This window comes from Agromyces protaetiae, assembly GCF_030866785.1.
In the GTDB taxonomy this organism is placed as follows: Bacteria; Actinomycetota; Actinomycetes; order Actinomycetales; family Microbacteriaceae; genus Agromyces; species Agromyces silvae.
Window position 1 is genome coordinate 4,119,092 of sequence record NZ_CP133018.1, and the last position, 57,171, is coordinate 4,176,262.

The window sequence follows — 57,171 nt, forward strand, 5'->3', positions numbered from 1 at the left end:
CGAGCGGGTCGGCGCGTTCCGATTCGTCGTGCCGATTGCCGGGCTGCAGCTCGGCTGGGACTCGCGCGCCGCCGGCGAGGACCGCCACCGGCTCGGGGCGGGCTGGAGCTGGGGGCTCGACCGCATCCAGACCGGCGGCGGGGTCCAGGTTCACCTCGCGTCGGGCGGTGTGTTCGCCGCGGACGACACCCACCCCTCGGGCCTCGCCGGCTACGGCGCCGAAGACGTGGTCTTCGAACAGACGGCCGGCACGCTCCCGGGCCGCGGGGGCGACCTGCCGGACCTGCCGCAGCTCTCGGCGGTCGTGGAGTACGCATTCGTGCTGCGCGAGCTCGGCGGCGTCGCGACCTACTTCAGCGCTGCCGGCGATCCGGTCGCGCAGCTCGACCGGTTCGGCGCGCGCACCGATTGGGCGTGGGTCGACGCGACGACGCATCGGCTCGCCGCGGTCGTCGACCCCCACGGCATGGTGACGGCCCTCGACTGGGCGGACCCGGCCTCGGTCGTCGTGCGGCCTGGCGCGAACCTCGAGGCCGGCGCCGAGGGGGCCGGCGCGGTCTGGCGGCTCGCGACCGACGGCGGCCGGGTCGTCGCGTCGACGGATGCCTCGGGCCGCCGTGTCTCGTTCGGCTATGCGCGGACCGGGTCGGGCCTCGTCTCCTCGATCTCGGGCGTCTCGGGTGGCCTCACGCGGGTGGAGTGGCGCGCATACCCCGACGCCGTGCCCCGCGTGGCGAGCGTGACGACGACCGACGCGGCCGGTGCCGAGCTCTCGCGCCGGACCTGGGCGCCGGGCGCCGACGGCGCGCTGTCGTCCGGCTGGCCGCGCGACGCGGGCGAACGGGCGGCGTTCGGGTCCCCCGATCCGGGGTTCGGCTATCGGTCGTCGCTCGGCGACGGATCGACCTGGGTCGTCTCGGAGTACTCGGGCCGGCATCTCCTCACGCACCGTTCGACCGTCGCGAGCTCGCCGTCTGGTGAGCACACGGTGCACGAGCAGGCGCTGTCCTATCCGGGTGACGGGGTGCTCGACCCGGCGGCGCTGCCAGGCGACTGGTCGCGACCGAGCGAGGTCACGGCCACGCTCCGCGACGCCGCGGGCCACGAGCGCACCGACACGGAGACGTTCCGGTTCGATGCGCGCGGGCGCGCGATCGGGTCGGCCGAACGCGTGGCGGGCGCCGATCCCGGCGCGATCGAACGCGAGACGACCTACCGACTCTCGGCCGCGGGCGATGTGCTCGACGAGACCACCACGACCGCGCCGGGATCCGCGGCCGAGGTGACCGTGACGCACTCGTTCGAGTACGGGCCGCGCGGTGAGCTCTCGGCGCGCACGCGCACCGAGCCGACGGCGCCCGGCGAGCCCGTGCTCCGCCAGGACCAGGCGTGGGATGCGGCGGGCAATCTGCTCCGCGGCCTCGACGGGACCGGATTCGAGTACGATGCCGCGAACCGGGCCGTCGCCGAGCGGGCCGCGGACGGGACGGCGACCGAGCTGCGCTACTGGGCGGACGGCACACGTCGCGACCGCACGACGCGGCACCCCGACGGCACCCTCGAGACGACCGGCTTCTACTGGGACGGCGCGGATCTGCTGAACGACACGCACGATGCGAGCGGCACCGCCGCGTACCTGCTCGGGGCCAGCCGGCACACCCGCACGATCCTGGAGGCCGGCGACGCGGTGACGACCTACTACGGTACCGATCGGCACGGCAATGTCACGGACACGACCGACGAGACCGGTCGCACGACACGACAGACCGCGTACACGGACTACGGCGTCGCGACCGACCCGGGCGCAGCGCGCGGCCTGCAGCGCGACCCGTTCGGATACTCCGGCGAGTACACCGATCCCACCGGCCGGCAGCACCTGCGGGCCCGCACCTATGACCCCGTCTCGCTGCAGTTCACGACCCGTGACGAGGCCGACCGGCACAACCGCTACGCGTACGCCGACCTCAACCCGATCATGAACGTCGACCCCACCGGCCGCGCGTCGTCGCCCGACGCGTGGCATCCTGTCGTGCTCGGCCTCAGCATCCTGTGCACCGCCGTGATCGGCGTCGCCGCACTCGCGGGAGTGCCCGCCGCATTCACGTGGGGCACGGGGCTCGCCGCGGCGGGCGTGCTGACCGATGCGTGGGCCTTCGTCGTCAGCGTGGGTGCGCTCAGCGTGCAGGAGGCCGACCGCGCCGGGACGCCCGTCAACGACGGCGCTCGGGCGTTCTTCGAATCCCCCATCACGCATCTCTCCGACTTCGTCGCCGGCGCCGGACTCGTTGCCGCCGCGACCTTCTCCATCAATGGCCTCCCACGGCTCGCCAGATGGCTCCGAGCGAGGCTGCCCACTCAGTACGAGGCCGAGCTGACGACGTTTCCCGTCGAAGACATGCGCGCACTCATCGCCGACTGGGAAGAGATGGTGGGCGTCATGCGCACCGACCCCTTGAGCACGTTGACTCCGGAGTACGACCGCCTACTGGGGCGGACTGTCTCCAGCCTCCGGCATGATGTCCTGGCGCTGGTGGCCAATCGCCCCGTGATGGTGCAGACCAGCCTCACGGCCCCACCCCAGCCACTGCTGGTCGAGGGCCGCATGGTCCGAGGCTTCCGCGGCTGGCTCAACAACGAGCAGCGGATCCCGCTCGAGGTCAGCGCGCAGATCTACGGGCACGCAGGTCTCGCGGTCGGACTGCATGACCGCCAGGCGCTCGCATCGGTGCTGCTGATGAGCGTGCGCCCGGTCCTCAACCTGCACCGCGCGATGAAGGATGTCCCCGTGGAATTGGAAGTGGCGGTGGCCATGCGGGATTGGCGGTTGACGAACCTGAGATCGCATCTCGAGGTCTTGGTCGGCGCCCCGCGATCGAACTTCCTCGACGCGTTCTAAGTGAACGCCCGATGACGCCGCATTGCGCCGAATGTCCCCGGTGGCGGAACATCCGGTGCCGATCGTGTCCAGGGACTTGATTTCGGTGGCACCAGCGCCGACGCTTGACGCTGGAAACATTGGCAACCGGTTCAAAGGGGAACTCGATGTCGCACCTCGCCGTTCAGGCACCGCGCACCACCGGGCGGGAAGCCGTGCTGGCCTTCCTCGAGATCGACCGGCAGCTCCGCGCCCTCGAGCGCATCGACGCCGCCGCGTCCGGCCGTCTCCGGTTGGCGCTCGTCAGCCTGCGGCAGCGCTTCGAGCGCGGCCTGATCGACCCGATCGCGGCGAAGCGCGAGGCCGACCTCCTGCTGCACCGCGCGGATGCCACGGGGGCCCGCCGCCGCTGACCCCGCGGCCGACCAGAGCCCGTATCGCCGTCGACACATCCGCGTAACACCCGATCCGTAGCGTCGACCGAGCCGCGCGGAACCGAGTTGCGGGTCGGCGCTCATGCGGCGCGCCCGCAGATCGAGACGCTTCGCGATTTGCGCGTGTGCTGCGTGAAAACGCACAAATCTTGCGCACTACGCGTCCATCTGCACAGGAGCTGCGTGAAAGACTCGATTCACGCAAATCCTCACCACAAGTGACACCTTCCCTGCCAGGTGCCTGCAATCCAGCTCCGGCGTGCTCTCGCTCGTACTCCCCCACTCGCATTCGCCAACCGCAACGGAGAACCATGACGTTCAGACACGTCCTCTCCGGGGCCGGGGCGGCCGCCATCGTCGCTGCCACCCTCGTCGCCGGAACCATCCCCGCACACGCCGCCGAGCCGACGCCCGACGCGCTCCCGATCACCTATCCCATCTCGGACCTCGTCGCGCCCCCGACGTCCTACCCGACCCAGCCCACGCTGCCGGTCGTCGCGGACGACCCGACGGACGCGTCGATCAACCGCGGCGCCGTGCCGTACGACGAGATCGCCCCGAAGCTGAACGCGCTCATGTCCCAGAGCGATCGCATCTCGGCGCAGATCGTCGGCGAGTCGGTGCAGGGACGGGACATCCATCTCGTGACCATCACCGCACCCGAGTCGCCCGAACAGACCGCCCAGCAGGCCGCGTGGCGCGCGAAGGTCAAGCACGACCCGGCCGCCGCTGCCGCCGATGCCGAGCTCATGGCCGGCTACAAGGTGCCGATCTGGTTCAACGGCAACATCCACGGCAACGAGTGGGAGGGCACCGACGGCATCCTGAACTACATCGAGGAGCTCGTCACCGCCCCCGACGAGGAGGTCGCCGAACTGCTCGACGGGTACCGGATGTACTTCACCATCACGAACAACCCCGACGGCCGGGCCCTCGGCCAGCGGGCGAACGCCGACGGGTTCGATGCGAACCGCGACATGATCACGGGCGTGACGCCCGAGGCGCGCATCATCCGCGACCTGTCGGGCATCATCCAGCCCACGTTCTACGTCGACATCCACGGGTACACGAGCGTGTTGCAGATCGAGCCGTGCGGCCCGCCGCACGGTGAGAACTACGAGTACGACCTGTTCCTGCCGCACGCCTACGAGGCCGCGCTCGAGATCGAGCAGGCCGTCGTCGCGGCGAACATCCCGGGCAACACCTACCTGGGCGCCGATGGCCGGCCGACCACGGAGAACACCGGCAAGATCAAGATCCCGTTCCGCGACATCCGCTCGGGCTGGGACGACTGGCCGCCGATCTTCACGCCGCAGTTCGTCGCGTACCAGGGTGCGATCACGAACACCGTCGAGCTGCCGCTCGGCCGCGTGAACCCCGCGACGAACCCGCAGAACCAGGCGAACACCGCGGTCAACATCGAGGTCGCCGACGTCGTGATCAAGTCGTCGGTCGACTACGTCGTCGGCAACGCCGACGCGCTGCTCGAGAACCAGATCGAGATCTTCCGCCGCGGTGTCGCGGGCGAAGAGCTGCGCACGATCCCGGCCGACGCCGACCCGACCACGATCCCCGGTCCCGACCAGTGGGCCGAGATCTGGGACGAGACCGACGTCTACCGCGCCGAATTCCCGCGCGGCTACGTCATCCCGATGGGCGACGCGCAGCGCTCGGAGACCGACGCGGCCCGCCTCGTCGACCAGCTGATCGCGAACGGCGTCGAGGTCGACCGGGCCACCGCGGCCTTCGCGGTCGACGGGGTCGAGTACCCGGCCGGCAGCTATGTCGTCGACATGCACCAGCCGCTCCGCGGCATGGCGAACGTGCTCCTCGCCGACGGCTCGGACATCTCCGAGCGGGTCCCCGACATGTACGACATCTCCGCGTGGAGCCTCGCGCTGCTGTGGGGCGCCGACGTCGTCGGGTTCGGGTCGACGACGGATGCCTCGCTGCCGGTGCCGGTCGAGGCGATCGAGTCGGCCGGGATCGTCGGTCAGGTGCCGGAGGGCGCGAAGTACCTCGAGCTCGCGACCGCGGGCGCGGCGGAGTACCAGGCGGTCAACGCCCTGCTGAAGGCCGGCGTCCCGGTGTCGGCCTTCGAAGACGGCAGCGTGATCGTCCGTGGCGACCAGCGCGCCGCGGCCGTCACGGTCGCCGACGCGTATGACGTGACGTTCACCGCGTCGGACGGCATGCGCCTGCGCACCGAGCCGAGCCGAGGCCTCGACCACCTGACGGTCGCCTACTCGGGCAACCAGGACGACCGCGTGACGCTGCAGCGTCTCGGGTTCACCGACCTGCGGCACGTGACCGCCGCCACGATCGCCTCGGGCGCCGCGGACCTCGCCACCGCCGACGTGCTCTGGGTCGGTGCCAACCTCGCATTCACCGGCGGCAACGCCGGCGGTGCGGCGGTGATGCAGTCGTACCTCGACGCCGGCAAGGGCGTCGCGGGCAAGGGCACGGCGATCGCGTCCTTCGCGAACACGTTCGGCCTGACCACGGTCACCGCGACGACCGGCACCAGCGGCTCGAACGGCATCGTCCGTGTGGGGAACGCCGAGGGCGGTCTGCTCTCGACCTACCCGCAGGACATGGCGTTCGTGTACCCCGCGGTCTGGTACACCGGGCTCGGTGAGAACGCGCAGGTCGAGCAGAGCTACGCGGGCGAAGACACGTTCGTCGCCGGCCACTGGGCCGCGGCCGCAGGTCAGTCGACGGCGGATGCCGCGGGGCAGGCGTCGGTCGTCACCGCCACCGGAGCCACCGGGTCGCGTCTCGCGATGCTCGGCACCTCGGTGAACTTCCGCACCCACCCGGTCGGCTCCTACCCCGACATCGCCCGCTCGCTGTTCTGGGCGTCGGGCGACGGCACGGCGGTCGTGCCGCCGGTGGTGGCCGAGGACCTCATCGACGAGACGCGCGGCTCGGTGACGGTGCCCGACACGGCCGAGGCGGGCGAGACCATCCCGGTCGGGGTCGGCGAGGGGCTCGACGGCGCGGTGTTCGAGACCGTGCTGTTCTCGGCGCCGGTGTCGCTCGGCACCGCGACCGTCGTCGACGGCGGGTACGAGGTCACCATCCCGGCCGACACGGCCGCGGGCGTGCACCGCGTCGCGGTGATCGGGCTCGACGGCGTGCTGCTCGGCTGGGATGACCTGACCGTGACGGTCACCGTCCCGGTCGACCCGGGGCCCGGCGAACAGCCCGGCGGCTCAGGCTCGACCCCGGCCGGCAGCTCGAGCGACCTGGCGAACACCGGCTTCGACCCGGTGCTTCCGCTCGGCATCGCCGCCGCCGCGCTGCTGCTCGGAGCATCCGTGTTCCTGATCGCCCGGCGCCGCCGCCGCGTCACGCGCGACGCCGACTGAACACCTGATCGACGGGGCCGTCGCCGCCCGGTGCACGCACCGGGGCGGCGGCCCCGTCGCAGTGCGGCGGGGGTCAGCCGATCACGAGGCCGCGGTCGCGTACGCGCTGTGCGCGACCGAACCGTAGTACGGCCCGAACATCACACCGGGCACGCCGTTGTAGCCGAAGCTGTTCACGGAGTTCTGCGCGCCCGAGGCGAGCAGCCAGGGGCCACCCGAAGAGCCGCCGGTCATGTCGCACGGGATGCCCTGCGACTGCGTCTGCCAGAAGGGGTCTGGGGTCGCGGTGCCGACGCACGACTTCACCGTCTCACCATCGAACGGCGACGCAGCCGGGTAGCCGTACGACGTGTAGTCCAGACCCCTCGACTGATTGAACGCGATCGGGGATGCGCCGGCGGCCTGGGCGAGGGTCCTGCCGTCGACCTTGGCGACCTTCACGAACCCGGCGTCATAGGAGTAGTCGCGGTTCATCGACCACGGCTCGGTCACGGAGAGCGCGGTCGCGGTCCAGATTCCATACGGTGCCGCACCCTCGTGGTAGCCGGGAACGAAGACCCACCGGCTCGCGAACGACTCGCTCTCGCCACCGCCATGCACGCAGTGCCCCGCGGTGGCGACCACGCTGCCGTTCCCGGCGTCCACCGAGTTGCCGGAACAGACGTAGTTCCAGCCGTCGAGCTGGAAGAAGACCTTGCCGACACCCGATGATGCGACCGTGGATGCCTGCGATCGCACGCTCCCCTGCGGCTGGCGCTCGCCGCCCGTTTCGGCCCCGCCGTAGGTCACGGGCGCGCCCGCCTCGACCTCGGTGACGTGAGCAGACGCCTCGGCATCGCTGACGAGCACGTCGGCCGGGATCGCGGAGCGCATGCGCTCTGGCGTCCAGTAGGCGGCTGCCGCGGTCGCGTCGGCCGACGACACGGTGGCGGTGTCGACCTCTGAGTCCGGCGTCGAGGCGCCCGCGGCGGCCGGCGCCACGACCAGCCCGCAGGCGATGAGTGCAGCGCCGACGAGTCCGGCGCGGAGTGGCGTGAATTTCATTGAGGCATCCCTTCGATACAGTCAGTATTGTAGAATACATGAATGCCACCGAGGCGTGGCGCGCACACCGGCGACTTCCCGTCGACATTCCGATGTATTAGGTTGACTGGATCCCTCTCCGCGGCGCAGGCTCGTCAGCACGGGATGCTCCGAATGGGGGAGGGCGGGCACGTGATCAGGCAGGCGGCGCCGGGGGCCGCTCCAGTTGACGACGCGGCCCATGTGTGTTCCGAGGACTGTGGACCAGGACCTCGGCGCCCTCACACGCGCGCGGCGAGGAAGTCCTCGTGGTGCGAGCCGTCGTGGTCGAGCACGAGCACCGTCGACTCGGGGACCTCGATGAACGCGCCCGGCAGGTCGGTCAGCGGCTCGGACACGATCACGCGCGCGGTCGCATCGAATGCGCGGAGCTGCGGCACCTCCGGGTACATCTCTTGCAGCGCCCGCATGTCGGCGGAATGGAACAGTGTGCGCGAGCGGTGCGCGGTCGAGTACCGGAACGCCCAGATGGACTCTCCGTCGGAGACCGCGAACGAGCCCTGCACCGCGTTCTCGATGCCGTAGGTCGCGGCGACCCGCTCGATCTCGCGCAGGGCCCGGCCCATCGCGCCGATCGGATCCTGCTCGAGCCCGAACGTGATCGCGAGGTGGAACACGACCTCGGAATCGGTCGTGCCCTTCACGTGCGGGAACAGCTTGGGCTCGAGCTGGATCATGAGATCGCGGCGCATCTGCGAGAACCCGGCGATGGCGCCGTTGTGCATGAACAGCCAGTTGCCGTAACGGAAGGGGTGGCAGTTCGTCTGCTGGATCGGCGGCCCGGCCGCCGCCCGCACATGCGAGAAGAACAACGGCGACTCGATGGCCCACGTCAGCTCACGCAGGTTCTCGTCGTGCCACGCGGGCTCGATGCTGTGGAACAGCGCGGGCATGACGCCCGCGGCCGTGTCGTCGGGATACCACCCGACGCCGAAGCCGTCGCCGTTGACGGTCTCGGCGCCGAGCGGAGAGTTCAGGGACTGAGCCACGAGCGAATGCCGTGGTTCGAGGATCAGCAGGGCGGGCCGGATCGGCTCCCCCCAATATGCAAGCCACCGGCACATGTCATCGCCTTCCGTCAGCCTTCCGAGGGTGGGAGTGCACAGCGGGACAGCTCCTGCATCCGCTGCTTCGCCTGATCGAGCGACCAGGGCAGTTCCACCAGCGGCTGGGACTCCCCCGACGCCGCCGGCGTCTTCGACGCGATCGAGGCGATCGCGAACGCCGTCTCGCGCACGAAGTCGTGACCCGAGCTGGAGTTGTTGAGCGAGACGACCACCGTCAGCCCGGTACCCGGGTCGGTGAACGCCGCGGTCAGCGCACCCGTCGCCTCGGACGCCGTGCCGCGCAGCGGCCCGTACGCCATGCCGCCGAGACCCTGTGTGACCCACGGATCCGCCCCGGGCACCGCCGCCGTCGTCCACTGCTCGCGAGCGGTGCGCTCACTGAGCAGCGCCCCCGATGCGAACGCCTGGCTGAGCCGGACGGTGTCTTCGAGCTGGGACCGCGCGCCACTCGCCGCGCCGCCCATCGAGCTCGACTGCAGTGAGTCGTCGAGGCGCGCCGCGCAGTCGGGCGCTCCGTCGGGGCCGGGTCGCGCCGCATAAGCGCCCATGAGCCCGGGCTGCTCGAGGGCCGAGGGCGCGGGTAGCGTCGTGCCGGTGAGCCCGAGCGGGCCGATGACGTACTCGCGCGCCAATTCGGACCAGCTGCGATGCGTCCCGCGCTCGAGCGCCATGCCGAGGAGGATGAGGTTCGTGCGTGAGTACGAGACCGTCTGCCCGGGCGCCCCGGTGCGCGGCAGCGCGAGCGCGCTCGAGACGAGCTCGACCGGCGACCAGATGCGACCCGGGTTCTGCATGAAGTGCACCCGCAACGGCGGATGGTAGTCGGCGAGGCCCGAGGTGTGCCGGCACAGCTGCTCGAGCGTGATGCCCTCGAGGCCCGGGATGTCGGTCACGTAGTCGCTGACCGGGTCGTCGAGGGCGACCGCTCCGGTGTCGGCGAGCTTGAGCAGGAGCAGGCACGTGATCTCGGAGGTCACGCCCGCGAGGTGGAACGTCTGCGCGGGCTCGACCGCGGGCGCGCCCTCGTCGAAGGCCACCGTGCCCGCGACGCCACGCCATTCGCCGGCCCAGGGGGCGGACACCGCGGCGAGACCACCGCTCGATCCGCTGAGGGTGACGGCGTCCGCGAGCACCTGCTGCAGCGCGGTCGCCGTGTCGCCCGCGATCGTCTCGTCGACCGCGCCGAAGCGCTCACCCGGATCGATCGTGCCCCCGGTGCATCCGCTCAGCGCGACCGCGACGACGAGGACGCCTGCGGCTCCCGCGACGCGCCCTCTGCGGCGACCCATTGATCGGCCCACTCAGCCCCCTAGCCGTGCACCTGCTGCGATTGTAACCCGCGGCATCGCGGTGACCTGAGCCCGGCTCACGCCTGCGTGCCCGCGGGCGCACCCAGCTCGCGCACCGCACCCGCCATGAACCGTTCGACGTTCGCGTCGACGATGATGTCGTTCGGCCGCAGCGGTCGTGCGAGGTACAGCCCTTCGAGGCTGGTGAGCCGGCTCAGCGCGACGTAGGTCTGTCCGGGGCTGAACACCCGCGAGCCGAGATCGACGATCGCCGAGTCGTAGCTCGCACCTTGCGACTTATGTATCGTGACCGCCCACGCGAGCCGGAGCGGGAACTGCGAGAACTCGGCGACGACCTCGCGCTCGAGCTTCTTCGACACCGGGTCCCACGAGTACTTGTACTTCTCCCACGTCGCCGGCTCGACCTCGTGCTGCACGCCGTCGACCTCGACGCGCACGACCTTGTCGAGCGAGGTCACTGTGCCGATGGTGCCGTTCACCCAACGCGGACCCTCACCGCGCACCATGGTGTCGTTGCGGAGGAACATGACCTGCGCGCCGACCTTCAGCTCGAGCCGTTCGTCGGCCGGGTAGGCGCGCCCGCCGAAGTCCCCCGCGACATCCGCGGCGTTCGTGAGCGACCGGCCCGGCAGGCGCTGCAGTTGCGCCCGGTTGATGCGGTTCACGGCATCGTTTCGCGTGGCGAGGGTGATCGCTCCCTGCTCGGGCAGCGGGCGTCTCGCGCCGGTCGAGTTCAGCACGCCGGCGATCTCGGCGGTCACCTGGCCGAACCGGACGGCGTTCAGCATGTGCTTGAACGTGTCGTCGTGCTGCCGGTGCACCTCGCCGAGCTCGAAGATGCGCAGGGATGCCTCGCGCCACACGTTCGCGTCGAAGAACCACATCGACGGGTACGTGTCCGCGAAGTAGCGGCGCTCGTCACCGTCGCCCGGCACGGGCGCGAGCTGGTACGGATCGCCGAACAAGACCACCTGGACGCCGCCGAACGGCTCGGCGGCGCGCTGGCGCGCCTGGCGGAGCGAGCGGTCCATGGCGTCCATGAGATCGGCGTTCACCATGGACACCTCGTCGATGACGAGGGTGTCGGTCGCGTTCAGGATCTTCCGCACCGCGTCGTTCTGTTCGATGCGGTGGTCGGCGATCAGCCCGATGGGCAGCCGGAAGAGCGAGTGGATCGTCTGGCCGCCCACGTTCAGCGCCGCGACACCGGTCGGCGCGCAGATGACGATCTGCTTCTGCGTGTTCCAGTTGAGGTGGTTCAGGAGCGTCGACTTGCCCGTGCCGGCCCGGCCGGTGACGAAGACGTGGTCGCGCGTGTGCTCGATCGCGTGGAACACCGCCGCTTGCTCAGGGGTGAGGGTGACATCGGGCACGATCCACTGTAACGCTGCGCGCGGCCACCAACCCGAGCCGTGGATCGCGTGCGAGGACACCCTCCGGTTCGGCCGATGCTCCCCGCATAGACTGGCCGAATGGGGAGACGGAGGGCGCGCACGCGGCGGGTGTCGTGGCTCGCCGTGCTGGGCTGGGGCGGCGTCGGCATGCTGCTCGCCGGGGCGTTCTTCGCCGCACTCGGCGCCCTGAACCAGAACCTGTACGGCGCGTCGAGCTTCGTCGACCGCTACCTGCACGCGATCGCGGAAGACGAGATCCTGACCGCCGCCACGACGCCGGGCGTCGCGCTCGACGAGTCGGAGCTCGAGGCGATGGGCCTGCCGGCGGACGTCTCCACCGCGATGCTCCGCTCGAACGTCGTCGGTTCGGGCCCGCAGGACATCCGGATCATCGACGACGAGAGCCGCGACGACGGCAGCCACCTCGTGACCGCGAGCTACCGCCTGGAGTCCCGCATCGTCGAGACGACCTTCGAGGTGCGACCCATCGCGCCGCTCTACGGCGTGCTGAACCGTTGGGAGTTCGCTCGCAGCCCGCTGGCGGTCATCGACGTCACGGCGGCGCACAACCCGTTCTTCACGGTGGGCTCGCTCACCCTCGACACCCGGGCGCGGAAGAGCGGCGAGGAGCTCGCGGCCTTCACCCAGACCGCCCCGTACCTCGCGATCGCGCCCGCCGTGTACGAGTTCGACTACGACTCGACCCTGCTCACCGCGCAGCCCGAAGAGATCACGATGGAGCCGTCCCTGCGCGCGTCGGTCACGGTCTCATCGCAGGCGACGCCGGCGTTCACCGAGCGGGTGCAGACACAGGTCGACCAGTTCCTCGACGCCTGCGCGACGCAGCCCGTGCTGCAACCGACGGACTGCCCGTTCGGCATGGTCATCGACGACCGGGTCGTCGGCGAACCGACATGGAGTATCTCCGCCTACCCGATCGTGACCCTCACGCCCGGCGAGGACGCCTTCGTGATGGCGCCGACCGCGGGCGTCGCGCACCTCTCGGTGGACCTGCAGTCACTCTTCGACGGCGACTTCTACACGCTCGAAGAGGACGAGACGTTCACCCTCGCCCTCGATGCGCGGATCAGGGCCGACGGCTCCATCTCGGTGCAGCTGAAATAGCGCCACCGGTCAACGCCGCTCGTGGTCTCGTTCGGCGATCGCCTGCAGCCTCGCGTTGTACTCCTCGAGCTCGGCGTCGCCCGTTCGATCCGCGTGCCGATCGAGCCGCTTCGACTCCTTCTCGTCGCTCCGCGACCACTGGATCGCGACCGTGATCGCGAGCGCGACCGTGGGGATCTCGCCGATGGACCACGCGATACCGCCACCGACCTGCTGGTCGGCGAGCGCGTCGGTGCCCCAGCCCATCGCGCCGTACCAGTCGGCGAGCAGCAGCCCGCTGCTCATCATGATGGAGAGTCCGAAGAACGCGTGGAAGGCCATGGTGCCGAGCAGCAGCACGAGCCGGAACGGGTACGGCAGGCGGTACGGCACCGGGTCGATGCCGATGAGCGACTGCACGAACAGGTACCCGGTGATGAGGAAGTGCGCGACCATCCACTCGTGCCCGATGTGGTCGTCCATCGTCCAGCGGAACAGCGGCGAGTAGTAGAAGACCCAGAGTGACCCGGCGAACAGCACGGCGGCGACGATCGGATTCGCGATGATCTGCGCGAACCTCGAGTGCACCGCGAGCATGATCCACTCGCGGCCGCCTCGGCTGCCGTCTTTGCGGGCGTCGATCGCGCGGGCCGCGAGCGTGACGGGGGCACCGGGGACCAGGAGCACCGGAATGCCCATGGTGAGGACCATGTGGGCGAGCATGTGCGCCGAGAACAGGTACTGCTCGTACACGTTCACGCCGCCGCTGGTCACGTACGCGAGCACGAGCATGCCCAGGATCCAGAGCACGGTGCGGTAGACCGGCCACGTGTCGCCGCGGCGGCGGAGCCGCCGGACGCCCGCCACGTAGAAGAAGATGCCGAACCCGGCGAAGAACAGCCAGATGAGGTCGGGGCTCCACTCGGTGAAGTACCGCCACCACTCAGGGACGGGTGGCAGCGGCTCGCCCGTCAGGATCTCGGCCGGCGTGCGCGCGAGCGAACCGAGATCCGCTTCCTCGTCGACCGGGGTCGCCGTGCGCGCGAGCGCCGCCGCCACTCCCGAGGCGATGCCCATGAACGCGAGCTCGATCACGACGAGCAGCCAGAACGGGCCGCGCGCGTTGCCGGGGCGGCCGGCCGGCAGGCCGGTGACGGATGCTCCGCCGGCGGGCGTTCCGGCGGGAGCCGCCGCACGGCTGATCCGCTCGATCAGGAGCCGGCGCTGGACCGCGCCGAACACGCCCAGGGCGACGAGTGCGCCGACCTTCGCGATGACGAGCACGCCGTATGGCGACGTGAGCGCCGGCCAGTCGCCGATGCGGAGCGCGGCGCTCGCGTAGCCGGAGACCGCGACCACGATGAAGGACACGAGGGCGACGGTCGAGTAGCGGGCGAGCACGATGGGCAGGCGTTCGGCGTCGAGCCTCGGCTTGAGCAGCACGAGGGTGAGCAGCCCGCCGAGCCACGCGGCCGCGAACACGAGGTGCAGGCCGAGCGCGGTCACCGCCTCGCCGTGGCCGGCCGCGCCGGCGGCGTGCCCCTGCTGGGCCAGCGGCACGAGGCTCACGACCGAGAGCACGGCCACGAACACGAGCGCGGTCTGGTTGCGCACCGCGAAGCACAGCACGGTGACGGCCGCCGCGACGAGCGTGGTCGTCAGCCACGCCTGCCCCAGCTCGATCGTGGTGAGGAACTGGCCGAGCTTCTGCCCGAACGCGTCGCTCAGGTCCACCTGCTCCCCGGTGACCACGAGGAAGGTGAACAGGCCCGTCGCGGCGCTCGCGACGGTCATCACCGCGGCGGACGCCGCCGCGACGTCGAGCGCGGCGTCGAACTCGGGCTTCTTCGGGCTGAGCGCCCAGACGGCGAGCACCAGCGAGCCGATCATGCCGGCCGCGCCGAGGTTCACGACGAGCTTCGCGATGGGCAGCCCCCACCGTGCCACCGGGCCCGGGTCCTGCAGCTGGTAGGGCGCCGCTCCCCCGCCGACGGCGAGGCCGATCACCGTCGCGATGACGGCGACGGCGAGCAGCACGGCTGGGCCGAGCACACGGACGGAACGCACCGGACCAGCCTAGGTGAGCGCGCTGGGAGCAGCGTGCGGCCGGGCACGACGAAGGGCGGGCGGCTTCCGCCGCCCGCCCCTCAGGAGTCGCGAGACTACTTGGCGGCAGCCTTGAGCTTGGAGCCGGCCGAGACCTTGACCGAGAAGCCGGCCGGGATCTCGATCGTGGCACCGGTCTGCGGGTTGCGGCCGGTACGCGCGGCGCGCGAGGTGCGCTCGACGGCGAGCCAACCCGGGATCGAGACCTTCGTGCCCGAGCTCACGGCCTCGGAGAGCGCCTCGAACAGACCGCCGAGCACGGCGTCGACGGCGGCCTGGCTCTGGCCGGTGGACGCGGCGATCTTCGCGACGAGCTCGGTCTTGTTCAGCGACTTGTCAGCCATTGAGTGTCCTCCTCGGACGTCTACTGCCGAACGGCAGCTGTTCTGGTGGTTCCACAGGCGGCTTGCGTCGCCTCGGGGCCGATCAGGCCGCTCCGAATGTAACAGAGTTCCGCGGAATTCCGCGGATTTCCCAGGCGTTCGGCCGATCGTGACCCGGCGTGTCGCCGCTGCGCCAGGCGTGACGGAGCTCGGAACGTGGGTGGGAGGACGATCCTGCACGCCGCCAACCCACTTTTGGCCTTCCAACGCGACGGCGCGGCAACGCGACGGCGCGGCAACGCGAAAGGGCGCCCCCTCACGGGGACGCCCTTGCTGCGAGGTCGGTGCTTACCAGCTCGACTTGGTGATGCCGGGCAGCTCGCCGCGGTGCGCCATGTCGCGGAAGCGCACACGCGAGATGCCGAACTTGCTGAGGTTGCCGCGGGGGCGGCCGTCGATCGCGTCGCGGCTGCGCAGACGCACCGGCGACGCGTTGCGGGGCAGCTTCTGCAGGCCGACGCGGGCGGCCTCGCGGGTCTCGTCGGTGCCGTTCGGGTCGACGAGCGCCTTCTTCAGCTCGAGGCGCTTCGCGGCGTAGCGTTCCACGATCACCTTGCGCTGATCGTTGCGTGCGATCTTGCTCTTCTTGGCCATGGATTAACGCTCCTCTCGGAAGTCGACGTGCTTGCGGATCACCGGGTCGTACTTCTTGAGCACGAGACGGTCGGGGTTGTTGCGACGGTTCTTGCGGGTCACGTACGTGAACCCGGTGCCGGCCGTCGAACGGAGCTTGATGATCGGACGGATGTCCTGCTGCTTCGCCATTAGAGCTTCACCCCACGAGCCTGCATGTCCTTGACGACGGCCTCGATGCCACGGGCGTCGATGACCTTGATGCCCTTAGCGGACACGTTGATCGTGATGTTCCGGCGAAGCGACGGCACGAAGTACGTCTTCTTCTGCACGTTCGGGTCGAAGCGGCGCTTCGTCCGGCGGTGCGAGTGCGAGATGTTGTGACCGAAGCCGGGAACGGCGCCGGTCACCTGGCACACTGCTGCCATTGGTTTCCTCCAATACCGAGGGGCGGATGCCCCTCCCAAGGTCTCTTGTCTGCAGACGTCTCCCACCGGTCGCCCGGTCAGATACGAGGGGTTCGTCCACGGTCTGGGCAGTGGAAGTGCCCAGCCAAACGTCGAGTCTAACAGACCCGCAGGTCAGCCCCGACATGACGAGAGCGGATGCCTCGCGCGAGGCATCCGCTCTGGTCACGCGACCGCGCTCACGAGGTGAGCGAGTCGACCCACTCCTGGTTCTCGGAGATCCACTGCGCCACGACGGGGCCGTAGTCGTCCGAGTCGTTCTCGTTGAACATGGCGTTCTCGAGCGAGTACAGGGTGTCGGAGTCCATCTTGAAGTTCTTCAGCCAGCCGCTGAGCGTCGGGAAGTTCTCCTCGAAGCTCTTGCCGCCGAACGAGTGGATGCCCTCGGCGTCACCCATCACGCCCTCGGGGTCCTCGAGGTCCTTGATCGGGAACGCGTCGTAGGCCCAGTGCGGGCGCCACAGCGTGACGGCGATGGGCTCGCCCGCGTCGGTCGCGGCCTTGAGCTCGGACAGCATGGCCGGCGTCGACGAGGTCAGGTAGTCGAGCCCCTCGAGGCCGTAGGTCGGGATGGCCTCCTCGCTCGTGACCCGGTTCAGGCCCGAGCCCGGCTCGATGCCCACGAGGCGGTTGTCGAAGTAGTCGGCGTTGTCCGCGAGCTCGGCGAGCGAGTCGATCGGCGCGTCCTCGTTCACCGCGATGGTGAGCTTGGCGTCCTCGTTCCAGGCGCCGAGGTCGACCATGTCGTCGCCGTACTGCTCGATGTAGTCGGAGTGCGTGATCGGCAGCCAGGTGTCCAGCACGACGTCGTAGTCGTCGTCGGTGAGGCCCTGGTAGACCGGCGCGACGTCGGCGTACTCGAGCTCGACGTTGTAGCCCTGCTCCTCGAGGATCGCCTTCCAGAGCTCGCTCGCGGCGATGCCCTCGTCCCAGCCGTTGAACACGGCGATCGTGAGGTCCTGCCGGTCCCCGTTCTCGAGGGTCTCGGCCTCCGCGCCGGTGCAGCCGGCGAGTGCGAGCGTCGCCGCGGCCCCGAGGGCCAGGGCTCCGGTGAGGTGCGTCTTCTTCATGGTGCTTCCTTTCCTCCCGCGTGCTGTGTCGCGGGCGTTGGGGATGGTTCCGCGCGCGGGGCGCGGACGTGCGGGGCGACGGATGCTCCGTGCCCACGTGATGGGCGCGCCGGCCGTGGGCGGCCGACGCTCGGTCATTGGCTGATCGGCGACTTGAGCGTGGAGTGCTTGACGGCCAGGCCCGAGCCGTCGGTCTCGGCGAGATCGGTCGCCTTCGAGGCATCCGTACCCGCACCCTTGGCCGTGCGCTTGGGCCTGCGCATGCCGCGCAGCCCGCCGCCGAACGCGCCGGTGACACGGTCGAGGATGACCGCCAGGATCACGACCGAGAGGCCCGCCTCGAAGCCGAGTGCGACATCGATGCGCGTGAGGCTCTGCACCACCTGCCCGCCCAGGCCGCCGGCGCCGACCATGCCGGCGATGACGACCATCGAGAGCGACAGCATGATGACCTGGTTGACGCCGGCCATGATCGACGGCATCGCGAGCGGCAGCTGGATCTGGCGCAGGATGCGGCCCGGCGAGGAGCCGAACGCCTGACCGGCCTCGACCACCTCCTTGTCCACTCCGCGGATGCCGAGCTCGGTGAGCCGCACGCCCGGGGCCATGGCAAACACGATCGTGGCCACGATGCCGGGCACGACGCCCACGCGGAACAGGATCAGTGCCGGGATCAGGTACACGAATGCCGGCATCGTCTGCATGAAGTCGAGGATGGGCCGGATGATGTTCGACGCGACCGTGTTGCGGGCCGCGAGGATGCCGACCGGGATCGCGATGAGGACCGCGATCGTGCTCGCCACGAGGACGAGCGCGAGCGTGTCCATCGCGTTCTCCCACTGGTTCACGCCGAGCACCACCGTCAGGCCCACGAGCGAGCCGAGCGCGAGCTTCCAGCCCTTCGCCCACCAGGCGATCGCGGCGATCACGATGATCACCGCCCAGAACGGCGGCGTGGAGAGCACCCAGTCGACGGCGTCGTAGAAGCCGAGGAAGATCGTGCGGAGCACCGCGAAGAACCCCGCGAGCGCGTCGGTGAGCACGTCGATGAACGCGTCGGCCCATTCGCCGAGCGGAAGGCGGAAGTCGTTCACCGGGCACCTCCCTCGTTCGCCGCCGAGCCGGGCACGGCGGTGCCCGCCGCCGCTTCCGGATCGGAGGTCGCGCGCAGCGTCTCGGTGATCACGTCGACCGGGACGGTCGCCGGCGGCTCGACGACCTGGATCTCGGCCGTGTCGGTCGAGAGGTTGCCGAGCGCCGCGAGCAGTGTCACGCGGGGCACCGCGCCGAGGAGCCGGCCCTGCTCGTCGACCACCGCGAGCGACATCGGGCTGAGCGCCGCGCTCTCGAGGAGATCGGAGAGGTACTGGTCGGGCGCGACGGTCGCGTGGTCGGTGCGGATGACGGACTCGAGCGAGCGCTCACCGCGCTGCACCAGCCGCAGCACGTCCCGGTCGTGCACCACGCCGAGGAGCTTGCGGCCCGAGCGCACGACGAACACGGTCGAGGTCTGCAGGTCGCGCATGGTGCGGAGCGCTGCGCGCGGTCCGGCCGACGCGGCGATGACCGCGCGCGGCGGCTCCATGACATTGGCCGCGGTGAGGACGCGGGCGCGGTCGACGTCGGCGACGAACGAGGCGACGTAGTCGTCGGCGGGATCCGTGAGGATCTCCTCGGCGGTGCCGACCTGCACGATGCGGCCGTCGCGCATGACCGCGATGCGGTCGCCGAGGAACATGGCCTCGTTGAGGTCGTGCGTGATGAAGACGATCGTCTTGCCGAGCTCCTGCTGCAGTTCGACGAGCTGCTCCTGCATCTCGCGCCGGATGAGCGGGTCGAGGGCCGAGAAGGCCTCGTCCATGAGCAGGATGTCGGTGTCGGCGGCGAGGGCGCGGGCGAGGCCGACGCGCTGCTGCATGCCGCCCGACAGCTCGGAGGGCAGCTTCTCCTCCCAGCCGGCGAGGCCGACGCGCTCGATGACGCGCATCGCGCGTTCGCGCCGCTCGGCCGCGGGCACGCCCTGGATCTCGAGGCCGTACGCGGCATTGTCGAGCACCGTGCGGTGCGGGAACAGCGCGAAGTGCTGGAAGACCATCGAGATGTGGTCGCGACGCACGGCACGCAGCTGCTTGGCGGGGACGTCGGTGATGGGCTTGCCCATCACCGAGACCGTGCCGGCAGTCGGCTCGAGCAGGCCGTTCAGGGTGCGGATGAGCGTCGACTTGCCGGAGCCGGAGAGGCCCATGACGACGAAGATCTCGCCGGGGGCGACGCTGAAGTCGGCATCGATGACGGCCGCGGTACCGAGTGCGGCGATCTCGTCCCGGCTGGCCCCGCGCCGGAGCCGGGCGAGGGCCTCGGCCGGGCGGCGGCCGAAGAACTTGGTCAGGCCGCGCACCTCGAGTGCGGGCTGCGCCGGAGCGGTGTGCTGGTCCTCGACGATCGGCGGTCGTTCGAGCGGGGCTGCGGTCGTGGAATCGGGCATGCGGGCAGGCATCTCCACGGAGAGCGCGGGTACGCGAGCACCGATTCCGGCGTCGCGGAACTCTCCTGGTTCAGGCCGGGTTCAGGCGATCCGGGACGCGGGGCTCAAGCCGGCGAATCATGCATGCCAGGCGAACTCCACGTCCAGCGCACACCGCCATCGGAGCGGTGTACCACGCGCGGAACCATACGTTCCCGCGAGGCCGGTAGGGACCGTCTCAGCGGAAGCGCGGACAGGGGCAAACGACCCGTGAGGGCCGACGTCAACGGTAGCCATGTTCATGACGCAACCTCAACCCGAGCCGGTATACCGCTGGCCCGACCAGGGATTTCAATTCATTTCGATGAATCGTCCACGGCGCGGCGGGAGAGGACGGCGGCGGTGAAGAAGCAGACGGCGCCGAGGAGGGTGCCGAGGTTCGCCCAGTATTCACTCAGCAGATCGCCGGTCTCCGGCACGACATAGGCGCCGATCGCGGAGGCGCCGAACGCGACCGAGCCCGCCAGGTTCAGCCAGGTGCCGTGCCAGGTGCGCGCATCGGGATCCCAGAGCCGGCCCCGGTCCTTCGTCGCGACGACCGCGAGCGTGCTCGAGACGAGGAACGCGATCGAACCCCACGCGTCGGGGCGCCAGCCCGCCCCGACCGCCTCGGGCCGAGCAATCGCCGCGGCGAGCGCGGCGGCCGTCGACAGGTTGAACAGCAGGGTGCCGGCGAACTGGATCGCCGCGGCCCACCAGTCGGCTCGGTCCGCGCGATGCATCTGCCGCCGAGGCATCCGTCGCCCGCTCAGACTGAGCTGGATGAACGCGGCCAGCGTGAAGAAGACCGAGCCGATGACGAACGTGACGTTCGCGCCGACGTCGCCGAGCCACGCCGCGTACGGCGGAAGCGCACCCGCGAAGAAGCACAGCGAACCGACCGCGAAGCCCCAGGCTTCGCGGCGCAGCCGTCTCGTGGTGGTGGCGACCGGGCGCGTCATCGCCCGGTGTCAGTGGTGGAACGTCGGGCCGAGTCCCGGATGCGGCATCGGCGAATCGAGCGCATCGAGGTAGGCCGTCTCGGTGCGGATGTCGCGCATCAGGTCCTCAGCGAGGTCGCGGCTGAGCCCGTTGCGGCAGACGATGCGCATGACGGTCTGGCCGGCGAGGTCGCCCGAGAGCGGGTACGCCGGGACGAGCCAGCCTCGGATGCGGAGCCGCTCCGACAGGTGGTAGAGCGTCCAGTTGTCGGTATGGCCGGCCTTCAGGCGCCACGCGAAGACGGGGATGTCGCTGCCGTCGGTGAGCAGCTCGAAGGCGTCCAGCTGGCTCACGCCGTGCGAGAGGTAGCGCGCGACATCCTGCGAGGCCTGCTGGATCTCCCGGTAGCCGGTCCGCCCGAGCCGCAGGAACCGGTAGTACTGCAGCAGCACCTGGGCGCCGGGCCGCGAGAAGTTCAGCGCGAACGTCGGCATCTCCCCGCCGAGATAGCTGACCTTGAAGACGAGGTCCTCGGGCAGTGCCGCCGTATTGCGCCACACGACCCAGCCGACGCCGGGGTAGACGAGTCCGTACTTGTGACCCGACGTGTTGATGGACTGCACGCGCTCCACGCGGAAGTCCCACTCGAGGTCGGGCTGCAGGAACGGCGCGACCATCGCACCGGATGCCCCGTCGACGTGCATCGGGATGTCGAGCCCCGTCTTCGCCTGGATCTCGTCGAGCTTCGCGGCGATCTGCGCGACCGGCTCGTACGCCCCGGTATAGGTCACGCCCATGAGCGCGACGACGCCGATGGTGTGCTCGTCGACCACGTCCTCGAGCCCCGTGCCATCCATCAGCGGATGCTCCTCGGTCGTGGGGATGAACCGCATCTCGACGTCGAAGTAGTTGCAGAACTTCTCCCAGCACACCTGGACCGCCGAGCTCATGATGAGGTTCGGCTTCTCGGTCGACTTCCCCGCCGCACGACGCGCGTGCTGCCAGCGGCGCTTCAGCGCGAGCCCGCCGAGCATGCAGGCCTCGGAGGAGCCGATCGTCGACGTGCCGATCACGTCATTGCGGTTCGGTGCGTTCCAGAGGTCGGCGAGGATGCGCCAGCAGTACTCCTCGATCGAGGCCGTCGCCGGGTACTCGTCCTTGTCGATCATGTTCTTGTCGAACGAGTCCTTGTAGAGCCGGTCGGCGTGCTCATCCATCCAGGTGCCGACGAACGTCGCGAGATTCAACCGCGCATTGCCGTCGAGCATGGTCTCGTCGCGGACGATTCGGTAGGCCGTGTCGGGCAGCATCGAGCCCTCGGGAATCTGCGTGTAGCGCGCGGTCGTCGCCTCGCCGGCGCGACTGAACGTCGGAATGAGCTCGTCGTCTTTGAGCATGGCCCCTCCCCAGGTCCGGTTCAGGGCAGACGATACGCCCGTCTGCCGCCCGACGGCTATCCCGCAGGTCGAGGAGGGCGTCGGCGGGGCTCGGGACGCGTCGCTATTCGACCGGCGAAGCCGGGGCAGCGCCGAGCTTCTCGGTACAGGTCGCGCACAGCCCGAACACGTCGACGACGTGGGCCGCGCCCGTGAAGCCGTGCTCGCCCGCGACACGCTTGGCCCAGTCCTCGACCTCGTCGGCGGCGATCTCGACCGTGAGCCCGCAGTTCCGGCAGATCAGGTGATGGTGGTGACCGGTGCTGCACGCCCGGTAGAGCGCTTCGCCCTCGGGCGACTGCAGCGAGTCGGCGTCACCGCTGGACGCGAGGTCGCCGAGTGCCCGGTAGACGGTCGCGAGGCCGATCGGCGAGCCGCTGGCGTGCAGCGCCGAGTGCAGCGCCTGCGCGCTGATGAAGCCCTCGGTGTCGTCGAGGGCCTCGCGAACGGCCTCGCGCTGCCAAGTGTTGCGTTTCATGCGATCCGTGCCTCTTCCGCGGTCTCGACGGGGATCGAGCGTGCCCTCCACGGTAGTCGCCGAACCCTGGAAACCCCCAGGGCGATCACGAAGCACGCGGTCGCGGCCAGCGCGATCGACGGGCCCGCCGCGATCGCGAAGGCGCGCGACGCCAGCACCCCGGCGATGCCCGAGGCGGCCCCGATGACCGGAGCGGCGAACAACACCCCCCGATAGCTCGTCACCACGAGCCGCGCGGCGGCCGCAGGCGCCGCGATGAGCGCGATGGCGAGGATCGCGCCGACCGCGGGCAGCGAGCTGACCACCGACGCCGCGATGAGGCCGAGCACGAGCAGCTCGACGGGCCATTCGCGGAAGCCCGCCGCGCGGAACCCCGCCGGGTCGAACGTCGAGAACACGATCCGGGTGCCGAAGGCCGCGACCGCGAGCACGGCGACGACCGCGACGACCGCGGCGAGCACGATGTCGGCGTCGGTCACCGTCAGGATCGACCCGACGAGGAAGGCCTCCGGCTGGATGGGCAGCCCCGGGATGGCGGCCTGCAGCAGCGCACCCGCGGCGAAGCCGCCGGTGAGCACAACGCCCGCGGCCACCTGCGCGCCCTGGCGGCGGATGCGCGCGATGCCCGCCATGATCGCCACGATGACGACGGATGCCACGGCGGCACCGAGCGGCACGCTCACGCCGAGCGCGGCCGCGGCCACGGCGCCCGGGTAGGTCGCGTGCGTGAGCGCCTGCGCGAAGAACGTGCGGCGGCGGAGCACGACGAGCGCGCCGACGAACCCGGCGCCGGCCCCGATCACGATCGCGGCGAGCATCGCGCGTTCGAAGTACCCCATCAGCGCCGCTCCCCCGCGAGGTCGCCGTCGGCCGCGGCGCGGCGCGGCATCCGCCCTCGTGGCGTCACCCGCGCGACCGTCGCACGCCCGGCCGCCCACGCGCCCAGCAGGACGAGGGCGTAGCCGACGACGAAGACGCCCACGACGGTCGCGCCGGCCGGCAGATCGACGCCGAGGCCGACCGACGCGGCGTAGCCGGCGGAGAGGCCGAGCCACGCGGCGATCGCCGCGAAGACGCCGGCGACGGGGAACAGCACCCACAGCCGGTCGGTCACGAGCCGGGCCACCGCGCCCGGAACGATCAGGAGCGCGAGCACCAGCAGCGTGCCCACCGTGCTCGCCGCCGCGACCACGACGAGCGCCACGGCCGCGTTGAGCGTGAGGTCCAGCAGGAACGCGGGATCCCCCGCCGCGCGGCTGCCGCGCGCGTCGAACGCCCGGAACAGCTGCTGCTTCATGGTGAGCACGACCGCCGCGAGCGCGACGAGGCTCACGATCACCAGTGGGAGCACATCGGCCGGCGGGATCGTGAGGACGCGGCCGAAGAGCAGGGCCTCGAGCTCACCCGCATAGTCGGAGCTCTTGGACACCACGATCACGCCGATGCTGAAGGTCGCCGTCAGCACGATGGCGATCGCGGCGTCCGAGGCCACGCCCGCGCGGCCGAGCCAGGTGAGCACGACCGCCGCCGCGAGCGCGGCCACCGCGGCACCGGGCACGAGCCCCGACGTACCGGCGACGGCGAGGCCGATCGCCAGGCCGGGGAATACCGCGTGCGTGAGGCCGTCGCTGATGAACTCGAGGCCGCGGAGGTTGACGAGCACGCCCACCACGCCGGCGACCACCGCGAGCACGAGCATGACGCCGAGCGCACGCGCCATGAACGGCAGCTCGAACGCTCCGAAGAGCGCCTCGGCGAGGCCCATCAATGACCCTCGTGACCGGGGACGACGAGCGTGTGCTCATCGATCTCGATCTCGGTGCCCTCGAAGCACGCCTGCAGGTTGTCGAGCGTGAGCACGTCGGTGACGGGGCCGTGCGCGAGCTGACTGCCGTTCACGAGCACCACGGAGTCGCAGACCTGCCGGGCGAGCTCGAGATCGTGGGTCGAGACGACCACCGCGACACCGCGGCGCTTGAGGGTTCGCAGCGTCTCCACCAGCGCCTCGCGGTTCTGCTGGTCGAGGCCGTTGAACGGCTCGTCGAGCAACAGCAGCTGCGGCTCGGAGGCGAGCGCCCGCGCGAGGAGCCCGCGTTGTCGCTGGCCGCCCGAGAGATCGCCGAACCGGCGCGCGCCCAGCTCGGAGAGCCCGACGGTGTCGAGGGCGGTGCGCACAGCATCGCGGTCGCGCCGACCGGGCCAGCGGAGCAGCCCGAGTCGCCGGTACCGACCCTGCATGACGACCTGTCGAAGGCTGATCGGGAAGTCGGGGTCGAGGTCGGCGCTCTGCGGGAGGAGGCCGATCATGCCGGGCGCGGCATATGCCTTCCCCGCGAACTCGACCGTGCCGTGGGTGCGCGGGACGAGCCCGAGCAGTCCGTTGAGCAGCGTGGACTTGCCGGCGCCGTTCGGCCCGATGAGCGCGACGGCCTCGCCGGGCGCCACGTCGAACGCCAGCCCGTCGACACCGCGTCCGCCCGGGTGCATGAACGCGGCATCGCGGACGCGCAGCACGGGCGGGACGGTCATCTGACTATTCTTCCAGTGCGGCGGGGAGCGGGGAAGCCGTGACGCCCCACGACTCGAGGATGAGCCGCGCATTGTGGATCTGGCTGCCGAGGTACGTCTCGCCATCGGTGCCCTCGGCGCCGAGCGAGTCGCCGTAGAGCGCGTCGTCGCCCGCGTACACCGCGACGCCGGCCTCCCGCGCGATGGTCTCCGCGGCCTTGGGCGAGATGGAGCCCTCCGAGAAGACCGCTTGCACGCCGGTCGCCGTGATGCGAGCCACGAGCTCGTCGATCTCGGCCGCGCTCGGCTCGGCATTGTCGTCGAAGCTCGGGATCACGCTGCCGACGAACGTGATGCCGTAGGCGTCGAGGAAATAGGTGAACGCATCGTGGTTGGTGACCAGCAGGCGCTGCTCGGCCGGGACCGTGTCGACGTTCTCGGCGATCCAGGTGTCGAGGGCCTCGAGCTTGGCCTCGTACGCGGCCTCGTTGTCCTCGATCTCGGCGGCATCGAGGCCGTCGACGTCGGCCAGCCCGTGCGCGATGTTGTGCACCATCACCGCGGCGAGCGCAGGATCGGTCCAGATGTGCGGATTGCCGTCTTCGTGCGCGTGGTCGTGGTCGTCGGCGTGGTCGTGGTCGTCGGCGTGGTCGTGGTCGTCGTGTGCGGCGTCGTCGGCGTGCTCGTCTTCAGCGTGATCGTGATCGTGATCCTCGCCCTCGGCGTGGTCATGGGCGTGGTCCTCCTCGCCGGCGTGCGAGTGCGTGCCGTGCGTCTCGATGCCGTCGCCCGCGTCGATCAGCACACCGTCGAAGCCCGAGGCGCTCACGGCGTCCTCGACCCAGGACTCGAGCCCGGCGCCGTTGATGACGAGCGCGTCCGCGTTCGCGAGCGCGGCCAGCTGCGCGGCCGACGGGTCGAACGAGTGGGCGCTCTGGCCTGGGGTGAGCATCTGCGTGACGGCGGCCTGCTCCCCCACGAGCTCACGTGTGAAGTCACCGACCTGCGTCGTGGTCGCGACGATCGACACGCCGTCCGGCTCTGCGGCCGCGCCGGCGCATCCGCTGAGTGCCACCGCGGTCGTCGTGAGGACGCCGCCCACCAAGAGCGCGCGCGAGAGGACGGACCGGGCAGGGCGGGGTGCAGACATGCGCTCTACGATAGTTTCTTGAGAATGATTGTCAAACTCACGACGCGACGCGACGCGTCATCGTTCGCCGGGGACTGGCGCCCGGGTCTGGCAGGTGAGAGGGTGAAGCACGTGGAGCCGACCACGACCCCCCTCACGTTGCATCCGTTCACCCTGGCCGACGCCGAACGCATCCTCGCGGGCGAGGTGGACCCCTATGACGGCTGGGAGGGCGGCTACTCGTTCGTCGACGAGCCCGAGCTCATCGACGAGTACGTCGCGGCGGTGCAGGCCGGGGGAGACCCCGCGCCCTTCGGGCCGTACCTCGTACGACGCGGCGCGCACGGCGCGGCCATCGGTGGCGTGAACCTCTTCGCCCCCGGCGACGACGGCGCGGTCGAGTTCGCCTTCGGACTGGTCCCGGCCGTGCGCGGTCAGGGCCTCGCGGTGCACGCGGTGACCGCGGCGCTCGCGATCATCCGTGCGTCCGGCGCCGGACTCGCACGCGCCGAGGCCGAAATCGGCAACACCCCGGCGCGTCACGCGCTCGAGAAAGCGGGCCTGACCGAGGTCGGCCGCAATGGCGACTCGGTCGTCTACGAGCGCCGCCTCTGAGCCGCGCGTCGCCGCCGAGCCGGCTGCGGCCGTTCAGCGGTGCGCGGCCTCGCCGCGCGCGATCACTCCAGCCCATCACTCCAGCAGGAGGGCCGGCTCCTCGATGATCGACGCGACGTCGGCGAGGAAGCGGCTCGCCACGTCGCCGTCGACGACGCGGTGATCGAACGATCCGCCGATCGTGGTGACGAACCGCGGTCGCACCTCGCCGTCGACGACCCACGGCTTCTGCCGGATCGTGCCGAGCGCGACGATCGCGACCTCACCGGGGTTCAGGATCGGGGTGCCCGTGTCCATGCCGAAGACACCGATGTTCGTGATGGTGATCGTGCCGCCCCGCATCTCGGCCGGCTGCGTCTTGCCCTCGCGCGCAGTGAGCGTGAGCTGTTCGAGGGCCGCGGCCAGTTCGACCATCGTCATCGCCTGCGCGTCCTTCACGTTCGGGACGATGAGCCCCCTCGGCGTCGCCGCGGCGATGCCGAGGTTGACGAAGTGCTTGACGATGATCTCTTCGTCGGTCCACTGCGCATTGGCCGTGGGGTTCCGGCGCACCGCCCAGATGAGGGCCTTCGCCATGATGAGGAGGGGCGAGACCTTCACGCCCGCGTAGTCCGGCGAGGACTTGAGGCGCTTGACGTATTCCATGGTCCGGGTCGCGTCGACATCCACGAACACCGATACATGCGGCGCGGAGTATGCGCTCTGCACCATCGCGTTGGCGATCGCCTTGCGCACGCCCTTCACGGGAATGCGGCTCTCGCGAGCGGCCGGCGGCTCGGGAGTCTGGATGTTGCGGAAGACACTCGCCTGGCTGGCCTCGCGGATGACGTCGTCGCGCGTGACATCGCCGATCGGCCCGGTCGGCGTGACGCGGGTGAGGTCGACGCCGAGGTCTTTCGCGAGCTTGCGGATCGGCGGCTTCGCGATCACGGGCAGCGACGACTCGGCCCGGCGCTCGGCCGCGGCCGGCTGGGCGGCGCCCACGGGGGCGGGCGGTGCAGGGGGTACGACCTGCTCGGCGACAGCCGGCACCGCGGGAGCGGCGGCCGCGAGCTTCTCGTGCGCCGTGCCCGGTGACGCGTGCCGACGCCGGCGGCTCTGAGCTGGTCCTGAACTGCCGTGCCCCACGAGCACCGCGCCACTCGCCTCGGGCGACGCCGGCGTCGCCGTGGGCGCCGTGGGCGCTTCAGCTCGCGGCTGACCCGGCGCCTCGCCGGAAGAGCCCTCGGCGGCGTCCGTGCTGATGACGAGGATCGGCGTGCCGACGTCGACCGTCGCTCCCTCCTCGACGAGCAGCTCGGCGACGACGCCCTCGAACGCACTCGGCAGCTCGACGAGCGACTTCGCGGTCTCGATCTCGACGAACACCTGATCGAGGGCGATGCGGTCGCCGGGGGCGACGCGCCACTGCACGATCTCGGCCTCGGTCAGGCCCTCGCCGACGTCGGGCAGGGGGAACCGGATCTCGCTCATGCCTTCACCCTTTCACCAGATGTATCCCGTGCGCCGTATGCCCTGGTCGTCGTCAGAACGCCAGCGCCCGGTCGACGGCCTCGAGCACGCGGTCGGGGCTCGGCAGGAACTCGGTCTCGAGGGCCGCCGGCGGGAACGGCGTGTCGAAGCCCGAAACCCGCAGCACCGGTGCCTGCAGCGAGTAGAACGCGCGTTCGGCGACGGTCGCCGCGATCTCGGAGCCGATGCTCACGTTGCCGTACGCCTCCTGCGCGACGACGAGACGCCCGGTGCGCTCGACCGAGTCGATCAGCGGCCCGTAGTCGATGGGGGAGAGGCTGCGGAGGTCGACGACCTCGAGGCTGGTGCCCTCGTCGGCCGCGATGTCCGCTGCCTGCAGCAGGGTGGCGATCATCGCACCATGTCCGACGACAGTCACATCCGTGCCCTGGCGCATGATGCGGCTGGAGTGCAGCGGCAGCCCCGCGTGGTCGAGGTCGACCGGCCCCTTCGGCCAGTACCGGCTCTTCGGCTCGAAGTACAGCACGGGATCGTTCGAGCGGATCGCCTCCTGGATCATCCAGTAGGCGTCGTGCGGGTTCGACGGGCTGACCACGCGGAGGCCCGGGGTGTGCGCGAAGTAGGCCTCGGGGCTCTCCTGGTGGTGCTCGATCGATCCGATGTGGCCGCCGTAGGGCACGCGGATCACGATCGGCATCGAGACGCGGCCGTCGTGGCGGAGCGTCTGGCGCGACAGCTGGGTGGTGATCTGGTCGAACGCCGGAAAGATGAAGCCGTCGAACTGGATCTCCACGACGGGCCGGTATCCGCGCATGGCGAGTCCGATCGCGGTACCGACGATGCCCGACTCCGCGAGCGGCGTGTCGAGCACGCGGCGCTCGCCGAACTCGTCCTTCAGCCCCTCGGTCACTCGGAAGACGCCGCCGAGCGAGCCGATGTCCTCGCCCATCAGCAGCACCTTGTCGTCGGCGCGCAGCGCCTCGCGCAGCCCCGCCGTGATCGCCTTGGCCATGGAAAGGGTGTGCACACCGCGGACATCTTCGGGCTGGTCGGGCTCGGTGCCCGATCCGTCAGCGACGGGCGACTCCGTCTTCATTCCGGTCTCGGCATATGTGTCGGTCATGCGGTGCCTCCGTCGAGGCCTCGCTCGAACGCGTCGAGCCAGGCGAACTGATCCTGCATGAGCTGGTGCGGCTCACTGTAGACGTGCGCGAACATCGTCTCGCGCGAAGGCGCCGGCGCCTCGAGCGCGCGCCGACGGAGGTCCGCGGCGACGTCCTGCGCCTCCTGGTCGACCTCGGCGAAGTACGCCGCGCTGGCGCCGCGGCCCTCGAGCCACGTGCGGTACCGCGTGATGGGATCGCGCTCGGCCCAGTACTCCTCCTCGGCGCGGGTGCGGTACTTCGTGGGGTCGTCGGCGGTGGTGTGGGCACCCATGCGATAGGTGACGGCCTCGATGAAGCTCGGGCCGATGCCCGACCGTGCCTCCTCGAGCGCAACCCGGCTCACGGCGTAGCTCACGAGCACGTCGTTGCCGTCGATACGCAGGCCGGGCATGCCGAAGCCGGTGCCGCGCAGCGAGATCGGGCTGCGCGACTGCCGCTCGACCGGAACAGAGATCGCCCACTGGTTGTTCTGCACGAAGAACACCTGGGGGGTCTGGTAGCTCGACGCGAACACGAGCGCCTCGCTCGCGTCGCCCTGCGATGTCGCCCCGTCGCCGTAGTACACGAGCACGGCCGCGTCGGCCTCGGGGTCACCGGTCGCGGTGGCGCCGTCGAAGGTGAGGCCCATCGCGTAGCCCGTCGCGTGCAGCGTCTGCGAGGCGAGCACCAGCGTGTAGAGGTGGAAGTTCCCGTTCTCCGCCGGGTCCCAGCCGCCGAGCGTCGCACCGCGCAGCAGCGTGAGGATCTTCACCGGGTCGAGCCCGCGGATCATGCCGACGATGTGTTCGCGGTACGACGGGAAGATGTGATCCTGCGGCCTGGCGGCACGAGCGGAGCCGACCTGTGCCGCCTCCTGGCCATGGCTCGGCACCCAGAGCGCGAGCTGACCCTGCCGCTGGAGGTTCGCTCCGGCGATGTCGATGCGGCGCGAGATCGTCATGTCCCGGTAGAACTGCTCGAGCTCGACGTCGGAGAGGGCCTCCACCACCGGAAGGAACTGCTCGGCCTCCGGCGTGGGCCGCAGCTCACCCTCGTGGGTGAGGAGCTGCAGGGTCGGCGCGGAGAAGTCTCGTTGGAGGGCTGCCACCGTTCCACGGTACTCGCTCTGCCTGACCGCATTCTTGTGAGACGGCCACAAGCTCGACGGCGATTGCTTTGGTGAGCGCCTACAGAGCGGCCGGCGGATCGAGTGCGGCGAGGGCCTCGATGACCGCCTGCACCGACGGCTCTTCGCCCACGCTGACGCGAATGCCGTCACCGGGGAACGGGCGGGCGACGACCCCCGCGCTCCACAGCGCTTCGGCCGTCGTCTCGGTCGCGTCGCCGGTCGGCAGCCAGATGAAGTTGCCCTGGGCCGCGGGCACCGGCCAGCCGGCGGCGAGGAGCGCGTCGCGGAGCCGGTCGCGGCGCTCGACGATCGCGGCCACGCGGTCGAGGAGCTCGGCTTCAGCCTCGGGTTCGAGGGAGGCGAGCGCTCCGGCGGTCGACGCCGCCGTGACGCCGAGCGGGATCGCGGTCGACCGGGCCGCGTCGAGCACGGCGACCGGGCCGATGGCGTACCCCACACGCAGCCCGGCGAGACCGTAGGCCTTCGAGAACGTGCGCAGGATGACGAGGTTCGGGTATCGCCGGATGAGCTCGCGGCCGTCGACGGATGCCTCGTCGCGGACGAACTCGACGTACGCCTCGTCGAGCAGCACGAGCAGGTCCGAAGGCAGCCGGCGCATGAGCGCCGCGAACTCGTCGGCCGTCACGACGGTTCCCGTGGGGTTGTTGGGGGAGCACACGATGAGCACGCGCGTGCGGTCCGTGACGGCGGCCGCCATGTCGTCGAGTTCGTGCCCGTGATCCGCCCGGTTGGGCACCTGGACGCTCGTGGCGCCCGAGACCGTGACGAGACCCGGGTATGCCTCGAAGGACCGCCACGCGTAGACGACCTCGTCTCCGGGGCCTGCCGCCGCCTGGATGAACTGCGCGAGCAGCGAGACCGACCCGGCGCCGACGAGCACCTCGTCGGCCGTGACGCCGTAGCGCTCGGCCAGTCGCTCCCGGAGCGCGAGCGCGCTCGCGTCGGGGTACCGGTTGACGGCCCCCGCCGCGTCGGCGACGGCCTGGCGCACCGAGGGCAGCGGATCGAACGGATTCTCGTTGCTCGAGAGCTTGAATCCGTCGGCCGGGGCGGGGCGGCCCTGCCGGTACGCGGGGAGGGCGGCGATCTCTGGGCGCAGGCGGACGGGTGCCGGCGCGGGCTCCGAAGCGGTCACGACCTCCACCGTAGCCGCGAACCACTGCGGAGGGTGTCCCGGCTCTCGGCGCCACAGGGGGCATTCGTCCGCGCGCCATGCGGGTTCGCGGCTCGGTTGTCCACCCTGTTCTTGCGGCGGTGGCCTCTGCCAGAGTGGAGCCATGCGGTTCATCATCAAGGTCCTCGTGGTCGCCTTCGCCCTCTGGCTCACGACATTGATCGTCGCCGGCGTGCACGTCGTGCCGTACGAGGAGACGACCCTCGGCACCGTGCTCACCTATCTATTGGTGGCCCTGATCTTCGGTCTGGTGAACGCGATCGTCGGCACGGCGATCCGCATCGTCGCCTTCCCGCTGTACCTCATCACGCTGGGGCTCATCTCGTTCATCGTGAACGGACTGCTGCTGCTCATCGTCGACTGGATCAGCGGCCTCATGGGCTTCGGCCTCGTGGTCGACGGCTTCTGGTGGGGCGTGCTGGGCGCACTCGTGCTCGGCATCTTCAGCTGGATCATCGGCCTCATCGTGCGGCCGGCCCGGAGCTGACGCGTGACGCGCGCCAGTCGGTGCGCTCTCCCGAGGCAGTGCCGGTGAAGTCGCGGATCAGGTCGCCGAAGGCGGCCAGCTCGGGGGCCTTCGAGTGGTCGACGAGCTCGGCGGTCTCGCGGTAGCGGGCGAGTTCGTGCGCGGGCAGCAGCTCTGCGCCGGCGCCCTCGGCCGTGGGCAGCGCGGCTCGGCTCGCGGTCACAAGGCCGGGCGACGGATGCCCCGGGCCGCCGAGCGCCGGGATCAGGTCCTCCTCGTGCTCGAGCGAGAGCACGGGCACGTCACCGAGATCCGTACTCGCGACCGGGCCGCCGAGGTTCACGGCACCGACGACGTTGAGCTCATGGTCTGCCACCATGCCCGCCGCGACGATTCCGCCCGCCGAGTAGCCCACCGGCAGGATGGGGTCGCCGGGACGCGCGCCCGCCTCGGCGAGCGCCTGCCGCACCGCCCGGTCGGCCGCGCCCGATTCGGCCCCGCTGACCCGGAACCGGTCGAGGCCTGAGTCGTCGGCGATCGCGTGCACATCGCTCGTGAGGTCGAGCGGCTCGGCGCCGGCGACCGGCGACGCCGCGAGCGTCCCGCCGACGTACACCAGCCACCGCGGCGCGGCCGCCGGTCCATAGCGTTCGACGCGGATCTGCGCAGCGCCCGGCGCGGGAGCCGGGACACGTCGCGCGATGTCACCCACGCCCGCAGGCGGCGGCACCCTCGACACACCCACCGCGGCGTCACGCCGCACGGCGACCGGGCCGTCGACGAACGCCCGGCTGCCGAACAGGCCGAGACCGCCCGCCGCACCGAGCAGCAACGACGCGTTCTCGGGCGCGGCGACACCCGCACCGAGCAGCATCGCGATCGACGGCGGCAGGCCCCGCAACCCGAGCAGGAACTCGTCGGCCGCGCCACCCGCCGAGCGCACCAGCCGGACGAAGTCCGGGTCCGACAGGACCGCGCGTGCCGACGCCTTCGGATTCCACGCCCCGCTCGCCGCCGCCCGCGCGAGCACCGCGCCGATCGCCATGCCGGGTACCACCAGGAACGGCAGGGCGAACAGGGCGAGGAGCCCCGTGTTCGCGGCCAGGTAGCGCGCCCCGAGGTCCCACATGGCGGTGACCGTGCGCTCGGCGCGCCCGTACTCCTCGGCGCTGCTGACGAGCGCAGCTCGCAGATGCTGCGTCTGCCATGCTGCAGTCTCAAGGAGCGAACTCGCGTGTGACAGGCCGGATGCCGGACCCCACGAACCGGCACCGGGCGCGTCGGACACCCCGCTCTGCACGATCCCGCGGCGGATCGCCGCGGCCCGCTCACGCCAGTCGCGACACGCACCCTCGAGCGCGCCGAGCGCGGCCGCCTCGGCGAACAGCTCGTCGAGCGCCACCCGGCTCCCACCGCCGACACTCACCGTGAGGTCATCGCCCATCAGCCCTCACCCACCATTCGCGACGGCCGGCATACCCGCCGGTCACCCCGCTCCCGGGGCATCGGCGATGACCTGGAGCCGCGTCGCCTGCCGGTGCTGCGACTCGCACGCGTCGGCGAGGACCGCCGCCGCCGCACCGAGCCGGGTGCGGAGGTCATGCAGTCGCGCCTCGTACGCCTCGGCCGCGGTTGAACGCCAGGCGAGACATCGTCCGGTAGGCAGCATGACCCGCAGGCCGCCCTCGACCTCGGCCAGGAATGCGTCGAGTTCGGCCCGGTGGCGTGCGGCCGCGGCCGCGAGGCGGGTGGCTTCCGGCCCGGGCAGGAGCCCGGCATGGAGGTTCGGCATCCCGACATCGTCGCGGCACGAGACGGCCCACCCCGAGGCATCCGCTCGATCTGTGAGGTCCGCGCGAGACATCCGTCCCTGTGGAGGGGCCGTCAACGATCCCTCATCTGGTGCCCGCGCTCCGATCTCGCCAGAATGGAGCAATGACGCGAGCGGAACCCGCGGGGGACGCCGCGCAGCCGTTCCGGGTGTCCTTCGTGTGCACGGGCAACATCTGCCGTTCGCCGATGGCCGCGGTCGTGCTGCGGTCCCTTGCCGAACGCGAAGGCCTCGACGGTGCCCTCGCGATCGAATCCGCCGCGACCGGTGACTGGCACGTCGGCGAGCGCGCCGACCATCGCACGCTCGACGCGCTCGGCCGCGCCGGGTACGACGGCTCGTCGCACCGCGCCAGGCAGTTCGATCCCGGCCGGTTCCCGATGCTCGACCTCGTCGTCGCGTTCGACCGCGGACAGGCGCGGATCCTGCGCAACTGGGCGCGCAGCCTCCTCGACCAGCAGAAGGTGCGGCTGCTGCTCGAGTTCGACGGCGACCTCGCCCCGCTGCAGGACGTACCCGACCCGTATTACTCCGACGCGGAAACCTTCGACCGAGTTCTTGGGATGATAGAGCGGTCGACGCAGTCGCTGTTCCGACAACTCGCACCAGCTCTCAGACAAGGAATCCGCTAGATGTCGCTGCCTCCCCAACCGCTCAGCCCCCTCGACGGACGCTATCGCGGGGCGGTGGGCGAGCTCGGCGAGCACCTCTCCGAGGCCGGCCTCAACCGGGCGCGGGTGCAGGTCGAGATCGAGTGGCTCATCGCGCAGACCGACCGTGGATTCTTCGGCACCTCGCCCCTCGACGCCGAGCAGAAGGCGTCACTGCGGCAGATCGTCGCCGACTTCGGCCAGGCCGACATCGACGAGCTCGCCACGCTCGAGGCCACCACGCGCCACGACGTGAAGGCCGTCGAGTACTACGTGCGCCGCCGCCTCGCCGAGCGCGGGCTCGCCGAGCTCACGCACTTCGCGTGCACCAGTGAGGACATCAACAACCTCTCCTACGCCATCACCGTGCGCGACGCGGTGCGCGAGGTCTGGCTGCCCAAGCTCACCACCGTCATCGAGGCCCTCGCCGCGCTCGCGCGCGAGCACCGCGACGCCTCGATGCTCTCGCGCACCCACGGTCAGCCAGCGACGCCGACGACCATGGGCAAGGAGCTCGCGGTGTTCGCCCACCGGCTGCGCCGCATCGAGCTGCAGATCCAGGCGACCGAGTACCTCGGCAAGTTCTCGGGTGCGACGGGCACCTTCTCGGCGCACGTCGTCGCGGTTCCGGATGTCTCGTGGCCCGAGGTCTCGCGCGAGTTCGTGGAGTCGCTCGGGCTCACGTGGAACCCGCTGACCACGCAGATCGAGTCGCACGACTGGCAGGCCGAGCTGTACGGCCGGGTCTCGCACGCGAACCGCGTGCTGCACAACCTCGCGACCGACATCTGGACGTACATCTCCATCGGCTACTTCCGGCAGATCCCGGCCCCCGGCGCGACCGGGTCGTCGACCATGCCGCACAAGGTCAACCCGATCCGGTTCGAGAACGCCGAGGCGAACCTCGAGCTGTCGTCGGCGGTGCTCGACTCGCTCGCGGCGACGCTCGTGACCTCGCGGCTGCAGCGCGATCTCACCGACTCGAGCGCGCAGCGCAACATCGGGGTCGGGTTCGGGCACTCGCTGCTCGCGCTCGACAACATCCAGCGCGGACTCGGCGAGATCGACCTCGACCGCGACGTGCTGCTCGCCGACCTCGATGCGAACTGGGAGGTGCTCGGCGAGGCCATCCAGACCGTGATCCGCGCCGAGGTGGTGGCCGGTCGTTCGAGCATCGCCGACCCGTACGCGCTGCTCAAAGAGCTCACGCGCGGCAAGCGCGTCGGCGGCGAGGAGCTCGCGGCGTTCGTGTCGGGACTCGACATCGGCGACGACGCGAAGCAGCGCCTGCTCGCGCTCACGCCCGCGGGCTACATCGGCCTCGCCGCGGAGCTCGTCGACGCCCTCGGCTGAGCGCCGCCCGGGTCAGTGGCCGCGGTCGGCGGGCGGGGGGTTCTCAGGGTCGGCCGGGCCGGCGGATCCTTCGCCGGCGTCCGGCGGCGTCACGGTTCCGGGATTCTCGGCGAGCTCGGCCCGCTCCGAGGCATCCGGCTTGATCGCCATCTGCAAGAGCGCCAGCACGACGAGCACGATGATGAACACGCCGCCCGCGCCGATCAGGGTGAGCGTCCAGTCACGCGTCACCATCAGCGTGACGAGGCCGACGAAGATCGCCGCGATCGCGGCGCCGCCGACGTACTCCATCGGCCGCAGCACCTCGCGGCGGCTGGGCTGGTACCGGTCCTCGGGCTGCTGGGTCACGACTGCTCCGATCCGGATGCCTCGGAGCGATTGCCGGCCGTGCGGGCCGCGCCACTCCATTTGAGCGAGAAGCCCCCGATCATGAGCAGCACGCCGACGATCACGAGGTACGCCCCGAGCAGGCCGACGATGCTCACCGCGTCGAGGGGGAAGATGAGGAACACGATGGCGGCGAGCGCGGTCGCGGCGCCGACCGTCACCCAGTCACGCGATGCGGACGCGCGGCCGCGTGCGCGGAGACCGGCGATGAGTTCGACGATGCCCGTGACGGCCGCCCACGAGATGACGAGGACGACGAGGAACGCGACACTCGGGGGCATGATCAGGGCGAGCACGCCGGCGATCGCGGTGAGCAGCCCGTTGGCGGCGAAGAGCGCGCGGATGAGCCGGTCGTCGATGAGCCGAATCGACATCGCGCCCGTGAACAGGCCGGAGACGACGGCCCAGACACCGAACACGGCGAGGCCAAGCGTGGGGGAGTGGTCCTGCGAGAACGTGATGACGACCGCGGGCACGATGGCAAGCGCGCCCCGCACGACGGGGACGGACCAGTACGGCGCGCGCACGACGGCGTCGGCACGGGCTTCGGCCACGGGGACCTCTTTCGTTCGGGGGATGCGTCAATCCTACGCGTCGCGGCTGGACGGCCCGTCCGGGTACCTCGGCGTCGAGGGGGGTACGGTCAGAGGGCCTTCACCGCGGTGAGCACCTTGCCGAGCGAGTCCTTGGCGTCGCCGAACAGCAGCGTCGTCTGCGGCTCGTAGAGCAGCTCGTTCTCGATGCCGGCGAAGCCGGGCCGCATCGAGCGCTTGAGGAACACCACCTGGCGGGCGTCGCCCACCTCGAGGATCGGCATGCCGTAGATGGGCGAGCCCGGCGTGGTCTTCGCCGCCGGGTTCACGACGTCGTTCGCGCCGACCACCAACGCGACATCCGCCTGGGTGAACTCGCCGTTCACCTCGCTCATCTCGCGCAGCGCCTCGTACGGCACGTCGGCCTCGGCGAGCAGCACGTTCATGTGACCGGGCATGCGCCCCGCGACGGGGTGGATCGCGAACACCACCTCGATGCCGCGCGCCTCGAGCTCGCGCTGCAGTTCGGCGACCGTGTGCTGCCCCTGCGCGACCGCGAGCCCGTAGCCCGGCACGATGATGACCTTCTGCGCGTACCCGAGCAGCACCGCGACGTCTTCGGCGCTCGACGAGCGCACGGGCCGGTCCGAGACCTCCGTCGAGCCGGCGGTCGACCCGCCTCGGAACGCCCCGAACAGGATGCCCGAGACGCTGCGCCCCATGGCCCGCGCCATCGCGCGGGTCAGGATGGTTCCGGATGCCCCGACCAGCGTCCCGGCGATGATGAGCAGCACGTTGCCGAGCACGAAGCCCGAGGCCGCGACCGCGAGCCCGGTGAAGGCGTTGAGCAACGAGATGACGATGGGCACGTCGGCACCGCCGACGGGCAGCACGAGCAGCACGCCGAGCACGAGGCCGGCCGCGAGCACGCCGATCGCCGCCCCGAACGGCGCGTCGATCACGACCCAGATCCCCGCCGCGATCCCGCCGAGCACGATGAGCCCCATGAGCACCGGCAGGCCGGGGAACACGATCGCGCGCGCCGACATGAGGCCCTGCAGCTTCGCGAAGGTGATGATCGAGCCGGCGAAGCTCACCGCACCGATGAGCAGGGTCAGCACGATGGCGAGGCGCGTGCCCCAGTCGACGGCGTGGTCGAGCTCCAGCAACGCGACGAGCGCCGCGGCACCGCCGCCGACCCCGTTCAGCATCGCCACGAGCTGCGGCATCTGCGTCATCTGCACCCGGCGCGCGACGGGCCAGGCGATCGCGGTGCCCACGGCGATCGCACCGAGGATCCACGGGATGTTCTCGAGCCGACTCGAGAGGAAGACGGTGATCACCGCGACGAGGGCGCCGAAGGCGCCGACGAGGTTGCCCCGGCGCGCGGTGCGCGGCGCGCCGAGTCCCTTGAGCGCCAGGATGAAGCAGACCGCGGCGACGAGATAGAGCAGCGCGCTCCAGGTCGGGTCGAGCACGCTCACCGGCCGGCCTCCCGGTTCGTCGTGTCGCCCGGAGCATCCGCAACCGCCCCAGCCGGTTTCGCCGGTCTCGACCCGCGGAACATCTCGAGCATGCGGTCGGTCACGACGAACCCGCCCACGAGGTTCGCGGTCGCCAGCACGACCGCGAGCAGGGCCACCGCGAGCACCCACGGGTCCTCCGCCTGCCCGGCGACGATGATCGCACCGATCACCACGATGCCGTGGATCGCATTGGTGCCGCTCATGAGCGGGGTGTGCAGCGTGCTCGAGACCTTGGAGACGACCTCGAAGCCCACGAAGACGGCGAGCACGGTGATGGTGGTGAGCGCGACGGCGTCCATCAGGCGCCTCCTTCCGTACCGGATGCGGGTGGTTGCGCCGATGTGGCGGATGTCTCGGGCGGAGCAGATGCCGGCGGCGGCATGTACACAGCGCGCGGGCCGGATGCCTCGGCGAGCGCCTCGGCCGTCGGCTCGTGCCGCACCATTCCGGCATGAGTCAGTGCGGCGCCGGCGACGACCTCGTCATCGAAGTCCGGGAGCAGCTCGCCGTCGACGGTCATCAGCTCGATGAGGTTCGCCACGTTCTTCGCGTAGAGACGCGACGCGTCGGACGGCATGCTCGATGCGGCATCCTTCATGCCGACCAGCGTGACGGCACCGCCGTGAACGGGTACCCGCACGTCCGCGCCCGGAATCGCGCCCTCGACGTTCCCGCCCGACTCCGCCGCGAGGTCGACCACGACCGAGCCCGGCCGCATCGCGGTCACCATGTCGGTCGTGACGAGCCGGGGCGCCCGCCGACCCGGGATCGCGGCCGTCGTGATGAGGACGTCAGCCTCGGCGACGTGCGGCGCGAGCAGGCGCCGCTGCAGCTCGGCCCGATCCGCGCCGAGCTCGCGCGCGTAGCCGCCCGACGCATCCGCCGCATCGAGGTCGAGCGAGACGAACGTGCCGCCCATCGAACGCACCTCGTCCGCGGACGCCGCGCGCACATCGTTCGCCGACACCCGCGCCCCCAGCCGCTTGGCGGTCGCGATGGCCTGCAGCCCCGCGACGCCGGCGCCCAGGACGAGCACGCGGGCCGGCGGGATCGTGCCCGCCGCCGTCATCGAGAGCGGGAAGAGCCGGGGGAGCCGCATCGCCGCCTCGAGCACGCAGCGGTAGCCCGCGATGAGGGCCTGGCTCGTGAGGGCATCCATGGACTGTGCACGCGAGATGCGCGGCACGAGCTCGAGCGCGAACGCGGTGACGCCGGCCTCGGCGAGCGCGCGGACCGTGGCGAGCTCGCTCGCGGGCGAGGCGAGGCCGACCGTGATCGCGCCGCGGCGGAGGCGGCCGACCGTAACCGGATCAAGGGGTCTCACGTGCGCGAGCACATCGATCGACGCGAGATCGAGGTCGACGGCCGGTTGCGCGCCGGCCTCGGCGTAGGAGGCATCCGAATGACCGGATGCCTCGCCCGCCCCCTGCTCGACGACGACCTCGAGGCCGAGCCCGATGAGCTGACGCACCGTCTCGGGCGTCGCGGCCACGCGCCGCTCACCCTCCAGCCGCTCGCGTGCGATGCCGACCCGCATGGCGCTCCTCTCACGCGCGCCGCGGCGGGACCCGTCCGAGTCGCCGCACCGCGTCACGTGTGGATCACACTAGGGCCGCGGGCAGTCGATGGCTATTGACCACGGGCCTTTCGCCTTTCGCGCGCCGGAGCCGCCTGGCTCAGTCGGTGCGGATCTCAGTCGGCGTGGATCTCAGTCGGTGCGGACGACGATCGGCTCAGCCTCCTGCGGGCCCCCGCACTGCTCGCTGCCGCCGATGCGGTGCCACACGAGCTCGGCCCGGGCCTCGCCGAGCGAGGCGCCCGCCTCGTCGAACACCTCGGCGGTCATCGTCTCGGGTGTGTCGCCATGGAACGTGGCGTACCACCGCCCCTCACCGCCCCCGGCGATCGCGATCATCGGTCCATCGGCGGAGAGCGGAGCATCCGTCGCCGTACTGACGCAGCCCGCCTCGGTGCAGAGCTCGAGATCGAGTCCGGAACCGGCGGCCACGCCCTCGACGACGACCCCGACACCCGAGACATAGCCGACCGCGGGGCATACGGTCGGCGGAAACGCGACGCACCCCGCGAGGCAGCCCGCGAGCAGCACCGCCGCAGGCCCGAGCACGGCCGTGCGCCGCGTCGACCGCCGCGCCGTCACGTTCATGCGCACTCGCATTCGTTCGACATGCCTCCAAGCGTGCCGGTGCGAGCGGGCGGTGCGGGCCTCGTGCGCGAACGTGTTGCCGAATCGATGTCCGATCGAAGCCCGATCGGCATCACACGACCCCAACGAAATCGCCGTCGTCCGCCGAGCGATCGCGCTACCCTCGGCGCATGCTCATCATCGGAAGCATCCTCGTCGGTCTCGCCGCGCTGCTGCACGGGTACATCTTCCTGATGGAGAGCGTGTGGTGGCGGCGGCCCGCAACGTGGAAGCGGTTCGGCGTCGCCGATCAGGCGCAGGCCGACGCGACCCGGCCGATGGCGTACAACCAGGGGTTCTACAACCTCTTCCTCGGCGTGGGTGCTGCGGTCGGACTCGTGCTCGTGTGGGCCGGGCTCGTCGACGCGGGGCGCGCGCTGGTGCTGTTCGCGACCGCGTGCATGGCCCTCGCGGCAGTGGTGCTCACCACGACCGGGCCCGGATACTGGCGCCCCGCGCTGGTGCAGGGCGTGCTGCCCGCGCTGGGGTTCGTGGCCTTCCTGTTCGTCTGACGCGCTAGGCCGGTACGTCCGCCATCTACCGATGAACTGATCGAACGCCCCCGTCTTGTCAGCCCTGCACCATGTCGGCGAAGCGCGAGAAGTGGCCGTGGAACGCGACCGTGATGGTGCGGGTCGGGCCGTTCCGGTGCTTGGCGACGATGAGGTCGGCCTCGCCCGCGCGAGGGCTGTCGCGCTCGTAGGCGGACTCACGGTGCAGCAGGATCACCATGTCGGCGTCCTGCTCGATCGAGCCAGACTCACGCAGGTCGGAGAGGGCCGGCATTTTGTCGGCGCGCTGCTCCGGACCACGGTTCAGCTGGGAGAGCGCGATGACCGGGACCTGCAGTTCTTTCGCGAGCAGCTTGAGCGCACGCGAGAACTCGGAGACCTCTTGCTGGCGACTCTCGACGCGCTTGCCGCTCGTCATCAGCTGGAGGTAGTCGATGATGACCATCTTGAGTCCGACGCGCTGCTTGAGCCGGCGGCACTTCGCGCGGATCTCCACGAGGGTCATGTTGGGGGAGTCGTCGAGATAGAGCGGCGCATCGTTGATGCGACCGCGGGTCGACGCGATCGTGGTCCAGTCGCGCCCGTCGACGGTGCCCTTCCGCATGTTCTGAAGCGGGACGGATGCCTCGGCCGAGAGCAGGCGCATCGCGATCTCGGCCTTGCCCATCTCGAGGGAGAACACGATGGCCGGCAGGTCGTGATGGATCGACGCGGCGCGAGCGAAGTCGAGCGCGAGCGTCGACTTGCCCATGGCCGGACGCGCGGCGACGATGATCATCTGCCCCGGATGGAACCCGTTGGTCAGCTCGTCGAGATCGGCGAACCCGGTCGGCACACCGGTGAACTTGCCATCGGTGTGCTTGGCCGCCTCGATCTCATCGATCGCCTGCGTGACCGCCTCGGTCAGCGGCACATAGTCCTCGGTCTCGACCGAGCCCGTGACGCCGTAGATCTCGGCCTGGGCGTTATTCACCAGCTCGGTGACCTCGCCCTCGCCCGCGTACCCCATCTGGACGATGCGGGTGCCGGCCTCCACGAGCCGGCGCAGCAGCGCGCGCTCGGCCACGATCGACGCGTAGTACCCGGCGTTCGCCGCGGTCGGAACGAGGCTCGTGAGCGTGTGCAGGTACTCGACGCCGCCCGCCCGCTGGAGCTCGCCGGTCTTCGTGAGCTCGTCGGTCACCGCGATGACGTCGGTCGGCTCGCCGTGCGAGTAGAGGGTGAGGATCGCGTTGAAGACCACCTCGTGCTTCGGCACGTAGAAGTCGACGCCGCGCACGGTCTCGATGACGTCGGCGACCGCGTCCTTGGAGAGCATCATGCCGCCCAGCGCGCTCTGCTCCGCGAGCAGGTCGTGCGGCGGTGTGCGCTCGCCCCGGCGTGCGTTGCCGTCGTCGGCCGGCTCGGCGATCCCGATGTGGGCGAGAGACAAGCTGGTGACCTTCCAATCCGCGTGGCTTCGCGCTCATGCGCGGGCGCTCGAGACCCTCCAGCCAGTCCTATCAGGGACGACCGTCATCGGCTTCGAGGGACTCCCACGAGGCGTGATCGTGAGACGCGGATTCACCCTAAGGAAGCATCCGTCCACACACAACTCTGCCTGTGGATAACTCTGGGGAGAAACTGCGCGAAACGCCGTGGATCATGTGCAGTCAGCCTGTGGAGAAGTGTGGAATTCGGGCGAATTACACGGGATGAATTTTGACCTGAACAGGTATTTCTCAATTCCACAGCTGTGGGGGAAAACTTCTTTGGATGTCTGTTCACTCGGTGTAACCACCTGTGCACAACCTTCGGGAAAACCCGAGCGAAACTCTTGCGCGAACGTGACCGGCAGGTGTAGGCGGAGGAAAGCCTCCGACGCATTCGGTGGCCGGGGACGACGAAGCGGCGACGAGCCGAAGCCCGCCGCCGCTGTCGTCGGAGACGAAGAGTTACTTCGCCGAGACCACCTGCAGGATGATCGTCGCCGAGACGTCGTCGTGCAGACGCACGGTCGCCTCGTGGTCGCCGACCGCCTTGATCGGCGACGTGATCTCGATCTTGCGCTTGTCGACCTCGCCGAGACCGGCCGCCGCGACCGCAGCCGCGACATCCGCCGTCTTCACCGAGCCGAACAGGCGGCCGCCCTGGCCGGCCTTGACCGCCAGCTTGACCTTGCCCTGCTCGAGCTTGGACTTCAGCGCCTGCGCGTCCTCGAGGGAGTGCAGCGCCCGCGCCTGACGCGCGGACTTGATCTGGTCGACCTGCTTCTGGCCGCCGCGGGTCCACGGGGTCGCGAAACCCTGCGGAACGAGGTAGTTCCGGGCGTACCCGTTCTTGACCTCGACGACGTCGCCGGCCTCACCGAGACCCGTGACTTCGTGCGTGAGAATGACCTTTGCCATGTTCGTGCTCCTTAGCGGCCGGAGCCCGAGTAGGGCAGGAGCGCCATCTCGCGCGCGTTCTTCACTGCGCGGGCGATGAGGCGCTGCTCCTGCACGGAGACACCGGTGATGCGACGGGCGCGGATCTTCCCGCGCTCCGAGATGAACTTCCGAAGGGTCGCGACATCCTTGTAGTCGATGACGCCGACCTTGACGGACTTCGCGGGGGCGGCGTTCTTCGCGCCCTTGCCACCGCGAGGCTTGCGGCGGTCGCCGCTGCTCTTTCCAGCCATGGTTCTTTCCTGTCTTGAGAAACGTTTCGTTGCGTCGGATGCCTCGCCCGAGGCATCCGCTCAGTGCCAGTCGGCCCTGCGGCCGTCAGGCCTAGAAGGGCGTGTCGTCCCCGTAGTTGGTGCCGGGCGTGTTCCAGACGTCGCCGCCGCCAGCAGCCCCGCCCGCCTGCGCGGGGGCGCTCGGCGCCCACGCGTCGTCGGACTGGCCGCCGCCACCGCCGCCGCCGTAGGAGCCGCCACCGCCACCGCCGCCGCGGTTGGACTGGGCACGGGTGACCTGGGCGGTCGCGTACCGGAGCGAGGGACCGATCTCGTCGATCTCCAGCTCCATGCTGGTGCGCTTCTCGCCTTCCTTGGTCTCGTAGGAACGCTGCTTCAGGCGACCCTGCGCGATGACGCGGGAGCCCTTCGTCAGCGAACCGGCGACGTGCTCGGCGAACTCACGCCAGCAGCTCGCGCGAAGGAACAGGGCCTCGCCGTCTTTCCACTCGTTCGCCTGACGGTCGAACGTGCGGGGCGTGGACGCGATCGTGAAGTTCGCGACCGCGAGCCCGTTCTGCGTGTACCGCAGCTCGGGGTCGGCAGTGAGGTTGCCCACCACGGTGATGATGGTCTCGCCGGCCATGGCGCTTAGGCGTCCGACTTCTTCGCGGCGGCAGCGGCCTTCTTGGCCGCCTTCACCTCGTCGGCCTTCTTCGCCGCAGCGACCTGGGCGAGGTGCTCGTCGGCGCGCAGAACCTTGGTGCGCATGACGGCCTCGCTGAGGTTCAGCTGCCGGTCGAGCTCCGCGGTGGTCGCGGGGGTCGCGGTGAAGTCGACGACGGCGTAGATGCCCTCGGCCTTCTTCTTGATCTCGTAGGCCAGCCGGCGACGTCCCCAGATGTCGACGTTGTCGACACTGCCGCCATCATTGCGGATGACGTTGAGGAACTTGTCCAGGCTGGGAGCAACGGTGCGCTCGTCGATCTCGGGATCGAGGATGACCATCAGCTCGTATTGGTGCATGACGTACCCACCTCCTTCGGACTCAGCGGCCACCGGGTCGGTCCCGGCAGCAGGAGGGTGTTCATACTGTGCGTCGTGGAGGCCGCGAATGCGGCACACGGGCAACCTCGGTAGTCTACCCGCCCAGCCCCCGATTCCCAACCCGCGCTCCGCGCCCCCGCCGCGACGCCCCCCGCCCGCCCCTGTCCCCCGTCCCACGCCCTGCCCGCGTCCCCCGTCCCACGCCCTGCCCCCCACATCGCCGAGTGATGACGAAACGCACGGCCGTTTCGTCATCACTCGGGTCATTTCGTCATCAGTCGCCGGGACGGAGGGGACGGAGGGGGCGGTGGGGGCGGAGCCGGGGGGACGGACGACGGGGGACGGGACGGGCGGGGACGGGACGCGGAGAGGGCGCGGGGGCGAGGGGGTGGTCGGGCGGGGTGGTCGGGCGCGGCGGGGTCAGGGGCGGGCGGACCACCAGGCGAGGAGGCGCTCGCGCGCGGCGGCTTCACCGATCGGCCCCTCGTCGAGGCGGACCTCGAGCAGGTAGCGGTATGCCTCGCCGACGACGGGACCCGGGGGCACGTCGAGCAGGGCCATGATCTGCTGGCCGTCGAGTTCAGGGCGTACCGCGGCGAGCTCCTCCTCCTCGGCGAGCACCGCGATGCGCTCCTCGAGGTCGTCGTACGCGAAGGCGAGGTGATCGGCCTTCCGCCGATTGCGGGTCGTGACGTCGGCGCGCGACAGGATGTGCAGGCGCTCAAGCTGATCCCCGGCGTCACGCACGTACCTGCGCACGGCCGAATCGCTCCAGGCGCCGTCGCTGTATCCGAAGAACCGCAGATGCAGTTCGATCAGCCGCGCGACGGCCGCGACCGTGTCGTTGTCGAAGCGCAGCGCTCGCAGCCGCTTCTTCGCGAGCTTCGCGCCGATGACGTCGTGATGGTGGAACGTCACCGCCCCGCCCGGTTCGAGTCGGCGCGTGGCGGGCTTGCCGATGTCGTGCAGCAACGCGCCGAGCCGCATCACAAGATCGGGGGAGTCGAGCACGCCGCGCGTCTTCTCGTAGTCGATGGCCTGCTCGAGCACGGTCAGGCTGTGTTCGTACACGTCTTTATGCCGGTGATGCTCGTCGCGCTCGAGACGCAGCGCGGGCACCTCGGGCAGCACGCGGTCGGCGAGTCCGGAGTCGACCAGCAGGCGGATGCCCCGGACAGGCGAGTCCGCGAGCAGCAACTTCGACAGCTCGTCCCGCACCCGTTCGGCCGAGATGCGGTCGATCTCGGCGGCGAGGGCCGACATGGCCTCCCGCGTGCCCGGCTCGACATCGAATCCGAGCTGGGCCGAGAAGCGCGCAGCGCGCAGCATCCGCAGCGGGTCGTCGCCGAACGATTCCTCGGGGCGCGAGGGCGTGCGCAGCACACGTGCCATCAGGTCTTCGACCCCGCCCGACGGGTCGACCAGCTCGAGTCGAGGCAGCCGCAGCGCCATCGCGTTGACGGAGAAGTCGCGGCGAATGAGATCGCCGTCGAGCGAGTCCCCGAACACCACCTCGGGCTTCCGTGAGGCGCCGTCGTAGCTGTCGGCCCGGTAGGTGGTGATCTCGACGGTCTCGCCCGCGATCCGCGCACCGATGGTGCCGAACGCGCGGCCGATGTCCCAGTGGGCGTCGGCGATCGGCTTGACGATCGCGAGGATCTCGTCGGGCGTGGCATCGGTCGTGAAGTCGAGGTCGTTGGTGACGCGACCCAGGAAGGCATCGCGCACAGGACCACCGACGAGCGCCAGCTCGTGACCGGCGTCGTCGAACGCCGCGGCGAGCCGGGAGACGCTCGAAGAGTCCGCGAGCTCGGAAAGCCGGCCGAGGGCGGCGGCGACGTCGTGCATGTCCCCAATGGTAGGCGGGCCATCACGGTGTCGTTCGACGCGCGACGGCGTCGCGTCGCCGAGCGGCCGCTCAGGCCCCACGCCGTAGAATCGCGAGCATGCTGGCCGAGTCGAACCCTCTGCGTCGACTCCGCCGACACCTCGCCGGCCGCCGACGGCGGGGACTCGGCCTCGCCGCGGCCGTCCTCGCCGGCGCGATGCTCGCAGCACCGGTGGTCGCCAACGCCGCCGTGCTCGCGGAGACCCTGCACTCGGTCGCCGGCACGGATGCCCCGGCCACTCGCGCGACGACCACAACGACGACCGCGGCGGCGGTGCCCGAGGGTGAGGCGGTCCTCGCGCTGAGCATCGCGCCCGCCACCGGCACGACGGTCGACCCCGCCGGCATCGTGACCCTCGAGGTCGAGATCGACAACCGCACCGGGGGTGCCGTCGCGCCAGGCCAGGTCCGGCTCACTCGCGCAGCGGTACCGATCGTCGACCAGGCTTCGCTCGACGCCTGGGTCGGTTCGGCATCGGCCGAGGCGCGTGATCGCCCGCGTACCGAGCAGGTCGCCGAGGTCCCGGTCCGCGCGCTGCCCGCCGGCGCCTCGGAGGTCGTGTCGTTCACGCTCCCACCAGGGGCACTGGGCGATGCGGCGGGGGCGCCGGTCGTCGGACTCGGCGCCGAGTTCGTGTCCGAGGATGCCACGGCCGCGATCGCGTCGGGAGCCTTCGCCGCCCCTCCGGCCGTCGCCCAGGGCCCGCAGCTCGCGCTCGCGTATGCCCTGACCGTGCCCGCTGAGACGGCCGGGCTCATCGGCGCCGACGACCTCGAGCTCTGGACCGGGCCGGCCGGACTGCTGACGCGGCAGCTCGACGCCGTCGCGGACCGGGCGGTGGCGATCGCTCTCGACCCGCGGTTGGTGGCCTCGGTGCGCGCGCTCGGCACGAGCGCTCCGGACTCGGCCGTCGCGTGGCTCGATCGGCTCGCCGACGTGTCGAATGAGGTCTTCCCGTTGGCCTACGCCGATGCCGACCTCGCGGCGCAGGCGCAACTCGGCATCGAACCGCTCAGCCCGGTCTCGTTCGCCGATGTGCTCGATCCCGCGGACTTCGCCACCGACGCGGAGGGCGGCGGCCTCGGCGGTGGTGATCTCGAGCCCGACGACGCGGCGCAACAGGCGACCGACGGCGACGAGGATGAGGGCGACTCGCCCACCGACGCCGACCCGGTGGCGACCGATCAAGCGACCGAACCCGCCGCGCCCACGACGGTGCCGACCACCGAGCAGCTCCTCGCCTGGCCGTACACCCGCACCGACCTCGCCTGGCCGGCCGACGCGACCGTCGCCGCCGGAAACCTCGCCGCGTTCCGCGCGGGCGGCTACACCACGACCATCCTGTCGGCCTCGAACGTCGACGCCACCGATCCGGTCCGCAATGCCGCCTCGACGGTCGATGGCGAGTCTGCGGTGATGGCCGACGCGCGCATCACGGACGCGCTGCGCGAGGCGGCGGCAGCTCGTTCCGACGTGGCGTGGGGCGAGGCGGCTTCTCGCCTCGGGGCTGAGCTCGCCATGCAGGCGGGCGACAGCGACGCCGTGCTCCTCGCGACGTTCCAGCGCGGTGCCGCGACCCAGTCGTCGCGCGTCGCAGCGACCCTCGACGCGATCGCGAGTTGGCCATGGTCGAACCCGGCGAGCCTCTCCGGCGCCGTCGGCGCCCCGCCCGTCGAGCGCGCCCTGGTCGACGCCCCAGAAGACCCGGTCCGTTTGGACCAGCTGAGCCGGCTGCTCGACAGCGGGGCGGCCGTGCGGGAGTTCGCCACGGTGCTCGACGACGAGACGCTGCTCACCGCGCCGGCACGACGGCAGCTGCTCGCGCTGCTGGACGTGGCATGGATCCCGCAGCCGGCGGAATGGTCGGCCGCGGTCGGCGACCGGCTCGCGGCGCAATCTGCGACGGTGAACGCCGTCTCGGTCGCCCAGAGCAGTCCCGTGAACGTGTTGTCGAGCGAGACCGGCGTGCCGACGACGGTGGAGAATCTGCTGCCGTACCCCGTGACGGTGTTCGTCGACGTCGCCCCATCGAACGGCAGACTGATCGTCGAGGAGCGCGTCGAGACGACGGTCGCGGCGGACTCGCGGAGCAATGTGATCGTGCCTGTCGCCGCGGGCGTCGGGAATGGCGAGGTGACGCTGTCGGTGTCGCTGTGGTCTCGCGACGAGGTCAAGGTCGGGCAGACCGTGCAGATCGCCGCCAACGTTCAGGCCGACTGGGAGGGCCTGGGCGCGCTCATACTCGGCGTGGTGGTCGTGGTGTTCTTCGGGGTCGGCATCTGGCGGAACATCCGCCGCCGACGACGCGAGCGCGCCGCGGCAGACCAGGCCCAGGCGCCCGCCGCACACGAGACGAATGCCACGGGCGAGACGGCCGGCCACGCCGATACGGATGCCTCGGGCGATACAGATGCCCCTGGCGATGAGCCTTCGGCGTCGCCTGAGCGTGTCAGTGGATCTCAGTATTCTGAATCGCATGCCGAGAGTATCGACCGGACCACCGACACCGGGCCCGAGGAGCCGCGTCGCGATGACTGAGGACCGCATCGGGCGCGCGAGCCTGTTCCTCGCGTCGGGCACGATCGTGTCGCGCGTGCTCGGCTTCGTGAAGGCGATCGTGCTCGCCGCCGTCATCGGCGTCACGGGCTCAGTGAGCGCCGACGCGTTCGCGGTCGCGAACGGGCTGCCGAACACGGTCTACGTGATCGTGGCCGGGGGTGTGCTGAGCGCCGTCCTGGTGCCGCAGATCGTGCGCGCGAGCACGCATGCCGACGGCGGCAGCGCCTACATCAACAAGCTCCTGACGCTCGCGCTCGTCGTGATCGGCGCGGCGACCGTGCTCGCGATCGTGCTGGCTCCCGTGCTGACGTGGATCTACGCCGCGTCCAAGCCCTACCTGCTGCCGCTCGCGATCGCATTCGCCTGGTGGTGCATGCCGCAGATCTTCTTCTACGGGCTCTACACACTGCTCGGCGAGGTCTTGAACGCGCGCAGGTCGTTCGGGCCGTTCACGTGGGTCCCGGTGCTGAACAACCTCGTCGCGCTCGCGGGCCTCGTGGTGTTCGGGCTCGCGTTCGGATTCGATCCAGAGGGCACACGCACCATCGACGACTGGACGCCGACGATGGTGGCGGTGCTCGCCGGGAGCGCGACGCTCGGCATCGCCGCGCAGGCGCTGATCCTGTTCTGGTTCTGGCGGCGGGTCGGGCTCCGGTATCGTCCCGACTTCCAGTGGCGCGGTGTCGGCCTCCGTGCGGCCGGGCGCATGGCGAGCTGGACGTTCGGGATGCTCCTCCTCACGACGTTGGCCGGCGTCGTGCAGACCCAGGTCGTGCTCACGGCCTCGGGCGTGGGGGCGTCGGCGGCGGCGATCGACATCGCGTGGCTCATCTTCATGCTGCCGCATTCGATCATCACGGTCTCGATCGCCACGGCCTACTTCACGCGGATGAGCGAACATGCGCATGCGGCCGAGTTCACCCGGGTACGTGACGACGTCTCCAGCGCGATCCGCGGGATCACGCTGCTCATCACGGTCGCGGCCGCCGCGATCATCGTCGCCGCCTATCCGTTCGCCGCGGTGTTCCAGCCAGGGCACCTCGAGAACATCGCCGGTCTCGGCAACGTGATCATCGCGTTCGGCGTCGGCCTCGTCGGGTTCAGCGTCCTGTTCGTCGTGCAGCGGGCGTTCTACGCCCTGGGGGACACGAAGACGCCCTTCTTCTTCACCCTCGTGCAGGTCGTCGTGTTCAGTGCCGGCGCGGTGCTCGCGCTGATGCTCCCGCTCGAGTGGACCGCGGTCGGCGTCGCCGCATCCACCACGATCGCCGGCACGATCCAGCTCGTCGTGGCCTCGATCCTGCTGCGTCGCCGACTGGGTTCGCTCGACGGCAGGCGCATCGCGATCAGCCTCGGCCGCTCGCTCGCCGCCCTGGTGCTGCCGGTGGTGGCGGGCGTGTTCCTGCTCGTGAGCCTGGGCGGAACCACCGATGGAGGTTTCGCGATCCAGGACCGCGCCTCGGCGATACTCTCGATGGCGATCATCGGCGGCGTGATGGCGGCGCTCTACTTCGGGGGCCTCTGGCTCCTCCGCTCGCCCGAACTGCGCGGCTTCGCGGAGCCGCTCGTGCGGCGGCTCCGCCGCGGCTGAGCGGACACGACGCGGTGCCACACGGCTCCTCCACAGGGCGAAGGATCGAGGCATCCGTCAACCCTCGCGTCACGCGCAGCCGCCCGGAATAGGGGAGACCTAGACTGTGTTGACCATGGCGTGTCATCCGGAATCCGGGTGTCACACGCACGAAAGCCAAAGGGAGCGTTCACGTTGCGCGACATCATCATCATCGGGTCAGGCCCCGCCGGGTTCACCGCCGCGATCTACGCCGCGCGCGCCGAACTCAACCCGCTGCTCATCGCGAGCTCGGTCGAGATCGGGGGCGAGCTGATGAACACCACCGAGGTCGAGAACTTCCCCGGATTCCCGGAGGGCATCATGGGCCCCGACCTCATGGCCAAGATGCAGCAGCAGGCCGAGCGCTTCGGCACCGAGGTCGTCTACGACGACGTGGTCGAGCTCGAGCTCGACGGTCCGGTGAAGCGCGTCAAGCTGGGCAACGGCGGCGTCGAAGAGGCCAGCGCGATCGTCTACGCGACCGGTTCGGCCTACCGCAAGCTCGGCCTCCCCGAAGAAGAGGTCCTCTCCGGCCACGGCCTCTCCTGGTGCGCGACGTGCGACGGCTTCTTCTTCAAGCAGAAGACCATCGCCGTCGTCGGCGGTGGCGACTCGGCCATGGAAGAGGCGACCTTCCTCACGCGCTTCGCCGACAAGGTGTACGTGATCCACCGCCGCGACCAGCTCAAGGCGTCGAAGATCATGCAGCAGCGGGCCTTCGACAACGAGAAGATCGAGTTCGTCTGGAACGCCGAGGTCACGCAGATCCACGGAACCGACGCCGTCACCGGCGTCACGCTGCGCGACACCGTGACCGGCGACATCCGCGCACTCGACCTCGACGGCCTGTTCGTCGCGATCGGCAACGACCCGCGCACCCACCTCGTGCACGGCAAGCTCGAGCTCACCCACGACGGCACCATCTGGGTCGAGGGCCGCTCATCGCGCACCTCGGAGCCCGGCGTCTTCGCCGCAGGCGACGTGATCGACCCCCACTATCGGCAGGCCGTGACCGCGGCCGGGTCGGGCACGGTCGCCGCGCTCGACGCCGAGCACTACCTCGCCGCGCTCGCCGACACCAACTCGCCCGAAGAGGCCGAGATCGAGGCTGAGGCCGTCGAGCGGCTCGCTTCGCTGCGGTAGCGGCGCACCCCTACCCCGACCGACGTCCACCAGAGGAGAACGTAATGACTGCACGTGCCGTGACCGAGGCCACCTTCGAGCAGGAGGTGCTCAAGAACGACAAGCCCGTCGTCGTCGACTTCTGGGCCGAGTGGTGCGGGCCGTGCCGTGCGGTGAGCCCCATCCTCGACCAGATCGCGACCGAGCACGCCGAGAAGCTCGACATCGTGAAGCTCAACGTCGACGAGAACCCCAACCTCGCGATGAAGTACCAGATCACCGCGATCCCGGCGTTCAAGGTCTTCCAGGCCGGCGAGGTCGTGAAGACCGTCGTCGGCGCGAAGCCGAAGCCCGCCCTCGAGGCCGACCTCGCCGCCTACATCGCGTAGTCGGCCGCCCCGCTTCGACCTCGAAACGACTCGTCCGGCACCAGCCGGGCGGGTCGTTTCGCATTCGACGTGGTCGCGTCCAGCATTCAGGGTGGAGGGTTGGGTCCGCGCGCGACGCAACAGTCCGAGCACCGGGTCCTCACGGACGATGGCACACCTCGAGGCATCCGTCATCCGCCGAAGGCGTCCCTCTGCTGTGACTAGCATGAGAACTCGAGACAGAACGGATGTGATGTGACCACTGACGGCGTCCCGCAGCGGACCGGCAACAATCTCGACCCTTGGTATGCGAACTACGCCGAGCGAGCCGCCGGCTTCGCCGCATCCGAGGTCCGAGCTCTGTTCGCCGTCGCGTCGCGACCCGAAGTGGTCTCGCTCGCCGGCGGCATGCCGTATGTCTCCGCGCTCCCGCAAGAGCTCGTGATGTCGTCCATGGAGCGCGTCATGCGCGAGCAAGGGCCGATGGCGCTGCAGTACGGCGGGGGAGCGGGGGTCCCGGCGCTGCGCGCGCACATCCTCGACGTCATGCGGCTCGAGGGCATTCGCGGCGCGTCGGTCGACGACGTCGTGACCTCGACGGGATCGCAGCAGGCGCTCGACTTCGTCGCGAAGCTCTTCCTCGACCCCGGTGACGTCGTGCTCGCCGAGGCGCCGTCGTATGTGGGCGCGATGGGCGTGTTCCGGTCGTATCAGGCATCCGTCGTGCACGTCGCGATGGACGACGATGGGCTCATCCCCGAAGCCCTGCGGCAGACGATCGCGCACCTGCGCGGCCAAGGCCGCCGAATCAAGTTCCTCTATACGATCCCGAACTTTCACAACCCGGCCGGAGTCACCCTCTCGGCTGCGCGACGGCCGGAGATCCTCGAGATCTGCCGCCAGAACGAGATCCTCGTGCTCGAGGACAATCCGTACGGCCTGCTGCACTTCGACGAGCCCGCACCCGATGCGCTGCGAGCGCTCGACCCCGAGGGTGTCATCTACCTGGGCTCGTTCTCGAAGACGCTCGCGCCGGGCTTCCGCGTCGGCTGGGCGCTCGCGCCACATGCCATTCGCGAGAAGCTGATCCTCGCCGCGGAGTCGGCGATCCTGTCGCCCTCCTCCTTCAGCCAGCTCGTCGTGTCGGAGTACCTGTCGACCGCGGACTGGCGCGGGCAGATCGACACGTTCCGCGGCGTCTATCGCGAGCGCAAGGACGCCATGATCGAGTCGCTCCGCGAGTACCTGCCGCAGCTGTCCTGGACGAACCCGAACGGCGGATTCTACGTCTGGGTCACGCTGCCCGACGTGCTCGACTCGAAGCAGATGCTCCCCCGCGCGGTGCGCGAGCTCGTGGCGTACACGCCGGGCACCGCGTTCTTCGCGGACGGCCGCGGGAGGCATGCGATGCGGCTCTCGTTCTGCTACCCGACGCCCGAAGCGATCCGGCTCGGCGTGCGTCGACTCGCGACCGTCGTGAACGGCGAGCTCGACCTGCTCGACACGTTCGCCGGCACCGGCCCATTGCAGCTGCCCGACACACCAGGCATCGAGCCCGCACCACCCTCGGATCTCAAGTGATCCGGGTCGCCCACCCATCGAAGCCGGAACGAGCGGAGAACCCCCGATCATGAATCACGCTGAGCAGGTGGATGAGCACGCGGCCGGGTCGGTCAGGACAGCCACGGATGCCTCGGTCGCTGAAGCCGTTTCACGTGAAACCGCCGCGGGCGCACTCGATGTCGTCGTCCTCGCCGGAGGCATCTCGCATGAGCGCGATGTGTCACTGCGGTCCGGACGGCGCGTCGTCGATGCCCTGACCAAGGCCGGCCATCGCGCGACGCTGCTGGACCCCGACGCGAGCCTCCTGCCGTATCTCGCCGAGCATCGCCCCGACGTGCTCTTTCCCGCGTTGCACGGGTCCAGCGGCGAAGACGGCTCGCTCGCGGACCTCCTCGCGGGGCTTCGGGTTCCCACGGTGGGTTCACCCGGTGCCTCGGCCCGCCGGGCCTGGTCCAAGCCGGTCGCCAGCTCCTTGATGCGTGACGCCGGTCTCGCGGTCCCGGACTCGATCGTGCTCTCCCACGAGTCGTTCCGCGAACTCGGCGCGTCGAGCGTGCTGCGCGTGGTGCGGGCGGCCCTCCCCGGCGACCTCGTGGTGAAGCCCGCCTCCGGCGGCTCGGCGCAGGGCGTGACGATCGTCGATGCTCCTGACGAGCTGCCCCGTGCGATGGTCGACGCGTTCACGTATGCCGAGGTCGCGGTCGTGGAGCGTCGTGTGTTCGGCACCGAGGTCGCGGTCGCTGTCGTCGACACGGGGGAGGGGCCTGCAGCGCTCCCGCCCGTCGAGATCGTCCCGACGAACGGCGTGTACAGCTTCCAGGCTCGGTACAACGCGGGTGAGACCACGTTCTTCTCCCCGGCGCGCCTCGACGCGGACGTCGCCGCGGCCGTCGCCGACGCCGCCGTACAGGCACACCGCACGCTCGGCCTCCGCGACCTCTCCCGCGTGGACTTCATCGTCGACGAGTCAGGGACCCCGTGGTTCCTCGAGGCCAACGTCGTTCCCGGGTTGACGGAGACCTCGCTGGTCCCGCTGGCGATCGAGGCGTCGGGCGCCGAGGCATCCGCCGTCTACGACGCGCTCGTTCGACAGGCTGCCGCCCGGCGGTGACGTCGATCCTTCGGAGCCGAGAACATCGATTTGATCAGGGATTTTCTCGGAAGCGACTGACGGGATGCGCGGCGGTCGGAGTGAAACACCCCCTATGAATGCCGCGCGGCGGCGGCGGCGTAGCGTGCAGCAGCAGGTGCTCCGCGTCCTGGAAGCGAATGGCGCGGTACGCGCACCTGCCGTGACGTACGTCAGGCGCCCTCGAGCTCCTCACCGAGGTCGGTCAGGATGCGGCGAAGGTCCTGCACGGTGGCGAAGTCGATGCTGATCGAGCCCTTGCGAGCGCCGAGTGCGATCTTCACACGCGTGTTCAGCCGGTCGCCGAGCCGGACCGCGAGGTCATCGAGGAACTCCTGGCGCTTGCCGGCCGCCGGCTTCGCCTTGCCGGGCTTGGGCTCAGCGCTCGCGATAGCCTCGGCCTGACGCACGGAGAGGTCCTCGTTCACGATCTTGTCCGCGAGTCGTTGCATCGCCTCGACGTCGGGCATCATCAGGATCGCCCGGGCGTGGCCGGCGCTCAGCACTCCGGCCGCGACGCGGAGCTGCACCGCCTCCGGCAGCTTCAGCAGACGCAGCGTGTTGGAGATCTGGGGGCGAGAGCGACCGATGCGCGTCGCGAGCTCCTCCTGCGTGATGCCGAAATCACCGAGCAGCTGCTGGTAGGCGGATGCCTCTTCGAGCGGGTTGAGCTGCGACCGGTGCAGATTCTCGAGCAACGCGTCTCGGAGCATGGCCTCGTTGGCCGTGTCTTTCACGACGGCGGGGATCACGTCGAGGCCCGCGGCCTTGCTGGCACGGAGGCGCCGTTCGCCCATGACGAGTTCGTACTTGCCCGCACGCTCGGGGTGGGGGCGCACCACGATCGGCTGCAGCACACCGAACTCGCGAACGCTGTGTACGAGTTCCGCGAGGTCGTCGGCGTCGAACACACTCCGCGGCTGCTGTGCGTTGGGCTCGATGTCGTGAGGGTTCAGGCTCGCCAGACGAGCGCCGGGCACGGTCACAAGACTCTCCGCCTCAGCGGCGGCCTGCTCGATGACGGCGACCGCCGTGGGAGTCGTGCTGCGGTCGGCCTCGGGGAAGAAGACATCCACCGGCCGAGCGGCGCGATCCTCGCCGGTCGGGATGAGTGCGCCGATACCTCGGCCAAGACCCGTGCGTTTGCTTGCCATTACTTCTTCTCCTCGCCGGGGGCGCCGCGCCGAGCGATCTCGGCGGCCGCTTCACGATACGACAGCGATCCGCTGGACCCGTAGTCGTAGGAAATCACGCTCTGCCCGTAGCTCGGTGCCTCCGACACGCGGACGGAACGCGGAATGATGGTGCCCAGGGTCTGCGCCGGGAAATGCTCGCGGACTTCTTGCGCGACCTGTTGCGCGAGGTTCGTCCGCGAGTCGTACATCGTGAGCAGAATCGTCGAGAGCTGCAGACTCGGGTTCAGGTGCTTCTCGATCAGCTCGATATTGCTGAGCAGCTGCGAAAGGCCCTCGAGCGCGTAGTACTCGCACTGGATGGGGATCAGCACCTCGCGCGCGGCCACGAAGGCATTGATCGTCAGCAGGCCGAGCGAGGGCGGGCAATCGATGAACACATAGTGGTACGGCTCGACCATCTGCCCGAGGTGCGTATCGAGAGCACGGCGGAGCCGTTGCTCGCGCGCCACGAGGGAGACGAGCTCGATCTCGGCGCCTGCCAGGTGGATGGTCGCCGGAACACAGTCGAGTCGTTCGTGTTCAGCCGACGGGCGAATCACGGGACCGAGCGGGAGGTCCTGCACGAGCACCTCGTAGACACTCTGCTGCTCCGAGCGGTGATCGACCCCGAGCGCAGTCGAGGCATTGCCCTGCGGGTCCATGTCGATAACCAATACCCGTGCACCGGCGCGAGCGAGCGCCGCTGCGAGGTTCACGGTCGTCGTCGTCTTGCCGACGCCACCCTTCTGATTCGAGATCGTGAGGACCCGTGTCGTCTGCGGCAGGGGCAGCACGGCTTCTTCGAGCGCGATGCGGCG

General features: G+C 70.3%; 54 protein-coding genes (2 of these 54 only partly in view). 15 read left to right on the forward strand and 39 right to left on the reverse strand.

Translation table 11 applies throughout. The annotated features are described in order from the left end of the window. The 3 genes from QU602_RS18785 to QU602_RS18795 all read left to right on the forward strand — a co-directional run. On the forward strand, positions 1–2,896 hold the 3' portion of the coding sequence (locus QU602_RS18785) for an RHS repeat domain-containing protein (RefSeq protein ID WP_308797987.1). It extends 167 nt beyond the left edge of the window; 2,896 of the gene's 3,063 nt are visible here — the last part of the coding sequence; its start codon lies beyond the left edge, outside the window; the stop codon is at positions 2,894–2,896. 146 nt (positions 2,897–3,042) lie between these two features. Beyond that, on the forward strand, positions 3,043–3,288 hold the full coding sequence (locus QU602_RS18790) for a hypothetical protein (protein ID WP_308797988.1): 246 nt from the start codon (positions 3,043–3,045) through the stop codon (positions 3,286–3,288). 332 nt (positions 3,289–3,620) lie between these two features. After that, positions 3,621–6,680, forward strand: coding sequence for a M14 family zinc carboxypeptidase (locus tag QU602_RS18795; RefSeq protein ID WP_308797989.1), 3,060 nt, complete (start codon positions 3,621–3,623; stop codon positions 6,678–6,680). Between the two features lie 81 nt (positions 6,681–6,761). On the opposite strand, the gene QU602_RS18800 is transcribed toward QU602_RS18795, so the two are convergent. The 4 genes from QU602_RS18800 to QU602_RS18815 form a co-directional block, all read right to left on the reverse strand. Further along, entirely contained in the window at positions 6,762–7,724 is a 963-nt protein-coding gene (locus tag QU602_RS18800; protein ID WP_308797991.1) for a trypsin-like serine peptidase, read from the reverse strand. A 260-nt stretch (positions 7,725–7,984) separates the two neighbouring features. Next, positions 7,985–8,752: a class II glutamine amidotransferase gene (locus QU602_RS18805; protein WP_308797992.1), complete on the reverse strand. Its 768-nt coding sequence runs from the start codon at positions 8,750–8,752 to the stop codon at positions 7,985–7,987. A gap of 89 nt (positions 8,753–8,841) precedes the next feature. After that, positions 8,842–10,119: a serine hydrolase domain-containing protein gene (locus QU602_RS18810; RefSeq protein WP_308797994.1), complete on the reverse strand. Its 1,278-nt coding sequence runs from the start codon at positions 10,117–10,119 to the stop codon at positions 8,842–8,844. A 77-nt stretch (positions 10,120–10,196) separates the two neighbouring features. Then, entirely contained in the window at positions 10,197–11,516 is a 1,320-nt protein-coding gene (locus tag QU602_RS18815; RefSeq protein WP_373692955.1) for an ATP-dependent DNA helicase, read from the reverse strand. A gap of 96 nt (positions 11,517–11,612) precedes the next feature. On the opposite strand from QU602_RS18815, the gene QU602_RS18820 reads away from it, so the two are divergent. Then, positions 11,613–12,659 carry a hypothetical protein gene (locus QU602_RS18820; protein ID WP_308797996.1) on the forward strand — a complete coding sequence of 349 codons (1,047 nt, stop codon included), beginning with the start codon at positions 11,613–11,615 and terminating at the stop codon, positions 12,657–12,659. A 9-nt stretch (positions 12,660–12,668) separates the two neighbouring features. Here QU602_RS18820 and QU602_RS18825 read toward each other — a convergent pair whose 3' ends face one another. The 15 genes from QU602_RS18825 to QU602_RS18895 all read right to left on the reverse strand — a co-directional run bounded on the left by QU602_RS18825 (position 12,669) and on the right by QU602_RS18895 (position 26,254). Further along, positions 12,669–14,528, reverse strand: coding sequence for a cytochrome c oxidase assembly protein (locus QU602_RS18825; RefSeq protein WP_308800234.1), 1,860 nt, complete (start codon positions 14,526–14,528; stop codon positions 12,669–12,671). A 272-nt stretch (positions 14,529–14,800) separates the two neighbouring features. Further along, positions 14,801–15,088 (reverse strand): HU family DNA-binding protein, encoded by a 288-nt coding sequence (locus QU602_RS18830; protein WP_308797997.1) that lies wholly within the window; start codon positions 15,086–15,088, stop codon positions 14,801–14,803. A gap of 327 nt (positions 15,089–15,415) precedes the next feature. After that, complete coding sequence (gene rpsN, locus QU602_RS18835) at positions 15,416–15,721, reverse strand: 30S ribosomal protein S14 (RefSeq protein ID WP_308797998.1); 306 nt, start codon at positions 15,719–15,721, stop codon at positions 15,416–15,418. Between the two features lie 3 nt (positions 15,722–15,724). After that, positions 15,725–15,892, reverse strand: a complete 168-nt coding sequence (gene rpmG / locus QU602_RS18840; protein WP_067880809.1) for a 50S ribosomal protein L33 — start codon at positions 15,890–15,892, stop codon at positions 15,725–15,727. Beyond that, positions 15,892–16,128 carry a 50S ribosomal protein L28 gene (gene rpmB, locus QU602_RS18845; RefSeq protein WP_056007296.1) on the reverse strand — a complete coding sequence of 79 codons (237 nt, stop codon included), beginning with the start codon at positions 16,126–16,128 and terminating at the stop codon, positions 15,892–15,894. The genes rpmG and rpmB overlap by 1 nt, the downstream gene beginning before the upstream one ends. 218 nt (positions 16,129–16,346) lie before the next feature. Next, positions 16,347–17,237, reverse strand: a complete 891-nt coding sequence (locus QU602_RS18850; RefSeq protein WP_308797999.1) for a glycine betaine ABC transporter substrate-binding protein — start codon at positions 17,235–17,237, stop codon at positions 16,347–16,349. 134 nt (positions 17,238–17,371) lie between these two features. Next, positions 17,372–18,331, reverse strand: coding sequence for an ABC transporter permease (locus QU602_RS18855; RefSeq protein WP_308798000.1), 960 nt, complete (start codon positions 18,329–18,331; stop codon positions 17,372–17,374). Next, positions 18,328–19,722 carry a quaternary amine ABC transporter ATP-binding protein gene (locus QU602_RS18860; RefSeq protein ID WP_308798001.1) on the reverse strand — a complete coding sequence of 465 codons (1,395 nt, stop codon included), beginning with the start codon at positions 19,720–19,722 and terminating at the stop codon, positions 18,328–18,330. The genes QU602_RS18855 and QU602_RS18860 overlap by 4 nt, the downstream gene beginning before the upstream one ends. Positions 19,723–20,057: 335 nt before the next feature. Next, entirely contained in the window at positions 20,058–20,702 is a 645-nt protein-coding gene (locus QU602_RS18865) for a YrhK family protein (RefSeq protein WP_308798002.1), read from the reverse strand. Positions 20,703–20,711: 9 nt separating this feature from the next. Next, a complete protein-coding gene (locus QU602_RS18870) occupies positions 20,712–22,079 on the reverse strand; it encodes a glutamate decarboxylase (RefSeq protein WP_308798003.1) in 1,368 nt (455 codons plus the stop codon). Positions 22,080–22,182: 103 nt separating this feature from the next. Beyond that, a complete protein-coding gene (locus QU602_RS18875) occupies positions 22,183–22,596 on the reverse strand; it encodes a Fur family transcriptional regulator (protein WP_308798005.1) in 414 nt (137 codons plus the stop codon). Beyond that, a complete protein-coding gene (locus QU602_RS18880) occupies positions 22,593–23,435 on the reverse strand; it encodes a metal ABC transporter permease (RefSeq protein ID WP_308798006.1) in 843 nt (280 codons plus the stop codon). The genes QU602_RS18875 and QU602_RS18880 overlap by 4 nt, the downstream gene beginning before the upstream one ends. Continuing rightward, positions 23,435–24,361, reverse strand: coding sequence for a metal ABC transporter permease (locus QU602_RS18885; protein WP_308798007.1), 927 nt, complete (start codon positions 24,359–24,361; stop codon positions 23,435–23,437). Before QU602_RS18885 ends, QU602_RS18880 begins: the two co-directional genes overlap by 1 nt. After that, positions 24,361–25,125: a metal ABC transporter ATP-binding protein gene (locus QU602_RS18890; protein ID WP_308798008.1), complete on the reverse strand. Its 765-nt coding sequence runs from the start codon at positions 25,123–25,125 to the stop codon at positions 24,361–24,363. Before QU602_RS18890 ends, QU602_RS18885 begins: the two co-directional genes overlap by 1 nt. Before the next feature lie 4 nt (positions 25,126–25,129). Next, a complete protein-coding gene (locus QU602_RS18895; protein WP_308798009.1) occupies positions 25,130–26,254 on the reverse strand; it encodes a metal ABC transporter substrate-binding protein in 1,125 nt (374 codons plus the stop codon). 111 nt (positions 26,255–26,365) lie between these two features. Between QU602_RS18895 and QU602_RS18900 the strand changes: the two genes are divergently transcribed. Then, positions 26,366–26,848: a GNAT family N-acetyltransferase gene (locus QU602_RS18900; protein WP_308798010.1), complete on the forward strand. Its 483-nt coding sequence runs from the start codon at positions 26,366–26,368 to the stop codon at positions 26,846–26,848. Between the two features lie 75 nt (positions 26,849–26,923). On the opposite strand, the gene QU602_RS18905 is transcribed toward QU602_RS18900, so the two are convergent. The 4 genes from QU602_RS18905 to QU602_RS18920 all read right to left on the reverse strand — a co-directional run bounded on the left by QU602_RS18905 (position 26,924) and on the right by QU602_RS18920 (position 31,751). Continuing rightward, entirely contained in the window at positions 26,924–28,321 is a 1,398-nt protein-coding gene (locus QU602_RS18905; protein ID WP_308798011.1) for a dihydrolipoamide acetyltransferase family protein, read from the reverse strand. A gap of 52 nt (positions 28,322–28,373) precedes the next feature. Continuing rightward, positions 28,374–29,333, reverse strand: coding sequence for an alpha-ketoacid dehydrogenase subunit beta (locus QU602_RS18910; RefSeq protein ID WP_308800235.1), 960 nt, complete (start codon positions 29,331–29,333; stop codon positions 28,374–28,376). Positions 29,334–29,440: 107 nt separating this feature from the next. Then, positions 29,441–30,574 (reverse strand): thiamine pyrophosphate-dependent dehydrogenase E1 component subunit alpha, encoded by a 1,134-nt coding sequence (locus QU602_RS18915; RefSeq protein ID WP_308798013.1) that lies wholly within the window; start codon positions 30,572–30,574, stop codon positions 29,441–29,443. A gap of 79 nt (positions 30,575–30,653) precedes the next feature. Continuing rightward, the gene (locus QU602_RS18920) at positions 30,654–31,751 is read right to left on the reverse strand and encodes a histidinol-phosphate transaminase (protein ID WP_308798014.1); all 1,098 of its coding nucleotides are present in this window, start codon (positions 31,749–31,751) and stop codon (positions 30,654–30,656) included. A gap of 142 nt (positions 31,752–31,893) precedes the next feature. On the opposite strand from QU602_RS18920, the gene QU602_RS18925 reads away from it, so the two are divergent. After that, entirely contained in the window at positions 31,894–32,277 is a 384-nt protein-coding gene (locus QU602_RS18925) for a phage holin family protein (RefSeq protein ID WP_308798015.1), read from the forward strand. Here QU602_RS18925 and QU602_RS18930 read toward each other — a convergent pair. Beyond that, positions 32,252–33,700 (reverse strand): hypothetical protein, encoded by a 1,449-nt coding sequence (locus QU602_RS18930; protein WP_308798016.1) that lies wholly within the window; start codon positions 33,698–33,700, stop codon positions 32,252–32,254. The genes QU602_RS18925 and QU602_RS18930 overlap by 26 nt on opposite strands. Before the next feature lie 42 nt (positions 33,701–33,742). Continuing rightward, positions 33,743–34,048 carry a hypothetical protein gene (locus QU602_RS18935; RefSeq protein WP_308798017.1) on the reverse strand — a complete coding sequence of 102 codons (306 nt, stop codon included), beginning with the start codon at positions 34,046–34,048 and terminating at the stop codon, positions 33,743–33,745. Positions 34,049–34,191: 143 nt separating this feature from the next. On the opposite strand from QU602_RS18935, the gene QU602_RS18940 reads away from it, so the two are divergent. Together QU602_RS18940 and purB are read left to right on the forward strand one after the other, a co-directional pair. After that, complete coding sequence (locus QU602_RS18940; protein ID WP_308798018.1) at positions 34,192–34,719, forward strand: low molecular weight protein-tyrosine-phosphatase; 528 nt, start codon at positions 34,192–34,194, stop codon at positions 34,717–34,719. Further along, positions 34,720–36,090 carry an adenylosuccinate lyase gene (gene purB, locus QU602_RS18945; RefSeq protein WP_308798019.1) on the forward strand — a complete coding sequence of 457 codons (1,371 nt, stop codon included), beginning with the start codon at positions 34,720–34,722 and terminating at the stop codon, positions 36,088–36,090. 12 nt (positions 36,091–36,102) lie between these two features. On the opposite strand, the gene QU602_RS18950 is transcribed toward purB, so the two are convergent. From QU602_RS18950 to QU602_RS18975, 6 genes are all read right to left on the reverse strand, one after another. Beyond that, a complete protein-coding gene (locus QU602_RS18950; RefSeq protein ID WP_308798020.1) occupies positions 36,103–36,438 on the reverse strand; it encodes a hypothetical protein in 336 nt (111 codons plus the stop codon). Next, positions 36,435–37,031 carry an HdeD family acid-resistance protein gene (locus QU602_RS18955; protein ID WP_308798021.1) on the reverse strand — a complete coding sequence of 199 codons (597 nt, stop codon included), beginning with the start codon at positions 37,029–37,031 and terminating at the stop codon, positions 36,435–36,437. Before QU602_RS18955 ends, QU602_RS18950 begins: the two co-directional genes overlap by 4 nt. Before the next feature lie 89 nt (positions 37,032–37,120). Then, on the reverse strand, positions 37,121–38,494 hold the full coding sequence (locus tag QU602_RS18960; protein ID WP_308798023.1) for an NAD(P)(+) transhydrogenase (Re/Si-specific) subunit beta: 1,374 nt from the start codon (positions 38,492–38,494) through the stop codon (positions 37,121–37,123). Next, on the reverse strand, positions 38,491–38,835 hold the full coding sequence (locus QU602_RS18965) for an NAD(P) transhydrogenase subunit alpha (protein WP_308798024.1): 345 nt from the start codon (positions 38,833–38,835) through the stop codon (positions 38,491–38,493). Before QU602_RS18965 ends, QU602_RS18960 begins: the two co-directional genes overlap by 4 nt. Next, positions 38,835–40,073, reverse strand: coding sequence for a Re/Si-specific NAD(P)(+) transhydrogenase subunit alpha (locus QU602_RS18970; protein WP_308798025.1), 1,239 nt, complete (start codon positions 40,071–40,073; stop codon positions 38,835–38,837). Before QU602_RS18970 ends, QU602_RS18965 begins: the two co-directional genes overlap by 1 nt. Positions 40,074–40,244: 171 nt before the next feature. Further along, positions 40,245–40,700, reverse strand: a complete 456-nt coding sequence (locus QU602_RS18975; protein ID WP_308798026.1) for a hypothetical protein — start codon at positions 40,698–40,700, stop codon at positions 40,245–40,247. Positions 40,701–40,870: 170 nt separating this feature from the next. Between QU602_RS18975 and QU602_RS18980 the strand changes: the two genes are divergently transcribed. Further along, complete coding sequence (locus tag QU602_RS18980) at positions 40,871–41,251, forward strand: DUF1304 domain-containing protein (protein WP_308798027.1); 381 nt, start codon at positions 40,871–40,873, stop codon at positions 41,249–41,251. 58 nt (positions 41,252–41,309) lie between these two features. Here the strand turns inward: QU602_RS18980 and dnaB are convergent, their stop codons facing one another. From dnaB to QU602_RS19010, 6 genes are all read right to left on the reverse strand, one after another. Continuing rightward, entirely contained in the window at positions 41,310–42,683 is a 1,374-nt protein-coding gene (gene dnaB, locus QU602_RS18985) for a replicative DNA helicase (RefSeq protein ID WP_308798028.1), read from the reverse strand. A gap of 502 nt (positions 42,684–43,185) precedes the next feature. Then, positions 43,186–43,638 (reverse strand): 50S ribosomal protein L9, encoded by a 453-nt coding sequence (gene rplI, locus QU602_RS18990; protein WP_308798029.1) that lies wholly within the window; start codon positions 43,636–43,638, stop codon positions 43,186–43,188. A gap of 11 nt (positions 43,639–43,649) precedes the next feature. Further along, on the reverse strand, positions 43,650–43,910 hold the full coding sequence (rpsR, locus tag QU602_RS18995; protein WP_067947514.1) for a 30S ribosomal protein S18: 261 nt from the start codon (positions 43,908–43,910) through the stop codon (positions 43,650–43,652). Between the two features lie 91 nt (positions 43,911–44,001). Then, positions 44,002–44,535 carry a single-stranded DNA-binding protein gene (locus QU602_RS19000; RefSeq protein ID WP_308798032.1) on the reverse strand — a complete coding sequence of 178 codons (534 nt, stop codon included), beginning with the start codon at positions 44,533–44,535 and terminating at the stop codon, positions 44,002–44,004. A 5-nt stretch (positions 44,536–44,540) separates the two neighbouring features. After that, on the reverse strand, positions 44,541–44,915 hold the full coding sequence (gene rpsF, locus QU602_RS19005) for a 30S ribosomal protein S6 (protein ID WP_308798033.1): 375 nt from the start codon (positions 44,913–44,915) through the stop codon (positions 44,541–44,543). A gap of 441 nt (positions 44,916–45,356) precedes the next feature. Next, complete coding sequence (locus QU602_RS19010; protein ID WP_308798034.1) at positions 45,357–46,784, reverse strand: CCA tRNA nucleotidyltransferase; 1,428 nt, start codon at positions 46,782–46,784, stop codon at positions 45,357–45,359. A gap of 98 nt (positions 46,785–46,882) precedes the next feature. On the opposite strand from QU602_RS19010, the gene QU602_RS19015 reads away from it, so the two are divergent. The 6 genes from QU602_RS19015 (at position 46,883) to QU602_RS19040 (ending at position 55,160) form a co-directional block, all read left to right on the forward strand. Then, positions 46,883–49,363 carry a DUF6049 family protein gene (locus tag QU602_RS19015; RefSeq protein ID WP_308798035.1) on the forward strand — a complete coding sequence of 827 codons (2,481 nt, stop codon included), beginning with the start codon at positions 46,883–46,885 and terminating at the stop codon, positions 49,361–49,363. After that, the gene (murJ, locus tag QU602_RS19020) at positions 49,356–50,975 is read left to right on the forward strand and encodes a murein biosynthesis integral membrane protein MurJ (protein ID WP_308798037.1); all 1,620 of its coding nucleotides are present in this window, start codon (positions 49,356–49,358) and stop codon (positions 50,973–50,975) included. The genes QU602_RS19015 and murJ overlap by 8 nt, the downstream gene beginning before the upstream one ends. A 174-nt stretch (positions 50,976–51,149) precedes the next feature. Further along, positions 51,150–52,139 (forward strand): thioredoxin-disulfide reductase, encoded by a 990-nt coding sequence (gene trxB / locus QU602_RS19025; RefSeq protein ID WP_308798039.1) that lies wholly within the window; start codon positions 51,150–51,152, stop codon positions 52,137–52,139. A 44-nt stretch (positions 52,140–52,183) separates the two neighbouring features. Then, positions 52,184–52,507: a thioredoxin gene (gene trxA / locus QU602_RS19030; RefSeq protein ID WP_308798041.1), complete on the forward strand. Its 324-nt coding sequence runs from the start codon at positions 52,184–52,186 to the stop codon at positions 52,505–52,507. A 234-nt stretch (positions 52,508–52,741) separates the two neighbouring features. Next, complete coding sequence (locus QU602_RS19035) at positions 52,742–54,067, forward strand: aminotransferase-like domain-containing protein (RefSeq protein ID WP_308798042.1); 1,326 nt, start codon at positions 52,742–52,744, stop codon at positions 54,065–54,067. Positions 54,068–54,116: 49 nt separating this feature from the next. Next, positions 54,117–55,160: a D-alanine--D-alanine ligase family protein gene (locus QU602_RS19040; protein WP_308798043.1), complete on the forward strand. Its 1,044-nt coding sequence runs from the start codon at positions 54,117–54,119 to the stop codon at positions 55,158–55,160. Positions 55,161–55,351: 191 nt separating this feature from the next. On the opposite strand, the gene QU602_RS19045 is transcribed toward QU602_RS19040, so the two are convergent. After that, positions 55,352–56,332, reverse strand: coding sequence for a ParB/RepB/Spo0J family partition protein (locus QU602_RS19045; RefSeq protein WP_308798044.1), 981 nt, complete (start codon positions 56,330–56,332; stop codon positions 55,352–55,354). Next, a protein-coding gene (locus tag QU602_RS19050; RefSeq protein WP_308798046.1) for a ParA family protein crosses the window boundary here: on the reverse strand, positions 56,332–57,171 show its 3' portion. It continues 15 nt past the right edge of the window; 840 of the gene's 855 nt are visible here — the last part of the coding sequence; its start codon lies off the right edge, out of view; the stop codon is at positions 56,332–56,334. Before QU602_RS19050 ends, QU602_RS19045 begins: the two co-directional genes overlap by 1 nt.

Bases quoted from the DNA above. Each gene is read 5' to 3' on its own strand.
- rpmG (WP_067880809.1), bottom strand. From the start codon at position 15,892: ATGGCGAAGCAGCAGGACATCCGTCCGATCATCAAGCTCCGTTCGACG.
- QU602_RS18970 (WP_308798025.1), bottom strand. From the start codon at position 40,073: ATGCGGGTCGGCATCGCACGCGAGCGGCTGGAGGGTGAGCGGCGCGTG.
- QU602_RS18930 (WP_308798016.1), bottom strand. From the start codon at position 33,700: ATGGGCGATGACCTCACGGTGAGTGTCGGCGGTGGGAGCCGGGTGGCG.
- QU602_RS19000 (WP_308798032.1), bottom strand. From the start codon at position 44,535: ATGGCCGGCGAGACCATCATCACCGTGGTGGGCAACCTCACTGCCGAC.
- QU602_RS18905 (WP_308798011.1), bottom strand. From the start codon at position 28,321: ATGAGCGAGATCCGGTTCCCCCTGCCCGACGTCGGCGAGGGCCTGACC.
- QU602_RS18975 (WP_308798026.1), bottom strand. From the start codon at position 40,700: ATGAACGTGACGGCGCGGCGGTCGACGCGGCGCACGGCCGTGCTCGGG.
- QU602_RS18935 (WP_308798017.1), bottom strand. From the start codon at position 34,048: ATGCCGAACCTCCATGCCGGGCTCCTGCCCGGGCCGGAAGCCACCCGC.
- QU602_RS18980 (WP_308798027.1), top strand. From the start codon at position 40,871: ATGCTCATCATCGGAAGCATCCTCGTCGGTCTCGCCGCGCTGCTGCAC.
- QU602_RS18795 (WP_308797989.1), top strand. From the start codon at position 3,621: ATGACGTTCAGACACGTCCTCTCCGGGGCCGGGGCGGCCGCCATCGTC.
- QU602_RS18880 (WP_308798006.1), bottom strand. From the start codon at position 23,435: ATGGGGTACTTCGAACGCGCGATGCTCGCCGCGATCGTGATCGGGGCC.
- QU602_RS19010 (WP_308798034.1), bottom strand. From the start codon at position 46,784: ATGCACGACGTCGCCGCCGCCCTCGGCCGGCTTTCCGAGCTCGCGGAC.
- QU602_RS18850 (WP_308797999.1), bottom strand. From the start codon at position 17,237: ATGAAGAAGACGCACCTCACCGGAGCCCTGGCCCTCGGGGCCGCGGCG.
- QU602_RS19045 (WP_308798044.1), bottom strand. From the start codon at position 56,332: ATGGCAAGCAAACGCACGGGTCTTGGCCGAGGTATCGGCGCACTCATC.
- QU602_RS18910 (WP_308800235.1), bottom strand. From the start codon at position 29,333: ATGGCCAAGGCGATCACGGCGGGGCTGCGCGAGGCGCTGCGCGCCGAC.
- QU602_RS18895 (WP_308798009.1), bottom strand. From the start codon at position 26,254: ATGTCTGCACCCCGCCCTGCCCGGTCCGTCCTCTCGCGCGCGCTCTTG.
- QU602_RS18820 (WP_308797996.1), top strand. From the start codon at position 11,613: ATGGGGAGACGGAGGGCGCGCACGCGGCGGGTGTCGTGGCTCGCCGTG.
- QU602_RS18965 (WP_308798024.1), bottom strand. From the start codon at position 38,835: ATGGACGCCGTCGCGCTCACCACCATCACCGTGCTCGCCGTCTTCGTG.
- QU602_RS18830 (WP_308797997.1), bottom strand. From the start codon at position 15,088: ATGGCTGACAAGTCGCTGAACAAGACCGAGCTCGTCGCGAAGATCGCC.
- QU602_RS19015 (WP_308798035.1), top strand. From the start codon at position 46,883: ATGCTGGCCGAGTCGAACCCTCTGCGTCGACTCCGCCGACACCTCGCC.
- QU602_RS18885 (WP_308798007.1), bottom strand. From the start codon at position 24,361: ATGGGCCTCGCCGAGGCGCTCTTCGGAGCGTTCGAGCTGCCGTTCATG.
- QU602_RS18800 (WP_308797991.1), bottom strand. From the start codon at position 7,724: ATGAAATTCACGCCACTCCGCGCCGGACTCGTCGGCGCTGCACTCATC.
- QU602_RS18860 (WP_308798001.1), bottom strand. From the start codon at position 19,722: ATGCCCGATTCCACGACCGCAGCCCCGCTCGAACGACCGCCGATCGTC.
- QU602_RS18790 (WP_308797988.1), top strand. From the start codon at position 3,043: ATGTCGCACCTCGCCGTTCAGGCACCGCGCACCACCGGGCGGGAAGCC.
- QU602_RS18925 (WP_308798015.1), top strand. From the start codon at position 31,894: ATGCGGTTCATCATCAAGGTCCTCGTGGTCGCCTTCGCCCTCTGGCTC.
- rpsN (WP_308797998.1), bottom strand. From the start codon at position 15,721: ATGGCCAAGAAGAGCAAGATCGCACGCAACGATCAGCGCAAGGTGATC.
- rpsR (WP_067947514.1), bottom strand. From the start codon at position 43,910: ATGGCTGGAAAGAGCAGCGGCGACCGCCGCAAGCCTCGCGGTGGCAAG.
- rpmB (WP_056007296.1), bottom strand. From the start codon at position 16,128: ATGGCAGCAGTGTGCCAGGTGACCGGCGCCGTTCCCGGCTTCGGTCAC.
- QU602_RS18870 (WP_308798003.1), bottom strand. From the start codon at position 22,079: ATGCTCAAAGACGACGAGCTCATTCCGACGTTCAGTCGCGCCGGCGAG.
- QU602_RS18940 (WP_308798018.1), top strand. From the start codon at position 34,192: ATGACGCGAGCGGAACCCGCGGGGGACGCCGCGCAGCCGTTCCGGGTG.
- QU602_RS18875 (WP_308798005.1), bottom strand. From the start codon at position 22,596: ATGAAACGCAACACTTGGCAGCGCGAGGCCGTTCGCGAGGCCCTCGAC.
- murJ (WP_308798037.1), top strand. From the start codon at position 49,356: ATGACTGAGGACCGCATCGGGCGCGCGAGCCTGTTCCTCGCGTCGGGC.
- QU602_RS18825 (WP_308800234.1), bottom strand. From the start codon at position 14,528: ATGATCGGCTCGCTGGTGCTCGCCGTCTGGGCGCTCAGCCCGAAGAAG.
- QU602_RS18810 (WP_308797994.1), bottom strand. From the start codon at position 10,119: ATGGGTCGCCGCAGAGGGCGCGTCGCGGGAGCCGCAGGCGTCCTCGTC.
- purB (WP_308798019.1), top strand. From the start codon at position 34,720: ATGTCGCTGCCTCCCCAACCGCTCAGCCCCCTCGACGGACGCTATCGC.
- QU602_RS18865 (WP_308798002.1), bottom strand. From the start codon at position 20,702: ATGACGCGCCCGGTCGCCACCACCACGAGACGGCTGCGCCGCGAAGCC.
- rpsF (WP_308798033.1), bottom strand. From the start codon at position 44,915: ATGCACCAATACGAGCTGATGGTCATCCTCGATCCCGAGATCGACGAG.
- rplI (WP_308798029.1), bottom strand. From the start codon at position 43,638: ATGGCAAAGGTCATTCTCACGCACGAAGTCACGGGTCTCGGTGAGGCC.
- QU602_RS18890 (WP_308798008.1), bottom strand. From the start codon at position 25,125: ATGACCGTCCCGCCCGTGCTGCGCGTCCGCGATGCCGCGTTCATGCAC.
- QU602_RS19040 (WP_308798043.1), top strand. From the start codon at position 54,117: ATGAATCACGCTGAGCAGGTGGATGAGCACGCGGCCGGGTCGGTCAGG.
- trxA (WP_308798041.1), top strand. From the start codon at position 52,184: ATGACTGCACGTGCCGTGACCGAGGCCACCTTCGAGCAGGAGGTGCTC.